The organism is Pseudobutyrivibrio ruminis CF1b (assembly GCF_000424005.1).
Classification (GTDB): domain Bacteria; phylum Bacillota; class Clostridia; order Lachnospirales; family Lachnospiraceae; genus Pseudobutyrivibrio; species Pseudobutyrivibrio ruminis_C.
In genome coordinates, this window is record NZ_AUJB01000017.1 from 115,344 (window position 1) to 168,235 (window position 52,892).

The 52,892-nt window shown below is 40.8% G+C and carries 50 protein-coding genes (1 of these 50 only partly in view); 10 read left to right on the forward strand and 40 right to left on the reverse strand.

Going from position 1 to position 52,892, the window contains the following annotated elements; translation table 11 throughout:
- Both rlmD and G592_RS0114015 read right to left on the reverse strand, forming a co-directional pair.
- Positions 1 to 1,004, reverse strand: partial view of a 23S rRNA (uracil(1939)-C(5))-methyltransferase RlmD gene (gene rlmD, locus G592_RS0114010; RefSeq protein WP_028248356.1) — the 5' portion only. Its footprint begins 406 nt before the window's first position; 1,004 of the gene's 1,410 nt are visible here — the first part of the coding sequence; the start codon lies at positions 1,002 to 1,004; the stop codon falls past the left edge of the window.
- Positions 1,004 to 1,954 carry a 3'-5' exoribonuclease YhaM family protein gene (locus G592_RS0114015; RefSeq protein ID WP_028248357.1) on the reverse strand — a complete coding sequence of 317 codons (951 nt, stop codon included), beginning with the start codon at positions 1,952 to 1,954 and terminating at the stop codon, positions 1,004 to 1,006. The genes rlmD and G592_RS0114015 overlap by 1 nt, the downstream gene beginning before the upstream one ends.
- A gap of 188 nt (positions 1,955 to 2,142) precedes the next feature.
- Between G592_RS0114015 and G592_RS0114020 the strand changes: the two genes are divergently transcribed.
- On the forward strand, positions 2,143 to 4,182 hold the full coding sequence (locus tag G592_RS0114020; protein ID WP_028248358.1) for a beta-galactosidase: 2,040 nt from the start codon (positions 2,143 to 2,145) through the stop codon (positions 4,180 to 4,182).
- 109 nt (positions 4,183 to 4,291) lie between these two features.
- Here the strand turns inward: G592_RS0114020 and G592_RS0114025 are convergent, their stop codons facing one another.
- The 6 genes from G592_RS0114025 to G592_RS0114050 all read right to left on the reverse strand — a co-directional run bounded on the left by G592_RS0114025 (position 4,292) and on the right by G592_RS0114050 (position 10,227).
- On the reverse strand, positions 4,292 to 4,900 hold the full coding sequence (locus tag G592_RS0114025) for a hypothetical protein (RefSeq protein ID WP_028248359.1): 609 nt from the start codon (positions 4,898 to 4,900) through the stop codon (positions 4,292 to 4,294).
- A 156-nt stretch (positions 4,901 to 5,056) separates the two neighbouring features.
- Positions 5,057 to 5,845, reverse strand: a complete 789-nt coding sequence (locus G592_RS0114030) for a DUF4097 family beta strand repeat-containing protein (protein WP_028248360.1) — start codon at positions 5,843 to 5,845, stop codon at positions 5,057 to 5,059.
- A 3-nt stretch (positions 5,846 to 5,848) separates the two neighbouring features.
- On the reverse strand, positions 5,849 to 6,817 hold the full coding sequence (locus G592_RS0114035; protein ID WP_028248361.1) for a permease prefix domain 1-containing protein: 969 nt from the start codon (positions 6,815 to 6,817) through the stop codon (positions 5,849 to 5,851).
- Between the two features lie 23 nt (positions 6,818 to 6,840).
- The gene (locus G592_RS0114040; RefSeq protein WP_028248362.1) at positions 6,841 to 7,182 is read right to left on the reverse strand and encodes a PadR family transcriptional regulator; all 342 of its coding nucleotides are present in this window, start codon (positions 7,180 to 7,182) and stop codon (positions 6,841 to 6,843) included.
- Positions 7,183 to 7,377: 195 nt separating this feature from the next.
- Complete coding sequence (locus tag G592_RS17745) at positions 7,378 to 7,515, reverse strand: hypothetical protein (RefSeq protein ID WP_176757570.1); 138 nt, start codon at positions 7,513 to 7,515, stop codon at positions 7,378 to 7,380.
- Positions 7,516 to 7,752: 237 nt separating this feature from the next.
- The gene (locus tag G592_RS0114050) at positions 7,753 to 10,227 is read right to left on the reverse strand and encodes an endonuclease MutS2 (RefSeq protein ID WP_028248363.1); all 2,475 of its coding nucleotides are present in this window, start codon (positions 10,225 to 10,227) and stop codon (positions 7,753 to 7,755) included.
- A 211-nt stretch (positions 10,228 to 10,438) separates the two neighbouring features.
- On the opposite strand from G592_RS0114050, the gene G592_RS16645 reads away from it, so the two are divergent.
- The gene (locus tag G592_RS16645) at positions 10,439 to 11,851 is read left to right on the forward strand and encodes a class I adenylate-forming enzyme family protein (protein WP_051194940.1); all 1,413 of its coding nucleotides are present in this window, start codon (positions 10,439 to 10,441) and stop codon (positions 11,849 to 11,851) included.
- Positions 11,852 to 11,892: 41 nt separating this feature from the next.
- Here the strand turns inward: G592_RS16645 and G592_RS0114060 are convergent, their stop codons facing one another.
- The 11 genes from G592_RS0114060 to G592_RS0114110 all read right to left on the reverse strand — a co-directional run bounded on the left by G592_RS0114060 (position 11,893) and on the right by G592_RS0114110 (position 21,172).
- Positions 11,893 to 12,522, reverse strand: a complete 630-nt coding sequence (locus G592_RS0114060; RefSeq protein ID WP_028248364.1) for an AAA family ATPase — start codon at positions 12,520 to 12,522, stop codon at positions 11,893 to 11,895.
- Between the two features lie 12 nt (positions 12,523 to 12,534).
- Entirely contained in the window at positions 12,535 to 13,239 is a 705-nt protein-coding gene (locus G592_RS0114065) for an ABC transporter ATP-binding protein (protein ID WP_028248365.1), read from the reverse strand.
- 1 nt (position 13,240) lies between these two features.
- The gene (locus tag G592_RS0114070) at positions 13,241 to 13,999 is read right to left on the reverse strand and encodes an ABC transporter ATP-binding protein (protein ID WP_028248366.1); all 759 of its coding nucleotides are present in this window, start codon (positions 13,997 to 13,999) and stop codon (positions 13,241 to 13,243) included.
- Positions 13,999 to 15,078: a branched-chain amino acid ABC transporter permease gene (locus G592_RS0114075; protein ID WP_028248367.1), complete on the reverse strand. Its 1,080-nt coding sequence runs from the start codon at positions 15,076 to 15,078 to the stop codon at positions 13,999 to 14,001. The genes G592_RS0114070 and G592_RS0114075 overlap by 1 nt, the downstream gene beginning before the upstream one ends.
- 9 nt (positions 15,079 to 15,087) lie before the next feature.
- Positions 15,088 to 15,969 (reverse strand): branched-chain amino acid ABC transporter permease, encoded by an 882-nt coding sequence (locus G592_RS0114080; RefSeq protein ID WP_028248368.1) that lies wholly within the window; start codon positions 15,967 to 15,969, stop codon positions 15,088 to 15,090.
- A 102-nt stretch (positions 15,970 to 16,071) separates the two neighbouring features.
- Positions 16,072 to 17,259, reverse strand: coding sequence for an ABC transporter substrate-binding protein (locus G592_RS0114085; RefSeq protein WP_081660423.1), 1,188 nt, complete (start codon positions 17,257 to 17,259; stop codon positions 16,072 to 16,074).
- 98 nt (positions 17,260 to 17,357) lie between these two features.
- Positions 17,358 to 18,062 carry a pseudouridine synthase gene (locus G592_RS0114090; RefSeq protein WP_028248370.1) on the reverse strand — a complete coding sequence of 235 codons (705 nt, stop codon included), beginning with the start codon at positions 18,060 to 18,062 and terminating at the stop codon, positions 17,358 to 17,360.
- A gap of 12 nt (positions 18,063 to 18,074) precedes the next feature.
- Positions 18,075 to 18,947 carry a methionyl aminopeptidase gene (locus G592_RS0114095; protein WP_028248371.1) on the reverse strand — a complete coding sequence of 291 codons (873 nt, stop codon included), beginning with the start codon at positions 18,945 to 18,947 and terminating at the stop codon, positions 18,075 to 18,077.
- Position 18,948: 1 nt separating this feature from the next.
- Positions 18,949 to 19,680, reverse strand: a complete 732-nt coding sequence (locus G592_RS0114100) for a hypothetical protein (protein ID WP_028248372.1) — start codon at positions 19,678 to 19,680, stop codon at positions 18,949 to 18,951.
- Positions 19,677 to 20,774, reverse strand: a complete 1,098-nt coding sequence (locus G592_RS16650; protein WP_051194941.1) for a coiled-coil domain-containing protein — start codon at positions 20,772 to 20,774, stop codon at positions 19,677 to 19,679. The genes G592_RS0114100 and G592_RS16650 overlap by 4 nt, the downstream gene beginning before the upstream one ends.
- Before the next feature lie 158 nt (positions 20,775 to 20,932).
- Positions 20,933 to 21,172 (reverse strand): Veg family protein, encoded by a 240-nt coding sequence (locus tag G592_RS0114110; RefSeq protein WP_015548439.1) that lies wholly within the window; start codon positions 21,170 to 21,172, stop codon positions 20,933 to 20,935.
- 273 nt (positions 21,173 to 21,445) lie between these two features.
- Here G592_RS0114110 and G592_RS0114115 point away from each other — a divergent pair, with 273 nt between their 5' ends.
- A complete protein-coding gene (locus G592_RS0114115; RefSeq protein ID WP_028248373.1) occupies positions 21,446 to 22,177 on the forward strand; it encodes a lysophospholipid acyltransferase family protein in 732 nt (243 codons plus the stop codon).
- On the opposite strand, the gene G592_RS0114120 is transcribed toward G592_RS0114115, so the two are convergent.
- The 4 genes from G592_RS0114120 to hpf all read right to left on the reverse strand — a co-directional run bounded on the left by G592_RS0114120 (position 22,178) and on the right by hpf (position 26,259).
- The gene (locus G592_RS0114120) at positions 22,178 to 23,557 is read right to left on the reverse strand and encodes a UDP-N-acetylmuramoyl-tripeptide--D-alanyl-D-alanine ligase (protein WP_028248374.1); all 1,380 of its coding nucleotides are present in this window, start codon (positions 23,555 to 23,557) and stop codon (positions 22,178 to 22,180) included.
- 23 nt (positions 23,558 to 23,580) lie between these two features.
- The gene (locus G592_RS0114125; protein ID WP_028248375.1) at positions 23,581 to 24,624 is read right to left on the reverse strand and encodes a D-alanine--D-alanine ligase family protein; all 1,044 of its coding nucleotides are present in this window, start codon (positions 24,622 to 24,624) and stop codon (positions 23,581 to 23,583) included.
- Positions 24,625 to 24,722: 98 nt separating this feature from the next.
- Positions 24,723 to 25,631 (reverse strand): helix-turn-helix domain-containing protein, encoded by a 909-nt coding sequence (locus G592_RS0114130; RefSeq protein WP_028248376.1) that lies wholly within the window; start codon positions 25,629 to 25,631, stop codon positions 24,723 to 24,725.
- Between the two features lie 94 nt (positions 25,632 to 25,725).
- On the reverse strand, positions 25,726 to 26,259 hold the full coding sequence (hpf, locus tag G592_RS0114135) for a ribosome hibernation-promoting factor, HPF/YfiA family (RefSeq protein ID WP_028248377.1): 534 nt from the start codon (positions 26,257 to 26,259) through the stop codon (positions 25,726 to 25,728).
- Between the two features lie 190 nt (positions 26,260 to 26,449).
- Between hpf and ymfI the strand changes: the two genes are divergently transcribed.
- A complete protein-coding gene (gene ymfI, locus G592_RS0114140) occupies positions 26,450 to 27,181 on the forward strand; it encodes an elongation factor P 5-aminopentanone reductase (protein WP_028248378.1) in 732 nt (243 codons plus the stop codon).
- The gene (locus tag G592_RS16655; protein ID WP_051194942.1) at positions 27,181 to 27,930 is read left to right on the forward strand and encodes an HAD family hydrolase; all 750 of its coding nucleotides are present in this window, start codon (positions 27,181 to 27,183) and stop codon (positions 27,928 to 27,930) included. The genes ymfI and G592_RS16655 overlap by 1 nt, the downstream gene beginning before the upstream one ends.
- 462 nt (positions 27,931 to 28,392) lie before the next feature.
- On the opposite strand, the gene G592_RS0114150 is transcribed toward G592_RS16655, so the two are convergent.
- Positions 28,393 to 29,358: a helix-turn-helix transcriptional regulator gene (locus G592_RS0114150; RefSeq protein ID WP_028248379.1), complete on the reverse strand. Its 966-nt coding sequence runs from the start codon at positions 29,356 to 29,358 to the stop codon at positions 28,393 to 28,395.
- Between the two features lie 163 nt (positions 29,359 to 29,521).
- Here G592_RS0114150 and G592_RS0114155 point away from each other — a divergent pair, with 163 nt between their 5' ends.
- The 3 genes from G592_RS0114155 to G592_RS16660 are packed head-to-tail and all read left to right on the forward strand — an operon-like array spanning position 29,522 to position 32,484.
- Positions 29,522 to 30,916, forward strand: coding sequence for a hypothetical protein (locus G592_RS0114155; RefSeq protein ID WP_028248380.1), 1,395 nt, complete (start codon positions 29,522 to 29,524; stop codon positions 30,914 to 30,916).
- Entirely contained in the window at positions 30,900 to 32,189 is a 1,290-nt protein-coding gene (gene murD / locus G592_RS0114160) for a UDP-N-acetylmuramoyl-L-alanine--D-glutamate ligase (protein WP_028248381.1), read from the forward strand. Before G592_RS0114155 ends, murD begins: the two co-directional genes overlap by 17 nt.
- Positions 32,190 to 32,217: 28 nt before the next feature.
- The gene (locus tag G592_RS16660) at positions 32,218 to 32,484 is read left to right on the forward strand and encodes a hypothetical protein (RefSeq protein WP_051194943.1); all 267 of its coding nucleotides are present in this window, start codon (positions 32,218 to 32,220) and stop codon (positions 32,482 to 32,484) included.
- On the opposite strand, the gene G592_RS17210 is transcribed toward G592_RS16660, so the two are convergent.
- From G592_RS17210 to nadA, 10 genes are all read right to left on the reverse strand, one after another.
- Complete coding sequence (locus tag G592_RS17210; protein ID WP_051194944.1) at positions 32,479 to 35,151, reverse strand: AAA family ATPase; 2,673 nt, start codon at positions 35,149 to 35,151, stop codon at positions 32,479 to 32,481. The genes G592_RS16660 and G592_RS17210 overlap by 6 nt on opposite strands.
- On the reverse strand, positions 35,148 to 36,233 hold the full coding sequence (locus tag G592_RS0114175; RefSeq protein WP_028248382.1) for a metallophosphoesterase family protein: 1,086 nt from the start codon (positions 36,231 to 36,233) through the stop codon (positions 35,148 to 35,150). Before G592_RS0114175 ends, G592_RS17210 begins: the two co-directional genes overlap by 4 nt.
- Positions 36,234 to 36,303: 70 nt before the next feature.
- Entirely contained in the window at positions 36,304 to 38,361 is a 2,058-nt protein-coding gene (locus G592_RS0114180; protein ID WP_028248383.1) for a methyl-accepting chemotaxis protein, read from the reverse strand.
- 66 nt (positions 38,362 to 38,427) lie between these two features.
- Positions 38,428 to 39,192, reverse strand: a complete 765-nt coding sequence (locus G592_RS0114185) for a response regulator (RefSeq protein WP_028248384.1) — start codon at positions 39,190 to 39,192, stop codon at positions 38,428 to 38,430.
- Positions 39,193 to 39,210: 18 nt separating this feature from the next.
- The gene (locus G592_RS17215; RefSeq protein ID WP_051194945.1) at positions 39,211 to 41,658 is read right to left on the reverse strand and encodes an ATP-binding protein; all 2,448 of its coding nucleotides are present in this window, start codon (positions 41,656 to 41,658) and stop codon (positions 39,211 to 39,213) included.
- Between the two features lie 170 nt (positions 41,659 to 41,828).
- Entirely contained in the window at positions 41,829 to 42,503 is a 675-nt protein-coding gene (ung, locus tag G592_RS0114195; RefSeq protein WP_028248385.1) for a uracil-DNA glycosylase, read from the reverse strand.
- Positions 42,504 to 42,513: 10 nt separating this feature from the next.
- On the reverse strand, positions 42,514 to 43,041 hold the full coding sequence (locus G592_RS0114200; protein ID WP_028248386.1) for a transcription repressor NadR: 528 nt from the start codon (positions 43,039 to 43,041) through the stop codon (positions 42,514 to 42,516).
- Between the two features lie 12 nt (positions 43,042 to 43,053).
- Positions 43,054 to 43,905: a carboxylating nicotinate-nucleotide diphosphorylase gene (gene nadC, locus G592_RS0114205; protein WP_028248387.1), complete on the reverse strand. Its 852-nt coding sequence runs from the start codon at positions 43,903 to 43,905 to the stop codon at positions 43,054 to 43,056.
- 1 nt (position 43,906) lies between these two features.
- On the reverse strand, positions 43,907 to 45,214 hold the full coding sequence (locus tag G592_RS0114210) for an L-aspartate oxidase (RefSeq protein WP_028248388.1): 1,308 nt from the start codon (positions 45,212 to 45,214) through the stop codon (positions 43,907 to 43,909).
- Positions 45,215 to 45,226: 12 nt separating this feature from the next.
- Positions 45,227 to 46,132: a quinolinate synthase NadA gene (gene nadA / locus G592_RS0114215; protein ID WP_028248389.1), complete on the reverse strand. Its 906-nt coding sequence runs from the start codon at positions 46,130 to 46,132 to the stop codon at positions 45,227 to 45,229.
- Positions 46,133 to 46,296: 164 nt separating this feature from the next.
- Between nadA and G592_RS0114220 the strand changes: the two genes are divergently transcribed.
- Positions 46,297 to 47,445, forward strand: coding sequence for an acyltransferase family protein (locus tag G592_RS0114220; RefSeq protein ID WP_028248390.1), 1,149 nt, complete (start codon positions 46,297 to 46,299; stop codon positions 47,443 to 47,445).
- A 48-nt stretch (positions 47,446 to 47,493) separates the two neighbouring features.
- On the opposite strand, the gene G592_RS0114225 is transcribed toward G592_RS0114220, so the two are convergent.
- From G592_RS0114225 to G592_RS0114250, 6 genes are all read right to left on the reverse strand, one after another.
- The gene (locus G592_RS0114225; RefSeq protein ID WP_028248391.1) at positions 47,494 to 47,745 is read right to left on the reverse strand and encodes a TIGR03905 family TSCPD domain-containing protein; all 252 of its coding nucleotides are present in this window, start codon (positions 47,743 to 47,745) and stop codon (positions 47,494 to 47,496) included.
- Positions 47,746 to 47,763: 18 nt separating this feature from the next.
- Complete coding sequence (locus G592_RS0114230; RefSeq protein ID WP_028248392.1) at positions 47,764 to 48,492, reverse strand: YARHG domain-containing protein; 729 nt, start codon at positions 48,490 to 48,492, stop codon at positions 47,764 to 47,766.
- A 95-nt stretch (positions 48,493 to 48,587) separates the two neighbouring features.
- Positions 48,588 to 49,733, reverse strand: coding sequence for a serine-tRNA(Ala) deacylase AlaX (locus tag G592_RS0114235; RefSeq protein WP_028248393.1), 1,146 nt, complete (start codon positions 49,731 to 49,733; stop codon positions 48,588 to 48,590).
- A 58-nt stretch (positions 49,734 to 49,791) separates the two neighbouring features.
- Complete coding sequence (locus tag G592_RS0114240; RefSeq protein ID WP_028248394.1) at positions 49,792 to 50,796, reverse strand: asparaginase; 1,005 nt, start codon at positions 50,794 to 50,796, stop codon at positions 49,792 to 49,794.
- A 2-nt stretch (positions 50,797 to 50,798) separates the two neighbouring features.
- Positions 50,799 to 51,218, reverse strand: coding sequence for a hypothetical protein (locus G592_RS0114245; protein ID WP_028248395.1), 420 nt, complete (start codon positions 51,216 to 51,218; stop codon positions 50,799 to 50,801).
- 19 nt (positions 51,219 to 51,237) lie between these two features.
- Positions 51,238 to 51,876 (reverse strand): HAD family hydrolase, encoded by a 639-nt coding sequence (locus G592_RS0114250; protein WP_036953109.1) that lies wholly within the window; start codon positions 51,874 to 51,876, stop codon positions 51,238 to 51,240.
- 84 nt (positions 51,877 to 51,960) lie between these two features.
- On the opposite strand from G592_RS0114250, the gene G592_RS0114255 reads away from it, so the two are divergent.
- Positions 51,961 to 52,728, forward strand: a complete 768-nt coding sequence (locus tag G592_RS0114255) for a YlmH/Sll1252 family protein (RefSeq protein WP_028248397.1) — start codon at positions 51,961 to 51,963, stop codon at positions 52,726 to 52,728.
- The last annotated feature ends 164 nt before the right edge of the window (positions 52,729 to 52,892 follow it).

Here is a 52,892-nt window from a genome sequence, read left to right on the forward strand (position 1 = left end):
GCATGCTTTGCCATTGAAAGGGAAATAGTTCCGATTCCACAATATAGATCCCAAACCTCTTCTGTGCCGTGTAAATCTGCATATTCTAAGGCCTTGCTATATAAACGTTCCATCTGGTCATGGTTGACCTGATAGAAGGAATTTGCGCTGATATCAAAAGCGATGGTATCACCATTTTCAAGAGTGATAGTGTCTCTGATAGCATCCTTGCCGTAAAGTGTCTTTGTCTCAAATCCCATGATAACATTGTCACGACGAGTGTTGATATTAAGAACCAGGGAAGCTAGCTCTGGCTCTACTTTTTTCACATGGGAAATCAGCGAATCGACCTTTGGAAGCTTGTCTCCATTTACAACCACGCAGACCATGGTCTCGCCTGTAGCCTTGCCTTCACGGACAAGCACATGGCGGATAACACCCTTTCCAGTAGTCTCATCATAAGGAGCAAGGTTGCATTCCTTCATGTAATCAATTACCGCATATACGATATCCATGCTCTTCTTTGAGCAAAGCTTACAATCCTCTGATGGAATGATTCTGTGACTGCGTGCACCGTAAAATCCAGCAACAATATTGCCTTCTTTATCAAGGCCCACAGGTACCTGTGCCTTATTTCTGTAGCGAAGTGGATCCGTCATGCCAAGGATAGGCTCTCTGATAGAATCCACAAAATCTCTGTCATATCCGCCTATTTTCACAAGGTTATTGGCAACAATGCTGTCCTTCAGCTCCAGCTGCTTGACATAATCCACCTGCATAATCTGGCAGCCACCACACTGTCTGGCATTAGGGCAGGCAGGCTCTACTCTGAACGGTGATGGCTCAACAACCTCTTTTAACGCTGCAAAACAGTATGTCTTTTTCACCTTAGTAATGATGACATCACAAAGGTCGCCAGCAACTGCGTCTTTGACAAAAATGGTCACACCATCAGTGTGACCAATTCCAGCCCCTTCAAGGGACATATCTTCTATTGTTAATCTTACAATATCGTTTTTATTCATTAATTCTTTCCTGTTCTACGGATGTTTGAATCAAGCAGACGATTAAATCCCTGCCATGTCAAATTGTTCTCCTCAACATTCTCAAGAGCCTCGTAGATAGTCTCAAGCTTTGCATCGATATTATCAGCAAATGAAAGAGCAATAGCCTCTGCAATAGCTGGCTTCTTAGGTGAACCAAATTCAAGCTCTCCGTGATGTGAAAGGATACAGTGGATAAGCTCTTTACGCTTAACAGCTGGGAATCCTTCGATATCATCGATAGCTCTGTCTACCATCGTAGCTCCTACGTATATGTGGCCAAGAAGCTGACCCTCATCTGTGTAATCGTTGCGTGGGAACTCTGAGAGCTCCTTTACCTTACCGATATCGTGGAAGATAGCGGCAGTGATAAGTAAATCTCTGTCTAAGAATGGGTACTGTCTGCTGAAATAATCGCAGTTTGTAGCAACTGAAAGTGTGTGCTCCAAAAGACCGCCTGTAAAACCGTGATGAACAGACTTGGCTGCTGAGTGAGCTTTGAACTCCTCGATAAATGCCTGATCTTCAACGAAATATTTCTTGAGTAATGCCTTCATGTAAGGTGCCTGGATGGAATTGATAAGAGCCATCAAATCATTCCACATAACACCGATGTCCTTCTTGCTGGATGGGATGTAATCTGAGATATCAAACTCACCCTCATTAGCCTTGCGAAGGCGCTTTATATTGAACTGTAATGCACCATTCCAGCTGGTGATATCACCTGTAACTGTGATGAAATCCAACTCATCGTAATCGCTGATGCCCTCGGAATCTACATCCCAAATCTTTGCATCGATAGTGCCAGTCTTATCGCATAATGTAAGTGACTCAAAAGCCTTTCCTGTCTTAGAAATGCCCTGTGTCTTCTTCTTGCACAAGTAAGTCTCTGTGCCTCTGTCTCCCTCTCTGAGGGTGTTAATGTACTTCATGTATATCTCCAATCTAAGCTCCAAAGGAGCCGCGCAGCATAAGCTGCAATTTAGCTTCTTTAATTATAAGGGATGAAGTCAGCATAATCAATGACTAGACCATGAGCGAAAATATAAATTATTTCACTTATTTTTAATCGTTTTCGCACATTTTATATGTTAGGATTTTCATATAAGGAGAAGTAACTATGAGTAAGATTTTATTTCCTCAGGTTAAAGGCATGCTCCACGGGGGAGACTACAACCCAGAGCAATGGCTGGACAGACCTGACATTTTAGAAAAAGATATTCAATACATGAAGGAGGCTGGCATAAACACAGTCACTATGGGTGTATTTTCATGGGCAGTTCATGAACCTACAGAAGGCAACATCAGCTTCGACTGGCTTGCTAAAATCATGGATAAGCTCTATGAAAACGGCATATATACAGTACTTGCCACTCCAACTGGTGCACGTCCTGCATGGCTTGATGAGAAATATCCTTCAGCTATGAGATGTGATGAGCGCGGCGTTAGAAATCACCACGGTGTACGCCATAATCATTGTATGCAGTCTCCAGAATTTAGGGAAAGAGTTCGCATTATGGACACTGCTCTTGCCCAGAGATTTGCCAACCATCCAGGACTTTTAATGTGGCACATTTCAAATGAGCTGAGCGGCTACTGCTACTGCGATACCTGTCGCAAGAAATTCCAGGAGTGGCTTGCTGACCGCTATGACCATGACATAAATAAGCTTAACAAAGCATGGTGGACCACCTTCTGGTCTCACACCTTCAATAGTTTTGATCAGATTGACCCACCTTATGCAAATGGTGAAAACTGCGTACTTGGGCTAAATCTTGACTGGAAGAGATTTACCACATGGTCTGCTACAGATTTCATGAGATTCGAGATAGATACTCTTCGTGCTGCTGGCGCAAAAGAGCCTACTACCACCAATTTCATGGAGATGTTCTACGATTATGATTACTGGTATATGAGCAAATTCATCGATGTTATCAGCTGGGATAATTATCCTGAAATACATAACAACCGGCAGTCAGACTCTGAACACCTTTTAGAGCGAAGCTTTAACCACGCACTATTTAGAAGTTTCAAGCCTGAGCAGCCGTTTATGATGATGGAATCAGCTCCTGGTCTTGTAAATTGGAGACCTTACAATAAATATCGTCGTCCTGGAATGCACAAACTGATTTCCATGCAGGCAATCGCAGCAGGCTCCGATACTGTTCAGTATTTCCAGATTAGAAAAAGCCGTGGCTCTTCTGAACAATGGCATGGTGCTGTCATCGACCATATTGGCACAAACGACACAAGAATTTTCAAAGAGGTAGCTTCTCTTGGCGCTGATTTGAAAAATATCTCAGAAATTACCGGCTCTGTTTCTGATAACAAAGTAGCTATCATTTATGATTGGGATAACCGTTGGGCCATTGATGATGCCTGGGCACTTGCCAATGAAACCAAGAAATTCGATGAGACCTGCATAAATATTTACAATGAATTCATGCATTTGGGCATTGAGCCAGATATTGTTTCTTCAGATAGTGACTGGAGCAAATATAAGGTCATCTGCGGACCAATGCTCTATGTTCTTCATGATGGAATCGGCCAGAAAATAAGTGATTTCGTCAGCAATGGTGGTGAATTTATGGCTACATATTTCACCGGCTATGTTAATAAGGATCTACTTGCAAATCTTGGTGGCTTCCCTGGTGATGGCCTGGATAAAGTCTTTGGTCTTCGTTCTGAGGAAATCGACACACTTTATGCTGAGGATCAGGTGACAATCAGGATTCGTGACAAGGCCAGCACAAGCACACATTCTGCTGCAGTCTATGATTATCAGGAGCTGCTTCGTGATGTTTCAGCTGATGTCATTGCTCACTATGAGAATGATTACATGGCTGGTACTCCCGCCATTACCTGCAATAAATATGGCAAGGGACACGCTTACTACGTGGCATGTCGCACCAATCAGCATGATATCGAATTCATTTATCGTGAGATGCTTGCTCATGCGGATATTCCATTTGCAAAGCTTCCTGAAGGTGTTGAAAAACACAGCAGGTATTCTGACGATACTGCATATGATTTCTATCTGAATTGCACTGAAGATGAAAAAACAATTACTGATGTTTCTGGTGTAGATTTACTTACAGGCTCTGAGGTAAGCGGCGAATTAAATCTTGGCAGATATCAGGTTGCAATAATTAAAAAATAGTAAACGTAAATTGAGCGAGGCTTTTTGGCCCCGCTCATTTTTAAAGGAGAACTATAATGAAAAATATTATAGAGAACTAGCACCTTTAAATATCTATCAAAATGTAGAATTAATTGAATTCTACAGAATCAATTATCATTGAAAGCTCATCGCTTACCATCATATCTACTTCTTCATCAGTTCCCATATACTCAACACACTCGAATAAAATAGTCTGTCCATTGTGCTCTACAACGATTGCTGTGTCGTATAAACCTAAGCCCTCTCCTACCTCAGATTCCATACAAACCCAATATGCGAACTTCTCATCTATAGTAAAAGGTCCTTCGTGAGTAGTAGCTTTATCACCCCACATTGCAACTAACTCATCTCTGGCTTCCTCTGTTGTCATACCTGTAAGTGTTGAAACGGTAACCATGCATCTGCCTGAGCAGTCGCCGGTGTAATCAAATCCTACGAAATCATTTCCTTCTTCTACCTGGAATACTTCTGAATTGTACTGAACTGTCCAACCTTCCTTACCTTCAAATGTCTTATATTCTGGGAGGCAATACTCTGTAACTGTTACATTCTCAAGCTCTGCTGCTGTTACTGTTGGAACATAATCATCTCCTGTTACTTCAAATACTTCTCCCTTGACTCCTGCAACTACTAACATTGATGTTATTGCTACAAGACCTAAGCTCATCATTCCTTTTACTAACTTTTCAAAACTCATTTCTTTGTCCTCCTAATACTACCTCTGTTTCCTCATCCCTTCCTTTATTCTGATGCCATATTATCATCCCGATTATCACACAAGTGTCACAGCAAAAATTAAATAAAAACGAGGCACCTATGATTAAAGCGCCTCGCTGTATTGCTATATTAAATATTATTTGCTGTTAACGTTGACACTGCCAAAAGCACAATCAACATCAATATTTTTTCTTTCTGTACTAGGAGCATCAATATCTACATCACCAAAATCGCATGCACACTCAATCTGGTCGTAAGTACCTGTAATATCAATATCACCTGCATTTGCACTTACCTCAGCTGACTTAGCTGTAGAATCCATAAGATTGAGATCACCTGCATTTGCATCGATACCAATTTTTTCTGCTGTCACATTCTTTACATCGATGTCTCCTGCGTTAGCATCAATATCAATCTTCTCAGCTGTAATATTATTAATATCGATATCTCCAGCATTTGCATCGATATCAAAATCATCTGCCTGAATATCCTTGATATCAATATCTCCTGCTGCAATGTCAATCTTTAGAGAGTCTAACTTTGTATTGTTTGGGACAACTATATCTAGCTTATAACCATCAAGGTTCTTCTTATGCTTAGCACTATCTTTCTGAACAATTGTAAGCTTTCCACCTTTAAGCTCTACAGTTGGCTCATACTTTTCAGGGAAGCTTGAATCTACAGAAAGCTGGCTGCCATACTTGATATTAATATCAGCTGCACTCATATCGATGACAATATCTGTTACCTTTTCATTTGAAAAATCATAATTCCTTGTCTCTGAATTTCCGTTGTGCCAGCCGTCACTGAACCAGCTAAAACCGCCAAAGTTCATAATGTGTCCCCACATAGCTGCCACTACAATAATTAGTGTAACCAACCATATTATAACTAAATATTTCTTAGTCCATTTCTTATTTTCCATTGCTTAATCCTCCTCCGCTGCCAATACAACCTCTAACAATCTGTGTGCGATTGCACCTATTACCCAAATCATCCATGTGATATGCCAATCCATAGTAACGAAACTGATAATAAGATATAAACAGGTAACTGTTGGCCAGTAAACTTCCATAACGCCCTCTGCAAATTTATTTACATACACGATATCACCTTTATCCTTTCCATAACTACCACTGATTGTCTTTGAATCATTAAGCTTTAAAACCTTTTCATAGCTTCCCATTACTGTAGTCGCATATATAATCAAGCAAACACCTGCACCTACGAAATAGAATAAGCAATTAGAAACGATATCAATATCAATTGCTGCTGTAGGAATCCATAATATGAATAACATAATTGCTACAGCAATCATTATTGCATGTGGAACTTTGAAGTCTCTCTTTTTGCTCTTTACCATATCTGCAGTAGAAAGGTCAATCTGGCAAAGCTCCTTATCTAAAAATCTCCAATCATTACCTCTGATGCCTGCAAATACAAATAATGCAACTGCAACTGCGATGCTGATAAACATTCCTGTTACACCAAGACCATCTCCTACCTCTCCTCTAAGAAGGAATTCAAAAAGAATTGGCCATGTAACTGATGTGATGCAAAGTAGCACGCCGATACCGATTAATAATCCATTTCCCTTCATTACATTTAAGTAATCCTCTACCTCTTCCATTCTAAGGAAGCGACGTGGCTTTGATTCTTCTCTCTCGTGTGTCTCCTGAAGCGCCTTTGTAAGTCCAAGATCCTCAGCAAGCTCATCGAGATTTCCGAACTCTGCAATAACTGTTCCAACTGCCTGATTTTCATTTACCCCATCAGCAATCATCTCATTAAATTTATCTTCCATCATAGAAAGCAACTCAGCCTTAGCTTTCTTAACCTCTGGAGTATTTGGCATATTTGCGAACATTGTCTCCAAATAGTTTTTTATTGTTTCCATATATGTTCTCCTATCTTCTCCTGTTATTGTTCTTCTATAAATCGTTCAATAACTTCTTTTGTTAGTTCCCACTCTTCACATTTCTCTCGGTAAAAATCTTTACCAGCGTCTGTGACTCTGTAATAAGTTCTCTTTTTTCCGTTCCCCTCTGGATCCGGGTCTGCTACGAAGGATTCTATGTATCCGTTTTTCTCCATTCGGGTGAAGGCCGAATAAAGTGTGGTCTCCTTGATTATGTATTTCTCTTCTGAGATTTTCTTTATCTGCTTTGAGATTTCATAACCATAGGATGGCTCTTTAATAAGGATGCTAAGAATCATGGTGTCGTTGTAGCCTCGGATTACGTCACTACTGATTTCGCCCATATTAACCTCCTTTATCTGTCGTACTATGTCTATCGTACTTTGCGTGTCGTACTACGTCTGATGAAGTATTTCATCTGTTGAAGTAAATATACTACGACAGACAAAGTATGTCAACACCTTTTTGTAAAATTTTTTTTATACAACAAAAAAGCTATCTGAAACTTTCGTTCCAGATAGCTCAATGTGCGATACTTTTTATACTGCATTCACTGCAACAACTCTAAGCTCATTGCTTGAGATAAACTCTGTTTTAATCCCCACTCTGTTAAGCTCAAAAGCCTTTCTAAAAACTTCCTCCAATGTTGCACACTTAATGATTTCGCCGATCTTCATTTTCTAACTCCTCCTCGTAATTTGTTTTCACTAGTCTTTTTATCGGACGTGTTCTTTTTTTCTTTAGTCCTTTTTACAAAAAAAAATATATCATAACTTTTATCACACAAGTATCACACTAAAAATGGCCAATCTGTTACAGTCACAAGCCATAATATTTCTACATTCAGCTGAAGAAAGCTTCATTTAAGAAATATTAGAGCTTGTTACCTACAGATTGGCCTCAATATTCTACATTTATTTAAAAGTTACAATCGTAACGCCGGCGTCGCCTTCTCCGAATTCTCCAAGGTGGAATTCAGCTACATTTTTACATTTGCGAAGGTACTGCTGCACACCAGCTCGGAGGGCTCCGGTACCCTTTCCATGAACAACTCGAACTGAGGTAAGGTGGCTGATGTATGCATCATCAAGATACTTCTCCAGCTTTGCGATACCTTCATCAACTGTGCATCCAAGAAGATTAATTTCTGGTGAAATAGATGCTGCCTTATTGAATCCGCCGTAAGTCATATTCTTGACTCTTGTGCCCTTCTTAGGAACAAACTTATCCTCTTCCTCTATAAGCACAAGGTCCTTGATATTTACAGTGGACTTCATAATACCCATCTGTACTGTCACATCGCCCTTAGCGTTAGGAGCGGTACAAACATTTCCTGTGAGATTCATAGAAAGTACCTTTACCTTGTCTCCCACACGGAGATTTGTAGGTACGTTGTGGTTCTCCTGAACCTCCTGCTTTTCCTTGGCCTTGCTCTTAGCTTTGTTGATACCCTGACCAAGGGCTGCACGCTTAGCCTCCATGGCAGAAATATTTCCGCCACCCTTGCCAAATTTATTAAAGTCGCGAATGGTCTCATCCGCAATGTCCTTGGCCTCCTGAAGGATAGCTGCTGCATCTTCGTGTGCCTGACGGATAAGTTCCTCACGCTGAGTCTTAATCTTCTCTTCTTTTGCTGTAGCACTGGCAAGCTTTGCCTCTGCCTCTTTTAAAGCTGCGGCTGCCTCTGCTGCATCCTCCTCTACCTGATGACGCTTCTGCTCCAGATCAACCATCAAATCTTCAAAAGACTTGTCATCCTCTGACAATCGTCCCTGGGCATCCTCAATTAAGTCTGCTGGAATTCCAAGCTTAGAAGAAATAGCAAATGCGTTAGACTTTCCAGGCACACCAATAATTAAGTGATATGTAGGGCTGAGGGTCTCAAGGGAGAATTCACATGAAGCATTCTCAACACCCTCTGTTGAAAGAGCATATACCTTAAGCTCACTGTAGTGAGTGGTAGCCATAGTCCTAACATCTAATACATGAAGTCTGTCTAAAATAGACTGGGCAAGGGCTGCACCTTCCTTAGGATCTGTACCAGCACAAAGCTCATCAATAAGGATAAGGAACTGTGGAACTTTCTGCTCCTCCTTTGTTCCGTGAATTACCTTTGAATGTACAAAGTCCTTCTTATTTTCTGCATTAAGCTTCTCAGTCTCCTTTGAGTAGCTTCCACCATTGATTGCTTCTAAAATGTGGACAATGTTAACCATATGAGATGAGAATGTGGAAAGTGACTGCTCGATAGACTGCTCGTCACCAATATCTGCATAAACATCATCAAATACTGCCACCTGGCTTCTATCCTTTGCAGGAATATGAAGACCAGCCTGTGCCATGAGTGTAAGAAGACCACATGTTTTAAGTGAGACAGTCTTACCACCAGTGTTAGGACCTGTAACAAGAAGAAGATTGTAATCCTCTCCAAGTTTAATATCTGTAGCAACAACCTTCTTAGGGTCAAGAAGTGGATGTCTTGCTCCGCGAAGGTTAATGATTCCATCCTCATTAAACTCTGGGCTGCTTGCGTTAAGCTCGATTGCATAACGGCCCTTTGCAAGAATGAAATCAATCTCTGTAAGCAATTCGTAATTACGAATTATTCCTTCAGAAGCATCAGCTATCTTATTTGAAAGAATAGCAAGGATACGCTCTATCTCATCCTGCTCACGTACCTGTAGCTCGCGCATCTCATTATTTAAATCGACAGCCTGCATAGGCTCAATAAAAAATGTAGAACCTGTTGAAGACTGGTCATGAACCATACCTGGCACTCTTGATTTGTAGTCAGCACGGACAGGTAGACAGAATCTGCCACCTCGAACTGTAACTACTGGCTCCTGCAAATAGCCTCTTGTAGTGCTGTTATTAAGCATGGAATTCATTACGCTCTTAATCTTCTCATTAGTGCGCTGCATTCCCTTTCTGATATCGTAGAGGGCTGTGCTGGCATCATCTGCGATTGTCTCCTCATCGATGATACATCTTCTGATTTCATTTAGAATCTGCACCTCTGGAGAAAGGCCATTGAAATAGAAGCTGAGGGCATCCTCTTCCTCCATCTGCTTGCCGTATGCAGCCACGCGCTTTGTAACCTCAAGAACATTTGCCACTGCAAGAATCTCCTCAATGCTCAGAGAAGAACCAAGCTCTAATCTGGCAAGTGACGGACGCAAATCAGTGGTACCGCTGGCGCTTACATCTGAAAACTTTACAAGACGATTAAAAGCGCAGGCAGTCTCCTGCTGCATCACCTTGATTTCCTCGATATCGTTAATAGGAAGAAGCTGCTTACAACGAAGCTTTCCTGACTCACATGTAGCCAGCTCCGATAACCTGTTTATTATCTTGTCATATTCTAGTGTTTTTAATACTTTTAAGTTCATAATTCACTCCGAAAATAAAAATTACCTGTGATGACCTCAATCATAAGGTTTTTATTATAAAAATGCAAATTAATACACACATTATCCTGTATAATTTCGGCATTTTTATTATTTCATATTTCCTTGACAACAGTTATAATGTGCGCGTTATTTTTTATACTTATTTATAATTGCGGAATTATAAGTATTTTAAGTTTTAAGGGAGAATGAAATGGTAGAATTATTGAAACTTATTGAGAGCTATGGAGATGCTCCAGCTTTCAAAAACTTGGCTGGTGAAAACAGCTTTGAAGTTACTTACAGACAGTATCTTAACAAGATGAAGGCTTGTGCTTACAACCTTCAGCAGACTTTCGGTGATCTCACAGGAAAGCACATCGGTATCATGGCCGACAGCAATTACGAGTACACAGTTATCCTCGGTGCTGTTCTTTTCAGCAGAGGCGTCCTTGTACCTGTAAACTTCTTCGAGACTCCAGAGAACATCGAAGCAGCTATTTATCGTTCAGATTTAGATGGCTTCATCGTTGAAGAAAAGTACAGAGAAAAGGCTGTTGGCAACTTCACTATTGCGGATAAGGATGAAATCCTTAAGGAAGGTAACGGCAGCATTGAGCTTAAAGACTTCACAGAGGAAGAGAAGAACAACCTTGCTCTTATCATCTTCACATCTGGTACAACAGGTCTTTCAAAGGGCGTTATGCTTTCAGTTAAGAACCTTTTAGGTTTTGAGGCTACAGGTCACAACAATGATTACTCAGAGGATGCAAAGGGTGCTGCTGGACTTAGAATATACAACGTATTCCCATTCTATCATGTTGCGGGTATTGTAGGATGGCTTTACAGAATCGAGCAGAGAGCTACCACATATCTCAGCGCTGATCCAAGAAATGTACTTTCAGATCTTGAGGGTGAGCAGATTGATGTTGGTCTTGTTACTCCTGGTATCATGAATCTCTGGGAGACATGTATCAAGAAGGGCAACATGGACCGTTTAGGTGGTCTTAAGCTTGTTCTTACAGGTGGCGCTAAGCCTGATGTTGATGTAATCAACACATTCCTTAGCAACGGTATCGGATTCGGTCAGTACTACGGTTTGACTGAGGCAAGCGGTAACATCACATGTAACTTCGACGTTGCAAATCACCTTGAGTCAGTTGGTCGTATGGTTGACGGCTGTGAGGTTGTTTTCATTGACGGCGAGATTTGTATTAAGTACTACGGTGTAATGCTTGGCTACTACAAGGATCCAGAGGGTACTGCAGAAATCCTTGATGAGGACGGTACTCTTCACACAGGTGACCTTGGTTATCTTGATGAAGATGGATTCCTTTACATCACAGGTAGAAAGAAGAATCTTATCATCCTTTCAAGTGGTGAAAATGTTAGCCCTGAAGAGCTTGAGAAATTCGCTTACGGCTGCCCAGCAGTAAAAGAGTGTAAGGTATTCGCAAACAACGACAGAATTAACATCGAAGTATTCTGTGAGCAGGATGCTCAGGAAGAAGTTAAGAATCACATTGCTGAGATTAACAAGAAGCTTCCTATCTTCAAGAGAATTTACAACGTAGAATTCCGTGATGAGGAATTTGAAAAGACAGAGCTTGGAAAGATTAAGCGATAAAAATATAAGGGTTGGAATTGCTCCAACCCTTTTTTTTACTTCTAGATTTCTCTATTTTTAATTTCAATGTAGGATTTCACTACCTCGATAAGTCTGTCATAATCCATGACGCCTGTATCCAGACAGAAGTCATAATTTCTGGCATCATTCCAGTCACGACCTGTGTAGTACTTGTAGTAATCTGCACGGTGCTTATCGATATCATGCATGCGCTTAATAAGCTCTGCATCTGTTCCGCTTACCTGTCTGCGCAAACGTGTCAGGCAATCTTCTTCTGATGCATAAAAGAAAAGGGAAAGCACATATGCCCTGTCCTTCAAAATGTAGTCCGCGCATCGACCTACGATAATGCAGCTTTGTGTGTTTGCAATTCTCTTGATAACATCTGCCTGAAGCTCAAACAGATTGTCATCTGATGTAAAAGCTGCATACTCTGGACTTAATGGAAGTCCCTTGTAATGAGCCTTGGCAGAAAGGAAAATCTTTCTAACGTGTTCATCCACCTCACCGAACAACTCCTCGTTTATTCCGCTTTGGTCAGATGCCATTCTAAGAATCTCTCTGTCATAAACTGGAAGACCCAATTCTTTGCCAAGCTTCTTCGCAAGAGTAAGACCTCCCGAACCATAACTTCTAGCAATACTAATAACTAGCTTCTTTTCATCCCCCATGATGAAACCTCCCTATTCTCCTAGATATGCCTTCTTGATAGAATCATCATTCATAAGAGTTTTGGCATCTCCAGAAAGTACGATGTTCCCCGTTTCCAATACATACGCACGATCTGCAATAGCAAGTGCCTTCTTTGCATTCTGCTCTACAAGAAGTACTGTGGTGCCTGCCTTGGAAATCTCCTGGATGATATTGAAAATCTCTTCCACGTAGATAGGTGAAAGTCCCATTGAAGGCTCATCCATAAGGATAATACGGGGCTGGCTCATAAGAGCTCGACCCATGGCAAGCATCTGCTGCTCACCGCCTGAAAGGGTTCCTGCCAGCTGATTCTGACGCTCCTTCAAACGTGGAAAGCTTTCGTATACACGATCAAAAGCATCCGCGATTTCCTTCTTGTTACTTCTAGTATATGCTCCCATTTTCAAGTTTTCAAGCACTGTTAATCCAGGGAAAACTCTTCGTCCTTCCGGAACGTGAGCCATTCCCATAGATACGATTTTATGGCCTGGAACCTTTGTAATATCAACGCCTTCCAACAGGACCTGACCTGAAGTAGGCTGAAGCATTCCTGATATAGTCTGAAGAGTGGTGGTCTTGCCTGCGCCGTTGGCACCGATTAATGCTATTACCTCACCCTCATTGACTTCAAATGAAATCCCTTTAAGGGCTTGGATTACTCCATAATTTACAACTAAATCTTTTACTTCTAACATACTATTCTCCTAAATATGCCTTAATAACCTCAGGATCATTTAACACCTCACTGGTGCGTCCCTGAGCTAATACTCGTCCAAAGTTTAATACTGTAAGCTTCTCGCAGATTCCTGAAACAAGCTTCATATCATGTTCGATAAGAAGGATTGTCACACCAAACTCTTTTCTGATAAGTGCAATGGTGTTCATCAAATCGCGAGTCTCATTTGGATTCATACCTGCTGCAGGCTCATCCAAAAGAAGAAGCTTTGGATTTGTGGCAAGTGCTCTTGCGATTTCAAGCTCTCTCTGCTTTCCATAAGGAAGATTAGATGCAAGAATATCTGCTGAAGAATCCAGTCCAAATACTGAAAGAATCTCCAGTGCCTTTTTATCCATTTCCTTTTCTGTAGCAAAATACTTTGGCAATCTGAAAATGCCTGTAGCTGTGCCATATTCAAAGGAATTATGTAATCCGATTTTTACATTATCAAGTACACTCTGGTCTCCGAAAAGACGAATATTCTGGAATGTACGAGCTACACCAGCCTTATTAATATCAGCCGTCTTCTTACCAGTAACATCCTTATCAGCAAGGAAAATCTTGCCATCTGTAGGTTTGTAAATACCAGTAAGCATGTTGAAAACTGTAGTCTTTCCTGCACCGTTTGGTCCGATTAATCCATAGAGCTCTCCCTCCTCAATAGAAAGATTGAACTCGTCAACTGCTCTAAGACCACCGAAGGAAATGCCTAAATTTGTAACTTCAAGTAAGCTCATTACTGCACCTCCTTCTTCTTAAATTTACCAAGTATGGCTGCTGCTGTAAGACCGTGGTCATCTCTCCACTTAAGGATACCTGGTGCCCAGTTGAAGAGCATCAGTACAATCAGCACGATTGAGTAAATAAGCATTCTGTATGTAGAAAGTCCTCGAAGGAGCTCTGGAAGCATTGTAAGAACTACTGCTGCAATTACTGAGCCAGAGAAGTTTCCGATTCCACCAAGAACTACATATACAAGTATCATGATAGACATGTTGTAACCGAAGTTGTTTGTTGTAGCTGTCAGGGAATTGATGTTGTGAGCATAAAGCACTCCACCGAGACCTGCGATAGCTGCTGATATCGTAAATGCGATAAGCTTGTACTTTGTAACTGGAAGACCTACTGTCTCAGCTGCGATCTGATTATCGCGAATGGCCTTTACAGCACGTCCTGTTCTTGAGTTTACAAAGTTGTGTGTAATTACAAGTGCCAGAATCAAAAGTAATACTGCAATTGTAAATGTAGACTGACGTGGTGTTCCTGTAATACCCTGTGGGCCATTGATAAGCATTTTTCCATCAAGTTCCAAGCCAAGTGAAAGCTGATCCTTGATTGAAAAATGGATTCCCTTTGAATCCTTACCAATATACATTACGTTGATAACATTTTTGATAATCTCTCCAAAGGCAAGTGTAACAATAGCAAGGTAATCACCTCTTAATCTAAGAACTGGAATGGCAATTAAGAATCCAAAAAGGGCTGCCATAGCTGTACCGATTACAAGGGCAAGGATAAATCTAGGTACATCAGGAATAGTCTCCTGAGTGGCACGTGAGAAGAATGCCGATGTAAACGCACCTACGCACATGAATCCTGCGTGACCAAGGGAAAGCTCTCCCAAATATCCAACGCAAAGATTAAGCCCTACTGCAACAAGTGAATAGGCACATACTGGAACAAGAAGTCCCTTCATAAGTGAGCTTAAATTTCCTGTGCTGTCCATAATAGACATAACAATATAAAGAACGATAATTACAGCAATTGATGTAATCAGCTTCTGTGTAGATTTGTTTAAATTCTTGTATAAATTCATCGTCGCCACCTACACTTTCTCTTTAATCTGCTTGCCTAAAATACCAGTAGGCTTAACAAGTAATACAATAATTAATACCGCAAATACGATAGCATCTGCCAGCTGGCTGGAGATGTATGCTTTTGCCAAAATCTCGATAATACCAAGAAGGAGTCCACCGATAAGCGCTCCTGGGATTGAACCGATTCCACCAAATACAGCAGCTGTGAATGCCTTGATACCTGGCATTGAGCCTGTGTAAGGAGTAAGTGATGGATATGATGAGCAAAGAAGTGCACCAGCGATTGCTGCAAGTCCTGAACCTATGGCAAATGTAAGTGAAATAGTTGCATTTACATTGATACCCATAAGGATTGCTGCTTCCTTATCTTCTGATACTGCACGCATTGCCTGACCTGGCTTTGTGTTCTTTACAAACCACATAAGGACAATCATGATCACTACACATGTGATAATTGTGATAATGGCATTGCCTGTGATTTTAAGAGCGCCACCAGCAAGTGTGATTCCCTGCCACTTAATTACAGATGTGAAGCTTACAGGATTTGAACCAAACAACATCAGAGCCATATTCTGAAGGAAATAGCTGACACCGATAGCTGTAATCAACACTGCCAGATTAGTTGCCTTTCTAAGTGGTTTATATGCTATCTTTTCTATAATCATTCCAAGTGCTGTACAGCATACAATTGAAATAACAATAGAAAGTACAGCAGGCATGCCCGAGTTGGCCATGCACATGAAAACAACATATGCACCAATCATGATAACGTCGCCGTGAGCGAAGTTAAGCATCTTTGCGATACCATAAACCATGGTATATCCCAAAGCGATTATTGCATATACGCTTCCAAGGCTTAATCCATTGATTAAATAGGTTAAAAATCCCATAACTACAATCTCTCTTTCAAAAAATATAAATTGCGATGCAAAGTCCCCCTGATTAGAGAGACCATGCATCGCCTTTGATACATCTTTAAATTTCTATTTTCCTTAGTCTACTGAAGCATAAGCACCGTCTTTGATTACTACAGCCTTAGGTGCCTTAGAAACTTCACCCTTGTCATTCCAGCTCATTCCCTCACCTGTAAGTCCATCGTATGATACGTTCTGGATTTCAGTGATAAGTGCCTCACAGATTTCCTCTGCTGAAGCCTCTGGTGTAAGACCTGCTGACTCAAGAGCCTTCTTTAAAATGTATACTCCGTCGTAAGCATCAGCTGCGAACTGGTTAGGTGTGCCACCGAACTTCTCCTCATACTTAGAAACGAAGTTCTTTGTTGCCTCGTCATCTGCATCAGCAGCGAATGGTGTAAGAAGGTAAACACCTTCTGCAAGCTTAACATCGAAGTTTTCAACTGAAAGAAGTCCATCAAAGCCATCTACACCAAACATTACTGGAGCATATCCCATCTGGTTTGCCTGTGTAAGAACAATCGAGCCTTCTGTGTAGTAGAAAGGAAGGAATAGTAAATCTGCCTCGGCATCCTTACACTTCTGAAGCTGTGTTGTGAAATCAGTCTTTGAATCTGCAGTGAAAGCTTCTGTTGCTACGATCTCAAGTCCAATTGCCTGAGCCTCTGCTGCAAATGTCTGATAAACACCTGATGAATATGGATCTGAGCTATCGTAAATTACGCCTACCTTTGTTGCAAGCTCATTATCCTTAATATAGTCTGCTGAAACTTTTCCCTGGTTAGGATCAGAGAAGCAAACCTGGAATACATTGTCATGTCCGTTTGTTACATCTGTAGATGAAGCAGATGGTGTAAGCATGAACATTCTGTCTGCGTATGTCTCTGCTGATACTGCCTGTCCTGCACCTGAAGTAACTGTTCCCTCGAGAATCTGCATTCCCCAGTCCTTCAAAGTATTGTATGCATTTACTGACTTCTGCTGATCAGCCTCGTCATCCTGGAAATTGAAAGAAATATTATAACCATTGATTCCGCCTGCCTCGTTTACCTCATCTACTGCAAGCTGAATCGCATTCATAACACCCTGTCCGTACTGAGCAGCACCACCTGTGATTGGTCCGATACCACCAATTCTCCATGTGAGCTCTCCTGATGTGTCTACTGATTCTCCACCTGTAGCTGAACCAGAATTGCTTCCGCAGCCTACAAATAAAGAAGCTGTCATTGCTGCACAAAGTGCTAAACTTAAAGCCTTCTTCTTCATAATTATACCTCCTGTTTTCTTCGCAAGTGATACCTCTCGTTCACTTCAACACTTTAGTTTGCGAAACTACTTTGAAGATATAATAAATCTTGTTTAAATTATTTGCAAGAAAAACTTTCACACTTTAACTCGCTAATGTGTCCTTCCGGTAGTTTTTCCTCATCCAGCACAAGCGGTCCAAACGCCGTTCTTTTCAGCTCTAGCACGGTTTTTCCCACTGCAAAAAACATTCTTTTTACCTGGTGAAATTTTCCTTCATGAATGGTAATATAGCAGGATTTTCCACCCTCATATTTCACAGTAGCTGGTGCTGTAAGGTCTCCTTCACCTATACGAACCCCTGCCTCAAGTGCAGCCACATCCTCAGAAGTTAATTCACCATCTAACTCCACATAATATGTTTTATCCACATGTTTTTTAGGAGAAAGCATGTCGTGTGCCAACTGGCCGTCATTTGTTATCAAAAGAAGACCTGTTGTGTCCTTATCCAGTCTTCCCACTGGCGCAAGACCCTTTGGGGCATCAGGGCACTGACTGTAGAACACATCCATAATTGTTCTCTCGTGAGCATCCTCTGTAGCGGTGATAACCCCCTTAGGCTTGTTGATAACGTAGTAAGAAAATTTCTTGTATGTGTATTCTTTGCCCTGATATGAAATCTGGGCTGTATTTTCATCTACCTTAGTCTCAGGCTTTGTAGCTTTCTCTCCGTCTACAAAAATAAGGCCCTTCTTAAGAAGAGCCTTTACCTCAGACCTTGTTCCGATATTTAATTCTACCAAAAGCTTGTCTAATCGCATCATATTCAATTTACCTTAGTATGAAATTACTTCGTATCCTGTCTCTGTAACAAGTACCTGATACTCCCACTGTGCAGAAGGCTTTCCATCAAGTGTAGAAACCTCCCAGCCATTGTTAGGGTCAGTCTTAATCTTCTGAGTACCCATGTTAATCATAGGCTCGATTGTAAACATAAATCCTGGCACCAAAAGAAGTTCTGTTCCAGGAAGTGTATTGTAACCTACCCATGGCTCCTCGTGGAATTCAAGACCTACGCCGTGTCCACCAATCTCACGAACAACCTGATATCCGTTGGCATGAGCGTGCTTGCAAATAGCAGCTCCAACATCGCCAAGGAATCCCCATGGCTTAACCTGCTCAAGTCCAAGGTCACAACATTCCTTTGTAACCTCTACAAGCTTTCTTGTCTCTGGATCAACATCACCAATCATAAACATTCTTGATGAATCAGAGAAATAACCATCTAAAATTGTAGAGCAATCTACATTTACAATATCGCCACTTTTAAGGATAACATCCTTTGAAGGATATCCGTGGCAAACCTGATCATTTACAGATGTACAAACACTGTATGGGAAGCCCTCGTAATTAAGAGGAGCTGGAATACCACCCATCTTTGTGGTGGTATCATAAACAATCTTATCGATTTCTGCTGTGTTCATTCCCTCGTGAATGGCCTCAGCAACTGCATCGAGACAAGCCATGTTAATAACTGCTGACTGTCTAATCTTTTCAACCTGCTCCGGTGTCTTAAGCATATCATGAGTAGGAACCTTGTGCCCCTTAACAGCAAAGCTTTCTATCTTTCTGTCCATTGCCTCGTGGCACTGCTTATACTTACGACCACTGCCACACCAGCATGGGTCATTTCTATTTAACTTGATCATTTTAAAGTCCTTTCTTCTTTTCTTTATGCTTTTCCTTGTCCTCATCGGTCAATCCATTAATATAATTTATCTTAGTATGTTTGAGAGTAATATCTCCAAGAACAAATTTGTCCCATAATTTATCATTTATTTTAACAGAATGCTCGTCTCTGATAAGGCCATAGTAATAACCATCGTATTTGTAGGCAGCCTGACTAGGCCCCTTTTCCTTAGCGAGGTAATTCTGATATTTTTCTGCTACTGCTGCAATTCTGATTTGTTCATTGATAGTTTCCTCATCGCAAGGAAGCTTCTCCCATTGAACATCAAGCAAATCTTCCCAAAAATCATTCATTGCAAATGAGAGATTTTCCTCCTCATCTGCAGTGAGTGTATCCATTCCTTCTTTTACTGCAAGCTGATAAAAAAGATGGTCATGAATAGCCATATCCATAACAACGTCCTTAGATGCGCTTTGGATAAATGTCTCGTTGGTGTAAAGATTCCAGAAATCCTTAGTGTAGTCCTTATTATACACCTTTGCATGCTCCTCTACCTTCCTCTCTTCAAAAAGGATGTAAAAAGCAAGATCCCTGAAAGTAACCTCTTCATCATCGATGGTAACCGCAGTGTCATCTAAGTGCTCGTTATATTTCAACGGCCCTCTGCCATCTCTCATGGTAATAAGTGCGTAGATTATAACACCTACGCACAAAATAACCAATATTATTTTTATAAGCTTTTGAATAATCATAGCACCCTTCTAATCGTAATGATTGAGTGACAAGTGACAGGTCGATAGTTTGTAATACCAGTGGCTGTACTCTGTGCCTCAACAATAAGACCGCCACCGGCATAAATAGCCACGTGACCTGGGTAACATACTATATCTCCTGGCTGCATGTAATTGTAACTTACTTCCTGACCAACACCACGGAATGAACCTGATGTCATACGTGAACCATATGTGATGCCGAAGTTTGCCAATACACCCTGAACGAAGCCAGAGCAATCGCAACCATCTGTAAGGGAATTACCTCCCCAAACATATCTGTTTCCAACAAACTGATTTGCGTATGATACTACGCTGGAACCGCTGGTTCCTGTTCTATAACCTGGATTTAAATCGCCATTAACGTTGTAATTTCCACTGGTTCTAACCTCTCCAGAGGCACCTCCTGCGGCAGCTCTGGCAGCGGCTTCTCTGGCGGCTCTAAGAGCAGCCTCACGAGCGGCAATTTCCTTTGCTTCTTTAAGCTCAGCGTCCAAATCATCCATCTCGCCTCGCTTTTCGGTAACCATAACCTCAAGAGCAGCCTCCTGAGTCTTCAGCTCTTTCTTTGCTGACTCAAGTGATGCCTTTTCCTCTTCAAGGGCAGCGGCAAGCTCTTCGATTTCTGCCTGTGTGGCAATAAACTGATCAAGCTTTGCTCTGTCATATTCATAAACGCTGTTGGCGTAATCCATTCGATTCAAAAACTGTGTGATGGAACCTGACTGGATAAGCATTTCAAAAACGCTTTCCTGAGGAGTTTCGTACATGTACTTGATACGAAGTTTCATAGCTGCATACTGAGATTCCCTGGCTGCAGTGGCCTCCACAAGGGCTGCCTGAGTATCTTCTATTTCTGCTGCAGTGGTATCAATTTCTGCATTTATCTCGGCTATCTGACTAACCAAGCTATATAAATCAGCATCTAAGGCATCAATCTCATCCTGCAAAGCATCCTGCTCTGCCTCAATCTCTGAGATAGAACGAACTGCATTAGAGACAGTGGAATCGGAAGCAAGAACTGCCACGCTAACCACTATACATATTGCTGCCTTAGCAATCTTTGAATATTTCATAAACACTATCTCCAAAAGCTGGTAAACCCAATATCTGGGGATTTTTACACAATCCCTCTATATTATGATACAAGTTATAGAAGACCTTTTCAACCTATAAAAAGAAAACGACCCCAGCCTAAGCTGAGGTCGAATTTGAAGCCATTATGAAATTGTAACTAGCAAAGTTTCATGCGAATTTCTTTAGTAATGATGTCTGTATAGCTGAAGGATAACAACTGTGATGGACATGTCTCGGTGTCGTCAACTAATATAGTAAAAACACTTGGGTAAGCCTCTTGAATAACACCTTGCTGAATGTCAACCTTGTTACGACCCTTGTCTAACTGAATAACAACTCTACTACCGCACTGCGATCTAACAGATTCGCGCACCTTGTCAAAGTCCTCTCGTTCCATGATGTCTCCCCCTTTTCTAGCAATATAAATATTGCAGTTCTAGCAATTTATAATTTGCTAGGTGTAGTTTACCATTTTTTGTACAATTTGTCAAAATTTTGGAGGAATTTTTTGAATATTTATCATAAAAAATGCCCGTGAACCCTTATAAATGTTACGCTTTATAACGTTAATTAAAACTAAATTTAAGCCTCCCGGAAAATTAGTTTCTAGCTATTTGATAAATAACTACTACTATTTTATAATTATATTATCTTAAATTTGGAGGTAGACATGATTCGTACTGTCATAGTTGTTTTATTTATTAGCATTTTTTTGATTTGTAGTATTCCTATTTGGGGAATTCTTTTCATTATAGGTCTCTTCAATAAAAAGGCCAAAGACGTTATTGGCTACAAATGTGTTGCCTGGGCATTTGGTGTGGTAGCTTTCCTGGCTGGCGTTAAATACGAGGTTCACGGTATCGAGAACGTGCCAAAGGACAAGTCAGTTCTTTTCATTGGAAATCACTTAAGCTATTTCGATATTGTTTTGGCTTATCACCTTTCACCACATGTTACAGGATTTTTATCAAAGGATGACCTTAAGAAGGTACCTCTTTTAAATGTCTGGATGATGATGAACTATTGCCTTTTCCTTACTCGTACAGATCCAAGACAGGATTTAAAGCTTATCTTAAAGGCACAGGACTACATCAAAGCCGGCATTTCAATGTTCATCTTCCCTGAGGGAACACGTTCAAAGACTGGTGAGATGGCTCCATTCCACGAAGCATCTCTTAAGATTGCCACAAAGACTGGTTGTCCAATCGTTCCTGTATGTTTCACAAACACCAGAGAAATTTTGGAAGCTCATATGCCTAGAATCAAAAAGACAAAGGTTGTTGTTACCTTCCTTCCAGCTATCGATCCTAACGCACTTGAAGGCGAAAACAAAAAACGCCCCGGAGCATATGTCCAGGGCATTATGGCAAAACAGCTTGAAGCTGATGCAAAATTAATTTAATTAAGCGAATCTCTCGCAAATAGCCTCAACAACAGTTGAGAAGTTCATAAAGTGAGACGCCTTCACTAAAATGGTGTCGCCACCACGAATAATTGGTAATAAGTCTTCTAACATAGCTTCTACATCGGCATAGTGATGTGCCATGCAGGAGCTATTTTTTTGACTAAGAGACTTATTAATCTCCTCAGACAACTCTCCTACTGTGAAAACATATCCAATATGGTTGTCCTCAAGAGCCTGTCCGATTTCGTAATGAAGCTGACGCTCATCTTCACCAAGCTCACCCATATCTCCAAGAACTGCAATTGAACGCCCTGGCGCCTTGCCGAGGACCTCAATAGAAGCCTTCATAGATACAGGATTTGCATTGTAACAGTCATCAACGATAGTGATATCTCTAACCTCGATAACGTTATTACGTCCTGCTATTGTGCTGGCCTTTTCAAGACCACGCTTGATTTCTTCGTCTGTAAGGCCAAGCTCCTTGCCCATTGCTGTAGCTGCAAGAGCATTCATAACATTGTGTGTACCTGGAAGAGGAATACTTGCCTCGAATGTATCTCCAAAAGCTGTGATAACCGCTCTTGTACCTGTCATTCCCTCAGCTGTAACTTCGCTGGCGCTGACTTCCTGGCCATTAAGACCATAGAAAATCTTTCTCATTCCAAGTGTGTCTGCATTGATAAGCTTGTCGTCATCTCCGTTAAGGATAACCACGCCATTCTTATTCATGTGCTCAAACACTTCTGTCTTGGCCTGAAGAATACCATCACGATTTTTAAGGAATTCCAAATGGCACTGACCAATATTTGTCATTACTACATAATCAGGCTTTGCAATATCTCCAAGGCGGTGCATCTCACCGAAATCTGAGATTCCCATCTCCACAACTGCCACCTGGTGCTCGTCCTTTATACGGCAGATTGTAAGTGGAAGGCCGATTTCATTGTTGAAATTGCCCTCTGTCTTAAGGACTTCATACTTTGTGCCAAGTACTGATGCAAGCATCTCCTTTGTACTAGTCTTTCCGACGCTACCGATAACACCAATAACAGGAATGCTAAGCTGCATTCTGTAGTCTGTGGCAATCTGCTTAAGCGCAAGCTTTGTGTCCTTTACAATAATGTATGGGCCTGAAGGATTCTCAAGTGCTCTTTCTGAAAGGCTGGCAAGAGCCCCCTTTGAAAATGCATCCTCAATAAAATCATGGCCATCAACTCTGGCTCCAACCATTGGGATAAACAGGAAATCCTTTTCCACCTTACGGTTGTCATTGACCGCACCCTGTATTTCTGAATTTTTTAGGGCTTCCATGCCCTCAGGCAAAATCAGCTGCCCATCAACTACCTGAGCAACATGTGCCAATGTCATATTTCTCATATATCTATTCTTTCTAACTAAACTTATGCGTACTTCATTAATGATACTTTGATGAGATGCTCACACAAATCCTCGAAGTTCATGCCAACAACTGCTGCTTCCTGTGGAAGAAGGCTTGTTGGAGTCATGCCAGGAAGAGTGTTTGCCTCCAGACAGTAAATATTCTCATGCTCATCCATCATAAAATCGATGCGGGCATATGTTGTAAGACCAAGTGCCTTAAATGCTGTCTCAGCAAACTTCTGCATCTTAGTAGTAGCCTTTGTGCTAATCTCTGCAGGACATGTCTCAACAGCTGAACCAGCAGCATACTTATTCTTGTAATCATAGAATCCCTGCTTAGGAGCAATCTCGATAATAGGAAGAGCTTTTCCTTCGATAACACCGTCAGAGAACTCTCTACCCTTGATAAACTGCTCAATAACAACCTCATTTTCCCACTTGAAAGCGGCATCCAAAGCTCCATCAAGTTCATCAGGAGTATTTACAATTGTAACTCCAATAGATGAACCGCCACAGTTTGGCTTAACGATACATGGATACTTGTCAAACTTGAACTTCTTACGGTTCTCCTTCTTAAGGGTAACACCATAAGGAACAGGAACTCCAGCTTTTTCAATGACATTCTTAGTCATCTGCTTATCCATGGCAATTGCACTTGAAACATAATCATTGCCTGTGTATTTAATTCCAAATAAATCAAAGGCAGCCTGAACCTTTCCGCTTTCACCTTCACCACCATGAAGAGCCATGAAAACAACATCAGCCTTCTGGCAGATCTTTATAACGTTTGGTCCAAAGAAGCTTGGGCTCTGATCTGGACGGCTGGCCTTAATAGCCTCGATATCTGGTGCCTCTGTAGGAATATCAGCAACCTTAACAGAATTAGCCTCACTGTTCTCAAAAATATCAGTGATGTCACATTCTGCATCCTTATATCCCATGAAAACATCAAGAACTAAGGCTCTGTGTCCTCTATTTCTGAGGGCTTTTGCCACCATTGTGCCAGACTTGAAGGAAACATCTCTCTCTGAGCTTAATCCACCAGCCAAAACTACTATATCCATAAATCTACCTTTCATTTATAAAAAAATTTATTTTACCATGCGTTAATATAGTATTTTTTTCAAAAAAATACAAGTGCTACAGGATAAGCAAGCTTTTATCATCTTTTGTTCCAATTCAAATCATACTTCCCAGCCATATATCCCACAAGCTCATTTGTAGCTTCCAAAAAGTCCTTAATCAGTTTTGCCCCTTTCTTATCTCCAAGTTGTTCACATACCTCCATCTGAATCATCAGTGAATGTAAAATTGTTCGAGTGTCATTATTATTCACATACTGGCTAAATATATAATTCAAACATTCGCCTACTGTAGCGAAGTCATTTTTACTCATACAAACTCTTGCCAAGGCAAATGAAGTCTCCATATATTTATCTATTACAAAAGGACTTCTTGGATCCATTTCGTTTGCAAGCAGCCCTCTGCATATAATTTCAGCGGTCTCTGTGTCACCCATTATTCTATATGCCTCACCCATTTCATACAGTATCTGGTATTCAATCTGAGATAATTTTATATTAGGGATATCTTCAAAATCAGGAATCCTTCGTCTAAGCTCGAAAGTCTGAATCATCTCATCTAAGTATTGCTCTACAGAAAAACCTCTCTCCCTTATAGATATCAGATGTCCTAATGCATAATATTGCATGTTTTCCCGTTTCTCTTCCTCATCATTCTCTTCTTCACATTCCTCCATCAGATATCTAAACTGTTCAAGTTTCCTTTCGATTTCCTCCCCTCTCCCTTTTTTTATGGCGTTTAGGAGTTCCTTTCTTGCCGCCTTAAAACCAAATACACTTTCCATCCATAGCTCATCGTATACAATGCCAATGGATTCAAATATGCTGTTCAATTTCATAAAAATTCTACGACTAGGTAACTCCACTCCTGACTCCAGTCTGGCTATTGTACTGATGGCACAATCAGCCATTTCTGCCAGCTGTTGCTGTGTTAATTTGAACTTCTTTCTCAACCATTTCAAGTACTTACCAAAACTTGTCTTTTGCATAAAAAATACCTCCTAATCTCCATAATGTGATGACTCGCATTATATCAATAGGAGGTTAAAAAACATTGTTAAATTCTTTATTAAATTTCGAACTTTAGAACTCAGGCTCGATAAGACCGTATGCTCCGTTCTTTCTCTTATAAACTACATTGATTTCGTCTGTATCAGCATTTCTGAACATGAAGAAATCATGTCCAAGCATTTCCATTTCAAGGCATGCATCCTCAGCATACATTGGCTTCATATCAAATTTCTTGGTACGGATAATCTGGATTTTCTCCTCGTCTCCCACCTTTTCCTCAATGAAATCCTGAGCAAAAATCGCTCTTGAATCAGACTGCTTTCTGTCGATAATCTTATTTCTGTGCTTCTTGAGCTGAGCCTCCAGTGTATTTGTTACTGCTTCGATTGAAGCATACATATCTGAAGTAACTTCCTCTGCTCTCAAATAACTTCCCTTCATAGGGATTGTAACTTCTATTTTCTGACGTCCTTTCTCTACGTCTAATGTTACGATTGCTTCAGTATCCTTGTTAAAATACTTGTCTAACTTCTTAAAGCGCTCCTCCACCGCTTCCTTAAGACCCTGAGTTAACTCGATGTTCTTTCCTGTAATTGTTGTTTTCATGATGTCGTACCACCTTTACCAAGTATTTAACAAACCCCCTTCTCTTTTATATTTAGAGAAATTGATTTATTATGTAAACAGTATATCAATTGAGTGTAAAAACCTCAAGAATTTATCAGATAATTAATATTTTCTTAATATATTGTATATACTACTATTCTTATAAACCCTAAATAATAAGGAGATTCTAATGAAAAAGACCGCTTTAATTACTGGTGCCAGCAGAGGTATCGGTCGTGCCATAGCTATAGAGCTTGCCAAAAATGGATACCACCTTGCACTCTTCTGCCATAGTAATATAGATATGCTAAACGACCTTGCAGAGGAGCTTCATACAGATTATAAAATCGAGGTTTACACATATTGTGGAGATGTTGCCGACTATGGGTTCACCATTCCTGCCTGCGAGGATGCTCTCGATAAGCTAGGACAGATAGACGTACTTATCAACAATGCCGGTGTAGCTCACATCGGATTGCTAACAGATATGTCTATTGATGAATGGGACAATGTGATTAACACCAATCTTTCTTCTATTTTCTATACATCAAAGGCTATCGCACCTTCCATGGTCAGCCGCAGAACTGGCGATATTATCAACATCAGCTCTATGTGGGGCACAGTTGGTGCCAGCTGTGAGGTAGCTTATTCAGCTTCAAAGGGTGGCGTCAATTCCTTTACAAAAGCTTTTGCCAAGGAGCTTGCTCCTAATGGCGTGGCTGTCAATGCCATCACCTGCGGAGTTGTAGATACAGACATGAATGGACAGCTTTCCCCTGAGGAAAAGGCTGAGCTTGCAGATGAAATCCCTGTTGGCCGCTTCTGTGATCCTTCTGAAATTGCACAGACAGTACTTAGCATCATCAATTCCCCAGCTTACATGACGGGACAGATTATCGGAGTCGATGGAGGTTATATTTAATGCACTACAAAAACTATATATTTGATTTATACGGAACACTTATTGATATTCACACAGATGAAAAAGATCCTGAGCTTTGGAAGTTCATGGTAGATTATTTTGATACTCATTTTGGAATAAAGACTACGGCAAGAAAGCTTAAATCAGATTACAAGAAAATCTGTGCTGAAGAAGTGGATAATCTTGCCAAGCGCAACGGCAGTGCCCATCCAGAGATTAAAATCGAATGGGTATGGGAGAGGCTCCTCGGGGTACCTTGCTCAGAAGCTGAAATGCTTGATTTATGCACTGCCTTCAGAGAAAAGTCACGAGTAAAATTTCAGCTTTATCCTGGAGTTATGGATGTGTTTGATAAGATTCGCACCGGCGGTGGCAAAATCTATCTTTTATCTAATGCCCAGCGCCTCTTTACTGAGCGCGAGCTGGAACTTACCGGCATTTTAGATGCCTTTGATGACATTTTCATCTCATCTGACATGGGCATCAAGAAGCCAGATCCTAATTTTATTGATTCCCTTATGAAAAAGCACTCACTTGTGCCTTCAGAATCTTTAATGATCGGCAATGAGGTCTTTGCAGACATGGGCTCAGCCGCTGCCGCAGGTGTTGACGGCATCTACCTCAACACCTACAACCACAGATTATCTGAAATCAAAAAACATTTGCGCAAATGCGGCGCCACCGAAAGTGGCATTGAGGTTACTATCATAGATGAAGGTAATGAATGCATGAAATATGTTATGGAATAAAAATACTTAGAGGTTTAGTCACATTGGCTAAACCTCTTTTTTCAACCTGCTTTTGCCATATGATATCTGCCAAGTCTAGGAGTAAAGGATTCCCTGATCACAAATTGATAAACCTAGTTTTGATGGCAACAGCAGATTACATTTTTTAACAACTTTGTCAGGAGAATATTTTTAAATGGCTTGTTTTCGTTAGTGGCTGACAAAGAATAGAGCATTAATCAATCATTTTGTCATAAAACCATTTATAAAGCTTAATCATTCATTAGTCTTTGACAAAAAAATTTTAAAAATAGCCAATTTTTGTCAGGCCCCGTTCTGTAAGCCGCATACCTTCGTTGTCCACTGACAAAACAAGGAACTAACATGTTTATTTTTGTCAAAGAGTTTCTTGCAAAACGCATATTATCGTTTTCGGTTTGAAAAAGGGCTCCACAAATGTGAAGCCCTTAGTTAATCTATATTCTATTCACTAATTATTCTCTTTAGGTATTCTCTAAACTTAGCAGCCTCGTCTTCTGGGTAGCAGAGGCTAGCTCCGATGCCAGTGAGCCAGCCGTAGAGCTGAGGGGAGACTGCAACTGAAAGGCGAGCCTTTACGTGAGTATCGCCATCAGGGCGAAGGTCAATGTTAGTGCCAAACTTATCAAGGACAACACCTACAAGATTTTTGGCAAATCTGATGGTGATGGCGCGCTCATCTCCGGCGAACATGCTGACATGCTGTCTGGCATATTCCTGGGGATTCAAAGCCTTTCGCTCTTCCTTGCCATCTCGGTCTTCATCAAGCATCTCAGCTGACACCATTTTATCTACGCGGTAATGTCTAATCTGACCACTTTCTCCATCATAGGCAACCAGATAATAGTTCTCATCATTTCTTATAAGGAAAGCTGGGCTTACCTTATAAATCTTGCCACCATGGCGTGGTTTCATCTCTTTTGTAAGAGTCCACTCCTGATATTTGAAGGCCATCTTCTTATCATTATCCAGGCACTGATAAATAACATCTATTGTATAGAAAATCTTCTCATTGGCAGCAGTAGCCTTTTCTGGCACAACCACCTGGCGCTGAAGCTGAGCTGCATCATCCATTCCTGCCAGTGTAGTAATCTTTTCCACAAGATCCTTAGTTTTCTTCTGAGATATAAACTTTGATGCACCCACTGCGTCCACAAGAAGTTTCAACTCAGCAAGTTCAAAAACTCTGGTCCCAATGTAGTAGCCAAAATCTCCTTTTACCACATCTACTCCGGCATCCATAAGTGTATCCATATCCTTGTAGACCGTCTTTCTCTCAGCCGGAATTCCTCTGGATTTCAGACGGCGGGTCATCTCAACAGCATTGATTTGATGCTGCTCATCACTTTCATTCATAAGGATTTGGTATTCATTTATAATCTTAAGCTTCTGGCCTCCAACATGTGGCATTTGACTGTCCCCCGCTTTGCTATTTTATTTAAACATTTTGTGCTATAATATGACCCAAAAGGCATCCCTGCGAAAGCAGGGAACTTTTGTGGTCTAGTAAGCTTTAGCTTACATTTTTTCTTTAATTATAAAACAAACTAGGATTAAAAATAAAAGGAATTATATGAGTAGACAAGATTTTTATAAAAAATGCAGAGAAGATTACCCTACATTTACATATCAGGGATATTCTTATGATTTAAATGAGTCAGGCATCAGCATGACTTTTGATTTTTCTATCGACGGACTTTCTGAGTTCCACCCAACCTGGAGCATTCCACGCATCAACAAAGTTGAAAACATCGATGAGGAGCTTATCGATGAGATGGTCTTCTCCCTTGGAATGGTTGAGCTTGTCAGCTATTGGAAGATTGCCTGCCCTCCTACTGTTATCATCAAGAACAGACAGCTTTCAGCAGAGCAGATCAGCTGGTGGAAGAAGCTTTATTTCAACGGCCTTGGAGAATTCTATTACACAAATTGCATTGAGGAAGACTTCGATGATTTCATGACTGTAAAATGTGAAGGCACTAAGGCTCCTCGCAGCATCACTCCAAAAAACCGTCCTGCAATCTCTGGTACAAAGAAGCCTAGAGTCATGGTTCCAGTAGGCGGCGGAAAGGATTCTGTTGTTTCTATCGAGCTTCTTAGAGAAAAGGCAGATGTAAACTGTTATGTTATCAATTCAAGAGGTGCCACAGATGCCACAGTGGAAGTAGGCGGACTTACTGACCACACTATCTACGCTAAGCGTACTCTTGATAAGAACATGTTAGACCTTAATGCTCAGGGCTTCTTAAATGGTCACACACCGTTCTCTGCTCTCGTTGCATTTTCAAGTATCATCGCAGGATACCTTAACGACTTACAGTTCGTGGCACTTTCAAATGAAGGCAGTGCCAACGAATCCACTGTAAAGGACAGCTATGTAAATCACCAGTATTCAAAGAGCTTTGAATTCGAGGCTGATTTCAGACATTATGAAAAGAACTTTATCGGCTCAGGAGTATTCTACTTCAGCTTCCTGCGCCCACTTTCAGAGCTTCAGATTGCCATGCTCTTCTCTCGTTTCAAGAAGTACCACGGCATCTTCAAGAGCTGTAATGTAGGCAGCAAGCAGGACATCTGGTGTGGACACTGCCCAAAGTGCCTTTTCGTTTACATCATCCTGTCTCCATTCCTCACGCTTGAGGAGCTGGATGCTATCTTTGGCAAGAGACTTTTCGAGGATGAGACTCTCATGGAAGATTTCGACAAGCTTTGTGGCATCTTACCAGAGAAGCCATTTGAATGTGTAGGTAGCCGAGACGAGGTAAATGCCGCTATCACAGAAGCTATCAGCAAGTATGCCAAAAAGCAGATTCCACTTCCAGCACTTTTGCTGCACTATCAGGACTCTGCAGTAGTTCCTGCCATCACATTCGAAAAATTTAAAAATCAGTATTCATCAGAGCATGCTTTGGATGAATTCTTTGAAAAAATAATTAAGGACGCACTATCAAATGAAGGAAACAATTAGAAATTTAGTTAATAATAAAAAGGTTTTAATTTTAGGATTCGGCCGTGAGGGCCAGTCAAGTTTTAGAATGATTTCATCAGTAGGCGGATATGAGTGCCTCGATATTGCAGATGCTAACGCTGTCAGCTCAGATCTTACAGCTATGCACAATGTTATCACTGGCGCAGCTTACCTTGATTGTCTTGATGATTACGATGTAGTTTTCAAGAGCCCAGGAATCGTTCTTCCAAAGGATATCAATGAATATAAGTGTCATATCACCTGTCAGGCAGACCTGTTTCTTCAGGTTTACGGCGCTCAGACAATAGGAATCACAGGAACTAAGGGCAAGTCCACAACATCTTCACTTTTATATCATATACTTAAGACATGCGGTAAGGATGTTCTCTTCGGGGGAAACATCGGACTTCCTATTTTCGATATTACAGATCAGATTCATCCACGTACAATTATCGTTTTTGAGCTTTCATGCCACCAGCTTGAGTATGCACACTACTCACCATCAAAGGCTATCCTCTTAAATCTTTACGAGGATCACCTTGATCACTATGGTTCGGTAGAAAAGTACTGGCATGCAAAGCAGAATATCTATAGAAATCAGGGCTACTGCGATTTCCTTTTCTGCAACCCAGATTTCCTTCCAAAACAGGGCGAATGCAAGGCAGCTATCATCAAAGTTAAATCTGGCGACCTTCCATTTGCAAACTTTGAAGAGATTCCAGGAGTTACACTTCGAGGTACTCACAATCTTTTCAATACTGCTTTTGTTTATGACGTATGCCGTCGCTACGATATCAGCGATAAGGAGTTTATGGATGCTCTCGCAACCTTCAAGACTCTTGCACATCGCCTGGAGTTCATCGGCACAAAGGACGGCGTAGATTATTATGATGATTCCATCTCTACCACTGTAGAATCAGCTATCAGCGCTATAAAGGCTATTCCAAATGCTGGCACTATTCTTCTTGGTGGTATGGACAGAGGAATCGACTACGACCCACTTGTAGAATTTTTACAGACTAGAAGCTTAGAGCACATTATCCTTATGTACGACAGCGGAAAGGTTCTCCTTGAGAAGCTTCAGGCTGTTGCTACACCTGAATTTATGGAGCATGTGCATTACATAGAAGAATTAGCTGATGCCTGCGAATATGTAAAGGCAAATGCAAGCAAGGGCACAGCAGTTATTCTTTCACCTGCTGCAGCAAGCTACGGAGTATTCAAGAACTTCGAGCAGCGCGGCGATTTCTTTAAGGAACATATTGGATTGTAAAAGGTTTCCCTTTTAGGAGGAGAGATTTATGGCACGTTCACGTTCTGGATTTTTAAATGAAGAAGGACCAAGAGTAAAGTTTTGTAGCCGTTGCGGCTGCCGTGTGCCTGTAAACTCTCCTTATGATCTTTGCAAAGATTGCATGAAAAAAGAACTCTTTCCCAAAGTGAAAGAGTTCATAAATGAAAACGATGATGTTAATGAAATGATAGTAGCTCAGGAGTTCGGGATTGAGCGCTCAATCGTCCACGAGTGGGTTGTTGAGGGGCATCTGGAATATAAGAAGCGCCTATAATCTACTATCATGACATGTGAAATACACAGTCTGTCTATCATCTGATATTTTATGAAGGAGTTTTAACGACTCCTTTATTTTTTTGTCATCAAGGTTTGTAAATGGATCGTCCAGAATCAGAATAGGCTTCTCATCTGCGTAAAGCACATCTACAAGGGCAAGACGTGAGCAAAGTGCCACTAAATCCTGATAACCCTGAGATAAGTACTCAGCACTCTTTGTGCTTCCTGAATAAGAAAGCTTAATGTTCAGATCCATATCAAGCTCAAAGTCATCGATGGCATAGCCAGACTTTGTTCCATCTGGGCTGTCCAAAAGACTAAGATACTTGTGCAAACCATTCTGAAGTGGCTGCATGTATTTAGACAGGAAGCTCTCCCTAGATTTCTGAAGGAATTCCTCTGTCTTGGCAAGAATATCTGCGTTCTTCTTGTATTCCTTTTCCTGCTCCTCCAGACGCTCAATCTGCTCTGAAATATCAGCAAGACGCTCCACCTCTTCAAGTGCCTGAGAAAGGTTATCCTTCTCCTGAATAATCTGGCGGTTCAACTCCATAATCTGCTCATCAATGGCAGTCTGTTGCTGCTGCAAATCATCTACTGAAAGAACCTGCTCGTTCAAATCATGCTCAGCCTCAAATCGTGCGATTTCTTCATTAAGCTTCTTTACACGCTCAGATACAGCCTGATATTCCTTCTTCTTGATACTTATCTCCTGAACTTTTTCAGCTCGGCCAAGATTCTCATCAACAGGATAATTTTTCAGGATGTTATTAATATCTGCAGATACTGTGCGGATAGTATTTTCATGGCGTGCAAGTTCTTCCTGCTTTGCCAGATAATCAATAAATCTTTGGGCATCCTTCTTGAGCTGGGAAAGGAATTCATATTCTCCGCCCATGTCGTAAAGGTTGATTCCGTATGCAGATGCAAATGGCTGAATCTTTGTATAAAGCTCAAGCTGTAAATCAGCAAGCTCGTCCAAAGTGCCTTCTGCTTCCTGGTGGCGGGACTGCTCCTCAGCTAAAAGATGTCTGTACTGATCCAGCTTTCTTCTGATTTCGTAAACATTTTCCTGCATGGTTGACGCTCTGGTCAAAAGGAAATGAGAAAGGAATTCTTCACACTCCTCCTCAAGCTCACGAAGCTCCAGCTTACTGATTTCCAGTGCGTCCTCTTCCTCTTTAATGCGCTCTCGGTACTCCTCTGCAGTCTCCATCTTTTTCTTATAAGCTCTTCTGCCTGTTATAAAAAGAAGAACTAAATCAAGAATAACTGCTACAAAACTGCCTATCTCAATTATTCTTCCAATTTGGTCATCAATATATCTGGTGAAAACCAATCCAATAAGAATAAAAATAACAAGGAGAATTGTTCCTAAAATATGCCATACAGAAATACTCTTACTTTTGCTGTGCTTCTCCTCTGCGTCACGCTCGGCAATAAGAGTAATCAGACGCTCATTGCTCTGATCAACTCGTGCGCTGATACCTGTGATAAGTGTAGTCTGATGCTCGATGTGAGCCAGTTGCTCATCTGTAGGCACAAGCTTATCAAAGAAGAACTTCAACTCTGTAAGCTGTCTGCTGGACTCTTCTGAAAGCTTTGCATGCTCTGCCTTTGCTCTAAGCTCTGACAGATTCGCTGCCATCTTATTCCAAAGTGCTATCTCACTTTCATCTGGAATCTTGTTTTCAAATGGCTTGTCAAATACAGGAGGTTCTTTCTCCTGCTCGTCTTCAAGCACCTTTACTGCACGCTCATGCACTGCCAAATCACGTTCAGTCTGCTCTAATACTGCAATCTCATCATCAGATGGAACGCCTGCTTCAAAAAACTTTTTCAGACTCTCAAGTGAAGCCAGCTCGTTACTGAGATTTTCCTTATGAATTCTGTAAGCACCAAGCTCCTGCTCTCTCTTACTCTGAAGCTGGATAGTCTCTGCAAGCTTTGCCTTTTCTGCAGCCAGCTTGTCAATGTTATCCTGCTTTTCCTCCACGAGACAGCTCATGGCCTCAACGCTTTCTTCGATTGCCGGAAGCTTTTCATATTCTTCTCTACAACGGCTTATCTCCTGTTTCACAGTAACAAGCTTACCAGGATTAACCTTACTATTTCTGGTGTAGTTGGACTTGGCATCCTTTACACTCTTTAAAGCAACATCAAAATTGCTGATATCATCCTTGGCTGCTGCAAGATTTCCCATCTTTGCGTTGAGGGAATCTGTCATTGCTGTAGCAAGGCTGGTCTGAGGAATATACACACTCTTCTCAAAAGAATCTCTGTCTACTCTGAAGAGCTCCTCGCCAATATTCTCTGAATAATCATCAGAAAGAAGCCCTGTAACATTGTCATACAAGGCAAACTTATCATCTTTATCTGTCTGACCGAAGGTACGCTCAATACGGTACTCCTTGCCTTTTGCAGAAAATACAATATTTCCACCGCAGATGCTTCCATCCCAAGGAAGATAATGATTTCTATCTAAAAGCTTTTTCTTTGTATTTGGTGAATACTCAAGGCCATAAAACATAGCCTTCATAAATACCGAGAATGTGGTCTTGCCCCAGCCATTCTCCTGCATAATTGAATTAAACCCATCTTCGAAGTCGTATCTAAAATTCTTAATCTTACCAAAATGGGCGATATAACATGATATTATTTTCATTCGATATCCTCCCCCATAATGGCTCTGATGCCTAATTCAATAATCTTAGCCTTCTCATCCTCATCCATATCCTGAGACTGAACAAGACGAACAAACTCTCCCTTAAGAGACTTGTCATAAAGAAAGCTGTCGTAATCTACCATTGTCTTTGTACGGTCGTAGCATTTTACAAAGAAATATTTATTCTCGAAGGCACGGACAAATCTGGTGATATCAAGCTCATCATCCAGCTCGCGCTCGCCGGTAATTACAAACTTAATCATGTCCTGAGGATCCACATCATCAATAAGACGCTTTGCCTTATTAATAGCACCCTGAAGATCCATCTCTGCCTTTACATTTACCTCTATTTCGTGAAGACGTCTCTTTGCAAATGGGATAAATTCTGACTCGATTTTGCCATCATTAATCTCCAAAAGAGCAAAGCCCTTGTCTCCAGTCTCATCGAAGCCACGTCCCTCCAGACAGCCTGGATAACAGAATACACCTCTGTCATCAAGTGGCTCATAGATATACTTATGGACATGTCCTAAAGCAAGGTAGTCTATGAACTTTCCTTTAAGTGTGGTGGTATTAACGATTTCTGCGCCATCCTTGCCATCATAGTCAGACTGCTGACCGTGAAGCATAACTATATTGGTAGCCGCAGAATCAAGTACGAGACGCTGAGCCAATGTGGAAACATTGGAAGAATTAAGCTCCATACCTGTAATGACAACATCGTCACAGGTATAGCTCACCCAGCCCTCAGAATTAAACATATGGAAATTAGAGGGAATTGTATCAATTCCCTCTTCCATAAAATCACATCTGTCATGATTTCCCTTGAGATAGTAAAAATCTATCTCCGGGTGGGAAACAATCTGCTCCACCACACGCTTTTTATATTCCTTACGGATGTGTGGCTTGTCAAATAAATCTCCCGATATAAGAATCGCTCTAACCTGATTTGCCTCAGCATATTCGACCATGCGCTCATATGTCTCCATGAGCTCTCCGCGCCTAAGGGCAGCCTGGTCTCTATCTAAATTGCTCTCCATTTTGGAGTCCAAGTGCAAATCAGCACAATGAATAATACGCATACAATCTCCCTAACATTAATGCTCCCCATATATGATAATATTAGTGCGGGTTTGTGTCTAGCATTTTAAACTATTCACTAAGCTTAAACTGACTAACAACTCTTGAAAGATCGTCAGAGATAGAATTCTGGTCATCTGACATATCATTAATGTTAGATACAGTACCTGAAAGGTGATCTATAGAATCCATGACCTCTCCGCTGTTGGCCGCAGTATTCTGTGTTGCTTCTGCAATATTCTGCAATGCAAGACGCACCTCACTCATTATGTTCTGAATGGAATCAGTCATTATTGAAAGCTGTTCTGAACTATTCTTAATATTCTCTGCATCCTGTCCATATCTTTCTGCTACACCAACGAAATTCTTGTAATCAGGTGTAACTGTGTCTGATACATAATCAAGAAGTGATTTAGCATTTGTAGAAAGACCTTCGAATGCATCCTTGATTGCAGAAATAGTTTCCTGAATCTTTTCTACCGAATCAGAAGTCTGACCTGCAAGTTTTCCAATCTCAGTTGCTACTACTGCAAAGCCCTTGCCCTGCTCACCTGCTCTTGCTGCCTCAATAGAAGCATTAAGAGAAAGTAATGTAATCTGGTCAGCAATATCTGCAATAACACTGGCCATCTCACCAATATTTTCAACAACCTGAGACTGAGAAATACTTTCCTCTAACTTCTCCTGGAAGCTAGCCTGAAGGGTCTGGGATTTATCAAATGCCTCCTGACTGTTCTTTCCGATATCTGTAGCTCTCTTTTCGATATCAATTGCCAAATCAAGACTATTCTTTGTTTCCTCGTTAAGATTATCAGCTGACTGGGCTACCTGATCAACAGAAGCAGAAAGCTCCTCTGTAGCTGCTGATGAATTCATCATATCCGCATTTACAGATGTCATAATATCAACAATCTTATCAAACTCTGTCTTCAGCTCTTCTGACGCATGTTTAAGATTGCTGCTGGAATCATTTATCTCAACTGCGTAATCAGAAATGCTTTGAATAACCCCTTTATTATTTCCGTACATTTCATTAAGGGAATTAGACATTACTGCAAGCTCATCTTTACCCTTTATTGAAAGCTGATTAATAGTAAAATCTCCACCTGCCAGTTCTGTGGCAAATTTCTGTACTCTCTTGATAGTCTTGGCTACGCCACCAATACCTATGATGATTATTATAATTGCAAGGCAAACTGCTACGATACAAACAAGTACAAGTCTATTAATCAACAGATATATTGGCTGTAGAAGCTCATAGCCATCAATGCAAATCATAAATTTCCAGCCTGTTTCTTCTATTGTGTCGTAGAATACCTTGTAATTGGTTTTTCCTTCTTGGTAGCCTGTAACACCTGATGGATTTTTCAAAACATCCTCTGCCATAGCAACAAAGGATGGATTGGAATCTTCTGACACACTCTTTCCGTCCTGAACCATCTGGTCGTCATGACCTGCTATAAGCAAGCCGTTTGCAGCCGTAAGAATACCAACACCAGTCTTTCCGACCTTAACATTGGCTATAATATCCGTAATTGCGGTAAGCTCAATATCAACAGTTACGCAACCGATTTTCTTACCTCCTGCAATAATAGGAGTAGAGCAAGATGACATAACAATTCCTGATGATGGATCATAGTATGGGTCAGTAATCATTGCAACATCGGAACCCATAGCATTGGTATAATACTCTTGGTTAAAGTAATCATACTCGGCATTGCTATAATCCCAGGTAGTTACTGTGGAATTACCATCCTTGTAAACATAAGGACCATAGTACTGCTGCTCAGGGTCATAAGCATAAGGCTCAAACCAAAGTCCAGAGCCTAGAACAATGTCATTAGTAGCAATCATATCCTGTAACATCTTCTCGTAATCGTCCCACTGAGTGTAAGTGTAGGAATCTGCTACACTGATAGCAATAGCATCTGCTAAGGTCTTAACATCTCTAAGGTATCCTCCAACGATGGAATTGTTAGCCTTGAGCTCTGCCTCCATTGCCTGCTGTGTCTTTTCATCTACCAATGCATTACTTGATGTTGCAGACATGATTGTAAGAACAATCTGCGCCAAAACCAATACCGGCAGAATCATAACTAACATCTTGGTTCCAATCTTTCTGAAATTCATAGGCACCCCCCGAAATTACATTTATCTCTACCTAATATTCACCACTACATTGTTCCAATATTTAGTTTATTCTCCCTGCTTTAAAAATATATTTTCAATAGCATTAATAATTTTTGTCTGCATTGGTGGTTTTACAAAATAACCTGCAGGCTTAAGGTCAAGAACAGCATCTACATGCTCCTTGTCAGCTATTCCTGTAAGGAAAATAACTGGCACATCCTTGTAATCCTCCTCAGCACGTATCATTTCAAGTGTCTGCTTTCCATCTACAACTGGCATTTCATAATCCAGAATAATCAAATCCGGACTATCCTGTCCCATAGCCTTCATGCACTGTGCTGCTGATGTAGCAAGAGTAACTCGATATTTGTCCTGAAGCATGTTGCGCATATTTCTCAAAAGAACCGGGTTATCATCCACAACAATAATGTGCTTCTTCTCTGTATCTACAACCGCATTGATAATAACGTCGGCATTCATGTTGAACTCCTTGCATATCTCACGGATGAGAACTTCTCTTGTAGGCTGAGCTATATGTCTGCACTGACCTGAATAGTAGTATGATATGAACAACTGCTTTTTCTTCTCACGTCCATATGTAATAACTGGAAGATCTGGGTTGTATTCCTTAATAGCCTCAAAAACCTCCTCCTGAAGATTCTCAAAACCATCAATATCCATCAAAACCAGCTCAGGTGCATACATCTTTAACATACTCTTTACTATCTTTCCGCTGTTGGTACACAGTTGAGTATGAAAGTGCTGCTCAAGATATGTATTTACATCACTGGTGTCGCTACTGAAATCTCCTACAATTAATATTTTTCGCATGTCTATTCTCCTTAGTTGTTACTTTTGCAGTTCGTCTATTTCCATAAGAGCTTCATCTTCCTCCAGGTTCATGACATGGAGATTAAGATGATCTATTTTTTCCTGTATATCCTTTGGGTATGAGAAAGCCATAAGCTGCTTCATAATCTTGTCCGCCTGATCACTGTTGTGGCTTCTGATTGCCATCTTTAGCATTTCAAGAAGAGCAAACAGATCGTCCATATCCTCCATCAATGGTTTTTCCACATCTGAAGAGAGAACTGAAAGCCTGTCTTTCATAATGTCCATCTCGTCCACAAGCACTGGAGTCAGGATTCTTATTCGATCCATCTGCTGATCTCTTGCCGCATACTCGCAAAGCTTAGCCAATCCGCCAAGGGCTGTTGCTCCTATGGTGTTAGCCATACTCTTTACCGCATGAACCTTAATTCTGTAATCCTCCAGTGGAAAGCTATCCCCATCAATCTCACTGTAGAATCTCATAATTTCATCACGCTCATAGCCGATGGAATCATGGAAATCAATTGCCGTCTGGAAAACCATATTGGCCTCTGGGAAATGAAGAAGGGCATAATCCCAATCCACTCCCTCCACCTCAGGAAGCTCAACCTGCTTAACGCGATTCTTTCTGGCTTCGTCTGTAGCGTTGGTCTCATGATATTCAAGTAAATCCTCTGGCAGGAAATCTCGAATCATCTTTTCCAGTTGAGCTGGAACGATTGGCTTCGATAGGAATCCGTGGAATCCAAGTGTCATATAGCGTTCCTTCGCTCCGGCAATAGCATTAGCCGTAAGGGCAATGACTGGTGTTCCAAGACATTTATTTCCATGAAGGGTTGCCATCATCTTGAAGGTCTCCAAACCATCAAGCCCTGGCATCATATGATCAAGGAAAATCATATCGTAGTGTTCCTTCTTTATCATAGAAAGACACTCATCACCACTTGCAGCCTCTGCAATTTGAACCTTTGCCTCCTTCAAAAGAGAAACAAAAACTTTACGGTTCATGGTGTTATCATCAACTACAAGGAACTTAGCCCTTGGAGCTTCAAAGCTGGTGCTGTACTCATAATTAGATGTGAGCTGCTTAAGCTTCTGATTGAAATCTCCAATATTCTCGTCATTTACAATTTCCTGATTGATTGTAAATGAGAATGTTGATCCTTTGCCGTAAACACTTTCCACTTCAAGGTTACTTCCCATCATCTTCAAAAGATTCTGAGTAATGGCCATTCCAAGACCAGCACCCTCGATATTTCTGTTACGGTTTTCCTCCAATCGTTCAAAGGACTCAAACATTCGCTTGATATCTTCTGGTTTGATACCAATTCCTGTGTCCTTTACTGAGAAGGTTAAATCAACTGTATTATCGTAATTACGTTTACATCTTGCGGAAATCGATATAGAGCCTTCCTGAGTATATTTTACTGCGTTTGTCAGAATATTAGTCAGAATCTGTCTTACTCTGACGTCGTCACCAAACATATCACATGGAATATCGCTGGCTATATCAAGCTTTACTTCCAAGCCCTTTTCCTTAGCTCTTATCATGACATTATTTAAAACATCATGCATAAGGCTCATAAACTGGTACTCACCGTTAACAAGTCCCATTTTACCTGACTCAATCTTGGTGATATCCAAAATATCATTGATAAGTGAAAGCAGATTCTGAGATGCAGCCTTGATATCCAAAGCATACTCCTCTACTACCTTATCTGAAGTCTCTCGAAGAATCATCTCATCCATACCCATAATAGTATTGATAGGTGTACGGATTTCGTGAGACATATTTGCAAGGAAACTACTCTTTGCCTCTGTAGCAGTCTGAGCCTGGCGCTCAGCCTTCTTAGCCTGAAGAGTCTTTTCCAAAAGATCATCGTTATTAATTGCCGCCTGCTTGAAGAGGTTTACATAAATGGACTTCTGGAACTTGATAATAGAACCTACAGCAAGGGCACTTATCAAAAGAGACTGCACTACATCATAGTAAACGCTTCTCTTTGAATCCAGCGCGATTACGTAATCTGGATGATAATAAGAGATAACAAAGCAACCTATGATAATGGCAACATCAGTCAACAGCATAAAAACAAAATCCATGCCATCAAGAAGCATAAATACAAATACGATTCCCATAGACAGCCAGCAGACCATACCACTGTTGATACCGCCAGTCAGGAAGAACATTACCGGAAACAGACCAATTCCCACAGTAAATGTGACCGCTATGGTAGCGTTCTTCAGCCTGTTTCTGTAATTTGCCATATAAATGCATACTCCATCGTTAATGCAGGCAATCAGAATTACTATTGTAAGAGCTGGTGTTGTGCCATTTATAGCATTAAATGGAATAGCAATAATACCACCAATGAAACCTATGATGGTAATGATGTTGAATAATATCAGGTCCGTTGGTAAATCCGGACTAAAAAAGTGTTTTATAAATCCAATTAGTCTTTTCAAAGCAAACTCCAATTATATTCATAAAAAGTACTTTTTTACACAATCCGCCTAGCGTAAATTACTCTAATATAACTATAATTGAATTGCTTAATAGACACAATGTTAAAACCATGAAGTATTTGTGAAAAAAGCCCACTATCTACGGCATTCCGCGGATAGCAGGCTTTTCTTTAAATATTTTCTATTTGCCAGTCTATAGGAGTAAGACCCTTGGACTGTAAAAACTCGTTTGTCTGACTAAAATGCTTACATCCAAAGAAGCCTCTGTAGGCTGAAAGTGGTGATGGATGTGGCGCTCTTAGAATCAAATGATTTGGATTATTAAGCTTTGCACATTTCTTGGCTGCAGGTGAACCCCAAAGCAGGAATACAATTGGTCGATCCTGCTTATTTAAAATATCAATTACAGCATCTGTAAACTTTTCCCATCCTAAATCCTTGTGTGAATTTGCCTGATGTGCTCTTACTGTAAGCACGTTGTTCAGCATCAGAACTCCCTGACGGGCCCATTTCTCCAAATATCCATTATTTGGAATGTAGCAGCCCAAATCATCCTGAAGCTCCTTATAAATATTTACAAGTGATGGTGGAGTCTTTATTCCAGGTTTTACTGAGAAGCAAAGTCCATGGGCCTGACCATCATCATGGTATGGGTCCTGTCCGATGATTACCACCTTTACTTCTGAAAGTGGTGTGAAATCAAAAGCATTGAAAATATCATCCGCTGGTGGAAACACCTGATGCTCATGGTATTCTCGCTTTACGCTCTCATATAAGTTCTTATAATATGGCTTTTTAAATTCTGGAGTCAGTGGCTCCAGCCAGTCATTTGAAATTGCAGACATTCTATTCTCCCTAGTTTAAAATCCAGTCATCAAGAGGTAACCAAAAACCTTTTTGCTTTAGCTCGTCTTCTATGATATCCAGCGTAGCTTCGTCATCTGCGCTGATGATGTGGTAATGATACCCACTTGTGGCAGAACTAAGCGACTTTGACTTTCCAGATTCAATGGCCTCCATAAACTCCTTTGCCTCACGACGCGAGCTTACATTAAGCGGTGCCTCAAGTCTGTTGTAATATCTGTGATTGATGATGATATTCTCAGCCACTCCACCGTTATCTACGATAGTGAAAAGCTCATCCAAAATCTGATCATCAGTATGACGACTTTTGATTATTCTCTTACATTTGTTGGTATTTGAAATTACATACCCTCTATTTGTAGAGGTGACCTCGATGCCGTTGGCTCTGATAAGGGCGATATCTGTAACAACTACCTGACGGCTCACGTCAAGCTGCTGTGCCAATGCTGTTCCAGATACAGGCTTATCAGATTTCTGGATTATCTCTATTAATTTTTGTCTTCTAGCCTGTCCGTCCATTCTATCCTCCGTTTAAACTGTGTGAAGATTCTTCATTGAAATATCAAGGATTGGTGCTGAGTGAGTAAGTGCACCACTTGAAACATAATCAACTCCGCTGTCGATAATGTTTGCGATATTCTCCCTTGTAACATTTCCAGAGCACTCGGTCTTTGCTCGGCCATCTATTATTTTAACAGCTTCTTTCATTGTTGCAACATCCATGTTATCAAGCATGATAATATCTGCGCCAGCATCAGCTGCTTCCTTTACCTGCTCAAGTGTCTCTGTCTCGATTTCAATCTTGCGAACAAATGGAGCATAGGCTTTTGCCATCTCGATAGCCTTTGTGATAGAGCCTGCTGCACCAATATGATTATCCTTTAAAAGGATTCCATCTGAAAGATTGTAACGGTGATTCTGTCCGCCACCGCACTTTACTGCATACTTCTCGAAAATTCTCATGTTTGGTGTAGTCTTTCTTGTATCAAGAAGAACTGTCTTGCTACCCTTTAAAAGTGATGCAACTTCATTTGTGTAAGTAGCAATACCACTCATTCTCTGGAGGTAGTTGAGAGCTACACGCTCACCTGAAAGGAGAACCCTGATGTCGCCCTTTACCTTTGCCATAAGCTGGCCCTTCTTTACCTCGTCGCCGTCCTTAACGTACTTTTCTACAACTGTATCCTCGTCAAGAATCTTGAATACTCTCTCGTAAACATCCATACCGCAGATGATACCGTCCTGCTTACAAATAAGCTCAACCTCGCCTGGCTTAGCCTCTGGCATTACTGAATTAGTGCTGACATCCTCACTTGAAATATCTTCTCTGAGAGCCATTCTGATAAGCTCATCTGCATTTAAAGTCATTGTAATATTGTTCATTTTATATAGCCTCCTTCTTGGCTCTTAAAGTTTCTTCTCTTTTTATTTCTCCAACTACCATTGCATGATAGTTTTCCATGATAGATGGAAGATCCTCATATCCATCAACATTAACAAGATTATCAAAATTATCAGTAGTTTTAAACTGCTTCGTATTTACGATATCCTGTGCTGCACGTTTTGCAAAAACAAGACTCTCCAAAAGAGAATTGCTGGCAAGTCTGTTACGACCGTGTACACCATTACAGCTGGTCTCTCCAACAGCATAAAGCTGCTCCATTGTAGTCTTGCTGTCCTTATCAACATAGATACCACCCATAAAGTAATGCTGGGCTGGCACTACAGGCACCCAGGTCTCAAGTGGGTCATAGCCTGCCTGCTTGCAACGGGCATAAATATTAGGAAAATGATTTAAAATCTCTTCCTTTGAAATAGGTGAAAAATCAAGCCATACATGCTCTGTTCCATCTTTTTCCATCTGTGCAAAAATGGCCTTACTAACAACATCTCTTGGCTGAAGCTCATCTGTAAAGCGCTCACCATTCTTATCACGAAGAACAGCACCCTCACCTCTTACAGATTCTGAAATCAAAAAACTTCTTCCGCTCTGATTTGAATAAAGAGTAGTTGGATGAATTTGCACATAATCACAGTTTTCTAATTTAACGTTATGATACATGGCAAGTGCCAGTGCATCTCCTGAAATGTGGCGATAGTTTGTGGAATGTGGATATACTCCGCCGAGACCACCACAGGCAAGGACTGTCACATTTCCCTGAATCGCTCTGGTCTTTCCGTCCATATCTGCCACAACGATTCCGTAACATACATTATCCTTACATACCCAGTCCACCATAGTGGTATGGGCCATAAGTGTGATGTTGTCTCTCTCCTGAGCTCTGGCTAAAAGCTTACTGGTAATCTCCCTTCCAGTAACATCCTCATGGAATAAAATTCGATTATTTGAATGAGCACCTTCCTTCGTAAATACGAATTCACCATTCTTCTTTTCAAACTCTACTCCATAATTTTCCAGGTCTCTTATAATCTCCTGAGAGCTTCGGATCATAATCTCAACGGACTCTACTCGGTTCTCATAGTGACCTGCGCGCATGGTATCTTCAAAGTATGCATCATAATCATCCTCATCTCTGAGCATGCAGATACCGCCCTGAGCCAAAAATGAATCACAACCATCCAATGCATCCTTTGAAATCACAAGTATTTTCTTTTCTCTTGGCAAACTGAGAGCGCAGAATAATCCAGCTACGCCACTGCCTACTATTATCACATCATATCTCTTATCCATATGAAAATACCTCTACTTTGCTAAATCCAGCATCCTCTTGAGGGGAACCAGCGACTTCTCACGCTTCTCATCGCTGACTTCTACCACTCCTGTGCCATCTCTCAGGCAATCGCGAATCTTCTCAAGAGTAACCTTCTTCATATTTGGACAAATCTGAACTCCACCTGCTGAGAAGAAAGTCTTATCAGGATTGTTCTGCTTAAGCTGATAAAGAACACCAAGCTCTGTTGAGATGATGAACTCTTTCTTATCAGACTTTGTAGCATAATCAATAATGCCTGATGTACTTCCGATGTAGTCTGCAAGCTCAAGTACATCCAATGTACACTCAGGGTGAATAAGCACCTCTGCCTCTGGATGAGCCTCCTTGGCTTTCTTCACCATATCTGCTGTCACATTCTTATGTACATGACAGAATCCATCATTGAAAATAAAGTTCTTCTCAGGCACCTTTTCAGCAATGTATCTTCCAAGATTCTCATCTGGAATAAAGAAGATATTCTTATTAGGAAGGACCTTTACGATCTTCATTGCATTTGCTGATGTCACACACACATCTGAATGCATCTTAAGCTCCGCTGTGGAATTGATATAACAGACAACTGCCACGTCGTCGTACTCTTTTCTAACCTCTTCGATTCTCCATACCTCTGCCATGTGAGCCATTGGGCAATCTGCCTTCTCGTCAGGCATGAGCACTGTCTTCTCAGGATTAAGAATCTTTGCTGACTCTCCCATGAACTTTACACCTGCAAAAACGATGGTGCTTTCCTTTAAATCAACAGCTACCTTTGCCAGATAGTAGCTGTCACCAATGTAATCTGCGATAGCCTGAACCTCGTCATTTACGTAGTAGTGAGCCAGGATAACCGCGTTCTTTTCTGCTTTAAGCTTTTTAATTTCTTCTACCAGTGTCATAACGTATACTCCTTTTCAGTTGACAATAAATATATCACATGTAAAGTCTACTGACAAGACAGTTGTAAAAACAGTAAAAATAATAGTGCCCGATTGGACTTTTTGGCCTGAATATGTATAATTATGTAGCTATCAATAGTAATTCAATTTATTAGGAGATTCGTATGAATAACAAGAGCTCAAGAGCTTCAAATATAGAATTGCTTCGCATCGTTGCGATGTTTATGATTATTAGCTATCACATTATCCTTCACTGTGTAAATGTGCAGCTGGTAAATGTCACTTCAATTGAAAAGCTTCAGAATGGCTGGTTTAACAACCCAATGTTTTACAAGCAGCTCCTTGCTTTGGCGCTTATGATGCCATTTGGACTTGTAGGTAACGCACTTTTCATTATAATTTCTGGATATTTCCTTGCAGACAGAGAAATCGACATGTTCAAGATATCTAAGAAATTGTTGTCACAGCTATTATTTGCTGCTGTCTCACTGGTGCTTGCCTCATCATTATTCATTTGGAAATACACACAGATTGATGTAAATGAAAATCTTTTCAGCTACATCAGAATCCAGTACTTTAACAAGATGTCATGGTTCGTTGGTTACTATTTCATCATTATGCTTTTGGCATTCTGTGTTTTGAACAAGTTCTTGGCAACACTTGATAGAAACAAATACTTAGGATTTCTGTTTACAATCCTTGCAATTTCACAGCTCAGCTGGTCTGGTTCACTTTTGGATGACTTGGCAAAAGGTCTTCGCACAGTTGTAATTGGCATTTTCCTTTATGCATTAGGCGGATATATTAAGAAATACAATCCATTCGAAAAGATTCGTGGGTACGTTTTCGTTCTTACTATTATCCTTACCAACGTACTTATCGGAATTTCCTACCACAACACTGCTATAGGAAAGATTCAGGCATATTATTACAATCAGAGTACTACAGGTGCTCAGGTTACAGACTTCACACAATCTATTCCTAAATTCGATAACTACAGTATTGTTGTTGTCATCATGGGTGTTTGTTTATTCGAGCTCTTCAGAAGAATTCATCTTCCTGAGTTAAAGATTTTAAATTCCATTGCCAAGGGTACATTTATGATCTACCTTCTTCACGACAATGGATTTGCATACAGTATTTGGGAGACACAGGATTGGATTACACTCCTTTACAATGATTTCTGGGGCTTCATGATTAAGCTTGGACTTTGGACTGCAGGAGTATTTGTTGTAGGCCTTATAGCTTACTGGATTTTCCTTTTACTGGGATTCATAATTAAAAAGACAAAGTGGTTATATATAAAAGAGTAAAAAAAGGGTTGGCACTTAATTAGTGTCAACCCTTTAATAATCCATCTCTTATTTTGCTAAAGCTTCTTCAATACCCTTAGCTAACTGATCCGCGCAGCTTGTACCTTTCATGCCGCAAAGGTTTCCCTTTAATACCTCTACAGTGTGAGCTGCATCAGCGCCCTCTAAAAGCTTGCTGATTGCCTTTGTATTTCCATCACAGCCGCCTGTGAACTTTACGTTGTGAAGCTTTCCATCTTCTACTTCAAAATCAATCTGACGTGCGCACACGCCCTTTGGAACATAAGTAAACTTTTCCATTTAAAACAATAACTCCTTTTACTGATCTATAGAATTTAATAAATCCAGATTCTTAACCTCTGTCTCAGTAAATGTCTTCTCTGAGAAATCTGCAGGCATAATTGATGGACTATACCAAACCTGTCCCATGAAGTAATTCATAAGGTTTGAATCTCTGAATGAATATCCATGACGAGCATACATTTCATTCTTGATGATATGGATAACGTCCTTTGGAACACCCTCAAAATCTGAAGCTGAATATACTTTGCTTGTAGTATCAAATAAATATGTACAGAAGCGTGCGTTGCCAGACACACCTCTTGTCTGCCAATAGCTTTCAACTGCTGGCCAATATGTGGTCTCATCTAAATAGTGAGAACGCTCTGAAACTGCTGCGGCAATTTCTTCCTCTGACCAGTTCGCAATATCGCCAACGTAAACGCCTGGGTCAACTACTTCGATAACAACATCACCGTAATCTGTTTCATCCATTGACGCGCCTGCTGAAATATCCTCAGAACCATCTGCTGACTGCTCCTGAGCTGGATGTGCTGCATTCTCCTCGCTAACAGCAAGTGACTTCTTCTCATGATTGAGAACATTGAAAGTGATAACACCAGCTAAAATACCAACAGCTATAGCAATGCATCCCTCTACAAGCCATCTTTTTACGTTAGGATTATCAGCCAAAAAGTCTTTGATATCGTAAAATCTATCAACTACCCAATCCCTAAAATCCAAAAATCTCTCTTTTACTTCTTCCATAATTCTTCCCTTTTTGATTTAATCCGTTACATATTGTAACCATTTGAAATTATAACACAAATCTATCTAATTCTGTAACATTTATTACACTTTTATTACATTGTTTGCTCAATTGCACTTCGTGTAGCCTGAACAGAGCCCTGAGCCATCTGCCTGCTTCCGCCACCTTTGGCACCGAGAAGCTCTCTAAGGCCTGCAGCAATAGCACTACAGTCTCTTGTCTTGCTTCCGATTACGAAGTTGTAGCCTTCCTCATCATCACCGGAGAAAATCGCACATAAGCCCTCATGTCTCTCCACTAATGCATTTACACCATCACGCATTGTTTTTGCATCTAAATCCTCTGTGAAAATTGTCACATCAGAAAGCTCTGACGGATATTTTACAATCTGATTCATAAGGATATCAGCCTTAATCTGGGAAATCTTATATTTGAGCTGTTTGTTCTCATCAATAATCCCTGCTATTCTTCCTGGCAAATCTTCCTCTGAACAGCTAAGCTGCTGATATGATTTTGCCAGTAAATCCATGCGACGATTGTAATCATCAAGAGCTCTAAGTCCACAGAGAATATACACTCTGGTACCGCCCTTATATTTGCCGTAAGATACCACTTTCAGCATGCCTACCTGTCCTGTAGTCTTCACATGCGGTGCACAGCAGGCGCAAATATCCACGCCTTCGATTTCCACCAGACGCACATCTCCATCAATCTCCTTCTTGCTGCGGTAATCTGTGGCAGTAAGAGTAGCTTCATCAGGGAAATATGCCTTTACTGGTACATCCTTTGCAATAATCTCATTACCAGTTCTTTCGATGAGACGTACCTGCTCCTCGCTTAGCTCTATATTCAAATCAAGTGTCACAGTGTTATCGCTGAGATGGAATCCCACATTAACAGCACCATAAAGATTGTGAGCCAGGCCTGTAAAAATATGCTCACCTGTATGCTGCTGCATATTTCCAAAACGATGATTCCAGTCAATTGTGCCGATGACCTTCTGGCCTGCCTCAATAGGCTTGTCACAAAAGTGATAGATCACATCATCTTCTATCTGCACATCAGTAACATTTACCTGACCAAGGCTGCCTACATCGCTTGTTTGGCCTCCCTGCTCAGGGAAAAATAATGTCTGATCTAAAACAATCTTAAAGCCACCCTCAGCCTCTTCACAGGATACTACCTGTGCCGAAAATTCAGTTGCAAAAGAATCATCATCGTATAAAGCTATTGTTTTCATTTACACTTCTCCTATATAAAATCAGGGCTTCTGCCTTTAAGCAAAAAGCCCTTCTAGTCTAGTTCTTTCTAAAAAGAATATCTCTGTTGATTTCTGTATAAAATGCTTCTCTAAGACGCTTATTGCTGTAGTTCATACTGCGAAGCCACATAAGCTTGGTCATGGTAGCTTCCAGTGTCATATCGTAAGACTCTATCATGTGGAAGTCCTGCTTTACCTGACGGCCAACTTCGTAAATGGTCATGTTGCTGCCTTCATTGGCAACCTGAGTAGTCATAACAGCAAGCTTATCTGTGCCCTTCCATTTTTCCATTTCCTCGTAGAAAGTCTCCATAAGAGTCTCTGGCATACCGCCTACACCGAAGCTCTCAATAACAACGATGTCATAATTCTCAAAAAGATAACTGAGCACATCTGGCTTCATACCAGGGTAAAGCTTGAGCAATGTAACCTTATCTGACATGTCATAGTAAAAGCTTGGGATTCCACGAACTGGCACCTCAGGAATGTATCTGATGATAATTCCATCCTGAATAACTGCAAGGTAAGGGAAGTTGATGCTTGAAAAAGCATTGTAGCTCTTTGCTCTTTCCTTCTTTGCTCTTGTGCCGCAGATAACTTTGCCATCAAATACGATGCTGACATTCTGAGACTCATCATCTGATGCATAGATAAAGGAATCCAAAAGATTTGTCTTTGCATCGGTAACATCTTTGCTGATAGGCTTCTGTGAACCTGTGACAACGATAGGCTTTGCAGAGTTCTGAATCATATAACTAAGGGCTGCTGCTGTGTATGCCAGGGTGTCTGTTCCGTGACAAACGACAAAGCCATCATAATTAGCATAGTTTTCTTCTATCGCATTTACGATATCTTTCCAAAGTACAGGTGTCATATTTGAGCTGTCGATATTCATAACCTGAATCGTCTCAACCTGACAAACCTTTTCCACTGCTGGAATATATGCAAGAACATCCTCGGCTGTAAGACCTGGTGTGAGTCCTGAATCTGTCTGTTTGCAAGCAATGGTACCGCCTGTACCAATCATAAGTATCTTTTTCATTTCTAGTTCTTTCCTACTGGAATTCCGAAAATCTTTGTCTGGAATCCCTCATATAAAGTATTGTAATCTGTGTAATTAATATTGCTCTTGAAATAGCTGTTCCATGTATCTCTAAGTGTATCGCAGATAACCTTTCCCTCCTGCTCCTCGCAAAGGATTGTTGGGAAAACATAATAAATCATAAAGTAGTTAAGATTCATTAAATCTGCTGCACGAACCTTGCCAAATTTCTTGAACGCTATAAAAACATCCTCACAAAACTTCTGAGACTCAGCTGCAACCTCATCAGCCTTTACCAGGTTTGAAAACTCTGGGTATCTTTCTTCTTTGAAGCGATTTGTATTTGACTCATAGCTAGATTTGCTGTGAACCGTGCTAAGATATACTACATCCTCAAAAATTTTGTTTACATTGTAACTCATAACACCTTCTCCATTTCTATTACTCTATTATTTCCTTAAGCTGGCTTATATCATCAATCTTCGCCACATAGCTGTCGATAGATTTTCCATATCCATAAGCTGCCCAGATAAAATCTACTCCTGCGGCATCGCACGCATCCTTATCCCCCTGGATATCTCCAATATAAACTGGATGCTTGATATTATTCTTTGCCACAAGTCCCTTTATATTATCTGCTTTTCCGAGACCATTGTCACCATAGCAAATGAAATCTGTAAAATATTTTCCATGACCACTGCGTTCTAAGTAAGTCTCGATGTAGCCTGCCTGACAATTGCTGACAATGTAAAGCTTCACACGCTTGCTTAAATCTTCAAGCACATCCTCTAGCCCTGGATATGTTGTATCCATTTCGCTGACAGCTAAATCTGCCATCTCATATTCCTCGCAAAGCTCCAAAGTCTTATAGCGCTTTGCTGGGTCTGGATCTGGAATGCTGGCATCTGCAATGTCAGTCATAGTCTTTCCAAACAAGCCCATCAGCATCTCAGGGGTAAACTCTACATCATATCCCATTTCCTTAGCGGCTCTTGTCCAGCTGCCGGCGAAAACAGGAATATTGTCCCAGATAGTTCCATCCATATCAAAAATGATACCGTCTGTATTAATTTTTCCCATAAAACTTACCCTACTTTCTAATATCAACTAGGTGCTATTTTACAATATTTCTCGTATAATGGGAACTCATAGAAAGGATTTATTATGAACGACGACGAGCAGCTTTTATATAAAAGATTAATCGAGCTCTCAAACAGAGCTTATCAAAACAATATATACACTTTCAGCGATTTTTTGAGCCTCAGTCAGCAGGAGGTCATGTACCAGGCAGCAAGGGACAAAAGCTTTGCGCCTATTTCCTATGATTTATTTGGTGGCTATGAAAACTGTGAGCGAAAGATGGTTCGCTTTGGAAGTGAATCAGACTTTGGATACGATGTGGAATTCCCTATTAAGTGTATCAAGGTGGAGCCTCTTGCAAAGAAGTTTGCCAAGGAATACACCCACAGGGATTATCTCGGTTCTCTCATGAGTCTTGGCATCGATAGAAAAAAATTCGGCGACATCTTCGTGGATGGCATGGACGCTTACATCTATGCCGACGAATCTACCGCCGATTATCTTCTTGAAAATTTTGTATCTGTAGGCCGTAATTCTGTAAAATGCTCCATCTCAGAGCTTCCAGAATCCTACAAGCGTGCAGCCCTGAAGGAAGCCACCATCCAAGTGGCATCTCCCCGCGCCGATGCTGTCATCGCCAGAGTCTACAACCTAAGCCGTAAGGATACCATTCCCTACTTCACAGAAAAGAAGGTCTCTGTAAACGGACACATCGTTGAAAACAATGACAAGATTCTCTCCGCAGGCGACTCCGTGTCAGTCCGCGGCTTCGGAAAGTTCAACATCCTCGAAGAAGGCGGGCTCTCTCGTAAAGGAAAGCTGAATCTTGTAGTTGAGATATTTGGACGTTAAAGATAAGTTTAACTCACTAAGGTCTCACATTTGTGTGGGGCCTTTTTTCCTGTGGCGAAGCCCTTTGTCAAAAAGAAAACGATAATATGCGGTTTACAAGAAACTCTTTGACAATAATAAGCCTGTTAGTTCCTTATTTTGTCACTGGACAACGAAGGTATGCG

Excerpts from the sequence above, each read along its gene's own strand:
- G592_RS0114015 (WP_028248357.1), bottom strand. The coding sequence starts at position 1,954 with ATGAAGTACATTAACACCCTCAGAGAGGGAGACAGAGGCACAGAGACT.
- G592_RS0114020 (WP_028248358.1), top strand. The coding sequence starts at position 2,143 with ATGAGTAAGATTTTATTTCCTCAGGTTAAAGGCATGCTCCACGGGGGA.
- G592_RS0114025 (WP_028248359.1), bottom strand. The coding sequence starts at position 4,900 with ATGAGTTTTGAAAAGTTAGTAAAAGGAATGATGAGCTTAGGTCTTGTA.
- G592_RS0114030 (WP_028248360.1), bottom strand. The coding sequence starts at position 5,845 with ATGGAAAATAAGAAATGGACTAAGAAATATTTAGTTATAATATGGTTG.
- G592_RS0114035 (WP_028248361.1), bottom strand. The coding sequence starts at position 6,817 with ATGGAAACAATAAAAAACTATTTGGAGACAATGTTCGCAAATATGCCA.
- G592_RS0114040 (WP_028248362.1), bottom strand. The coding sequence starts at position 7,182 with ATGGGCGAAATCAGTAGTGACGTAATCCGAGGCTACAACGACACCATG.
- G592_RS17745 (WP_176757570.1), bottom strand. The coding sequence starts at position 7,515 with ATGAAGATCGGCGAAATCATTAAGTGTGCAACATTGGAGGAAGTTTTT.
- G592_RS0114050 (WP_028248363.1), bottom strand. The coding sequence starts at position 10,227 with ATGAACTTAAAAGTATTAAAAACACTAGAATATGACAAGATAATAAAC.
- G592_RS16645 (WP_051194940.1), top strand. The coding sequence starts at position 10,439 with ATGGTAGAATTATTGAAACTTATTGAGAGCTATGGAGATGCTCCAGCT.
- G592_RS0114060 (WP_028248364.1), bottom strand. The coding sequence starts at position 12,522 with ATGGGGGATGAAAAGAAGCTAGTTATTAGTATTGCTAGAAGTTATGGT.
- G592_RS0114065 (WP_028248365.1), bottom strand. The coding sequence starts at position 13,239 with ATGTTAGAAGTAAAAGATTTAGTTGTAAATTATGGAGTAATCCAAGCC.
- G592_RS0114070 (WP_028248366.1), bottom strand. The coding sequence starts at position 13,999 with ATGAGCTTACTTGAAGTTACAAATTTAGGCATTTCCTTCGGTGGTCTT.
- G592_RS0114075 (WP_028248367.1), bottom strand. The coding sequence starts at position 15,078 with ATGAATTTATACAAGAATTTAAACAAATCTACACAGAAGCTGATTACA.
- G592_RS0114080 (WP_028248368.1), bottom strand. The coding sequence starts at position 15,969 with ATGGGATTTTTAACCTATTTAATCAATGGATTAAGCCTTGGAAGCGTA.
- G592_RS0114085 (WP_081660423.1), bottom strand. The coding sequence starts at position 17,259 with ATGAAGAAGAAGGCTTTAAGTTTAGCACTTTGTGCAGCAATGACAGCT.
- G592_RS0114090 (WP_028248370.1), bottom strand. The coding sequence starts at position 18,062 with ATGATGCGATTAGACAAGCTTTTGGTAGAATTAAATATCGGAACAAGG.
- G592_RS0114095 (WP_028248371.1), bottom strand. The coding sequence starts at position 18,947 with ATGATCAAGTTAAATAGAAATGACCCATGCTGGTGTGGCAGTGGTCGT.
- G592_RS0114100 (WP_028248372.1), bottom strand. The coding sequence starts at position 19,680 with ATGATTATTCAAAAGCTTATAAAAATAATATTGGTTATTTTGTGCGTA.
- G592_RS16650 (WP_051194941.1), bottom strand. The coding sequence starts at position 20,774 with ATGAAATATTCAAAGATTGCTAAGGCAGCAATATGTATAGTGGTTAGC.
- G592_RS0114110 (WP_015548439.1), bottom strand. The coding sequence starts at position 21,172 with ATGGAACGAGAGGACTTTGACAAGGTGCGCGAATCTGTTAGATCGCAG.
- G592_RS0114115 (WP_028248373.1), top strand. The coding sequence starts at position 21,446 with ATGATTCGTACTGTCATAGTTGTTTTATTTATTAGCATTTTTTTGATT.
- G592_RS0114120 (WP_028248374.1), bottom strand. The coding sequence starts at position 23,557 with ATGAGAAATATGACATTGGCACATGTTGCTCAGGTAGTTGATGGGCAG.
- G592_RS0114125 (WP_028248375.1), bottom strand. The coding sequence starts at position 24,624 with ATGGATATAGTAGTTTTGGCTGGTGGATTAAGCTCAGAGAGAGATGTT.
- G592_RS0114130 (WP_028248376.1), bottom strand. The coding sequence starts at position 25,631 with ATGCAAAAGACAAGTTTTGGTAAGTACTTGAAATGGTTGAGAAAGAAG.
- hpf (WP_028248377.1), bottom strand. The coding sequence starts at position 26,259 with ATGAAAACAACAATTACAGGAAAGAACATCGAGTTAACTCAGGGTCTT.
- ymfI (WP_028248378.1), top strand. The coding sequence starts at position 26,450 with ATGAAAAAGACCGCTTTAATTACTGGTGCCAGCAGAGGTATCGGTCGT.
- G592_RS16655 (WP_051194942.1), top strand. The coding sequence starts at position 27,181 with ATGCACTACAAAAACTATATATTTGATTTATACGGAACACTTATTGAT.
- G592_RS0114150 (WP_028248379.1), bottom strand. The coding sequence starts at position 29,358 with ATGCCACATGTTGGAGGCCAGAAGCTTAAGATTATAAATGAATACCAA.
- G592_RS0114155 (WP_028248380.1), top strand. The coding sequence starts at position 29,522 with ATGAGTAGACAAGATTTTTATAAAAAATGCAGAGAAGATTACCCTACA.
- murD (WP_028248381.1), top strand. The coding sequence starts at position 30,900 with ATGAAGGAAACAATTAGAAATTTAGTTAATAATAAAAAGGTTTTAATT.
- G592_RS16660 (WP_051194943.1), top strand. The coding sequence starts at position 32,218 with ATGGCACGTTCACGTTCTGGATTTTTAAATGAAGAAGGACCAAGAGTA.
- G592_RS17210 (WP_051194944.1), bottom strand. The coding sequence starts at position 35,151 with ATGAAAATAATATCATGTTATATCGCCCATTTTGGTAAGATTAAGAAT.
- G592_RS0114175 (WP_028248382.1), bottom strand. The coding sequence starts at position 36,233 with ATGCGTATTATTCATTGTGCTGATTTGCACTTGGACTCCAAAATGGAG.
- G592_RS0114180 (WP_028248383.1), bottom strand. The coding sequence starts at position 38,361 with ATGAATTTCAGAAAGATTGGAACCAAGATGTTAGTTATGATTCTGCCG.
- G592_RS0114185 (WP_028248384.1), bottom strand. The coding sequence starts at position 39,192 with ATGCGAAAAATATTAATTGTAGGAGATTTCAGTAGCGACACCAGTGAT.
- ung (WP_028248385.1), bottom strand. The coding sequence starts at position 42,503 with ATGTCTGCAATTTCAAATGACTGGCTGGAGCCACTGACTCCAGAATTT.
- G592_RS0114200 (WP_028248386.1), bottom strand. The coding sequence starts at position 43,041 with ATGGACGGACAGGCTAGAAGACAAAAATTAATAGAGATAATCCAGAAA.
- nadC (WP_028248387.1), bottom strand. The coding sequence starts at position 43,905 with ATGAACAATATTACAATGACTTTAAATGCAGATGAGCTTATCAGAATG.
- G592_RS0114210 (WP_028248388.1), bottom strand. The coding sequence starts at position 45,214 with ATGGATAAGAGATATGATGTGATAATAGTAGGCAGTGGCGTAGCTGGA.
- nadA (WP_028248389.1), bottom strand. The coding sequence starts at position 46,132 with ATGACACTGGTAGAAGAAATTAAAAAGCTTAAAGCAGAAAAGAACGCG.
- G592_RS0114220 (WP_028248390.1), top strand. The coding sequence starts at position 46,297 with ATGAATAACAAGAGCTCAAGAGCTTCAAATATAGAATTGCTTCGCATC.
- G592_RS0114225 (WP_028248391.1), bottom strand. The coding sequence starts at position 47,745 with ATGGAAAAGTTTACTTATGTTCCAAAGGGCGTGTGCGCACGTCAGATT.
- G592_RS0114230 (WP_028248392.1), bottom strand. The coding sequence starts at position 48,492 with ATGGAAGAAGTAAAAGAGAGATTTTTGGATTTTAGGGATTGGGTAGTT.
- G592_RS0114235 (WP_028248393.1), bottom strand. The coding sequence starts at position 49,733 with ATGAAAACAATAGCTTTATACGATGATGATTCTTTTGCAACTGAATTT.
- G592_RS0114240 (WP_028248394.1), bottom strand. The coding sequence starts at position 50,796 with ATGAAAAAGATACTTATGATTGGTACAGGCGGTACCATTGCTTGCAAA.
- G592_RS0114245 (WP_028248395.1), bottom strand. The coding sequence starts at position 51,218 with ATGAGTTACAATGTAAACAAAATTTTTGAGGATGTAGTATATCTTAGC.
- G592_RS0114250 (WP_036953109.1), bottom strand. The coding sequence starts at position 51,876 with ATGGGAAAAATTAATACAGACGGTATCATTTTTGATATGGATGGAACT.
- G592_RS0114255 (WP_028248397.1), top strand. The coding sequence starts at position 51,961 with ATGAACGACGACGAGCAGCTTTTATATAAAAGATTAATCGAGCTCTCA.